Origin of the sequence: Actinoplanes solisilvae (assembly GCF_003999975.1) — a bacterium.
GTDB classification, from domain to species: Bacteria; Actinomycetota; Actinomycetes; order Mycobacteriales; family Micromonosporaceae; genus Actinoplanes; species Actinoplanes solisilvae.
Map to the genome: position 1 here is coordinate 1 of NZ_RJAC01000015.1, position 56,959 is coordinate 56,959.

The 56,959-nt window shown below is 69.7% G+C and carries 52 protein-coding genes and 1 other RNA gene (1 of these 53 cut by a window edge); 23 read left to right on the forward strand and 30 right to left on the reverse strand.

What is annotated here, in order from left to right; all coding sequences use genetic code 11:
• The first annotated feature begins 100 nt into the window (after positions 1-100).
• Together EER30_RS30175 and EER30_RS30180 are read left to right on the forward strand one after the other, a co-directional pair.
• On the forward strand, positions 101-583 hold the full coding sequence (locus EER30_RS30175; RefSeq protein ID WP_127504040.1) for a hypothetical protein: 483 nt from the start codon (positions 101-103) through the stop codon (positions 581-583).
• Between the two features lie 10 nt (positions 584-593).
• Entirely contained in the window at positions 594-1,091 is a 498-nt protein-coding gene (locus EER30_RS30180) for a GNAT family N-acetyltransferase (protein ID WP_240670393.1), read from the forward strand.
• Here EER30_RS30180 and EER30_RS30185 read toward each other — a convergent pair.
• From EER30_RS30185 to EER30_RS30195, 3 genes are all read right to left on the reverse strand, one after another.
• A complete protein-coding gene (locus EER30_RS30185) occupies positions 987-2,084 on the reverse strand; it encodes an EAL domain-containing protein (protein ID WP_205650495.1) in 1,098 nt (365 codons plus the stop codon). The genes EER30_RS30180 and EER30_RS30185 overlap by 105 nt on opposite strands.
• Before the next feature lie 6 nt (positions 2,085-2,090).
• Complete coding sequence (locus tag EER30_RS30190) at positions 2,091-2,264, reverse strand: DUF1059 domain-containing protein (RefSeq protein WP_127504041.1); 174 nt, start codon at positions 2,262-2,264, stop codon at positions 2,091-2,093.
• Between the two features lie 66 nt (positions 2,265-2,330).
• Positions 2,331-2,891: a TetR/AcrR family transcriptional regulator gene (locus EER30_RS30195; protein ID WP_127504042.1), complete on the reverse strand. Its 561-nt coding sequence runs from the start codon at positions 2,889-2,891 to the stop codon at positions 2,331-2,333.
• Positions 2,892-2,965: 74 nt separating this feature from the next.
• Here EER30_RS30195 and EER30_RS30200 point away from each other — a divergent pair, with 74 nt between their 5' ends.
• Positions 2,966-3,523: a dihydrofolate reductase family protein gene (locus EER30_RS30200; protein ID WP_127504043.1), complete on the forward strand. Its 558-nt coding sequence runs from the start codon at positions 2,966-2,968 to the stop codon at positions 3,521-3,523.
• A 23-nt stretch (positions 3,524-3,546) separates the two neighbouring features.
• Positions 3,547-6,609 carry an AfsR/SARP family transcriptional regulator gene (locus EER30_RS30205; RefSeq protein ID WP_127504044.1) on the forward strand — a complete coding sequence of 1,021 codons (3,063 nt, stop codon included), beginning with the start codon at positions 3,547-3,549 and terminating at the stop codon, positions 6,607-6,609.
• Here EER30_RS30205 and EER30_RS30210 read toward each other — a convergent pair.
• The 5 genes from EER30_RS30210 to mptB form a co-directional block, all read right to left on the reverse strand.
• Positions 6,535-7,323, reverse strand: coding sequence for an ABC transporter permease (locus EER30_RS30210; RefSeq protein ID WP_240670394.1), 789 nt, complete (start codon positions 7,321-7,323; stop codon positions 6,535-6,537). The two genes, EER30_RS30205 and EER30_RS30210, sit on opposite strands and share 75 nt — an antisense overlap.
• A gap of 2 nt (positions 7,324-7,325) precedes the next feature.
• On the reverse strand, positions 7,326-8,300 hold the full coding sequence (locus EER30_RS30215) for an ATP-binding cassette domain-containing protein (RefSeq protein ID WP_127504223.1): 975 nt from the start codon (positions 8,298-8,300) through the stop codon (positions 7,326-7,328).
• A gap of 65 nt (positions 8,301-8,365) precedes the next feature.
• On the reverse strand, positions 8,366-10,489 hold the full coding sequence (locus EER30_RS30220; protein WP_127504046.1) for an esterase-like activity of phytase family protein: 2,124 nt from the start codon (positions 10,487-10,489) through the stop codon (positions 8,366-8,368).
• Between the two features lie 73 nt (positions 10,490-10,562).
• A complete protein-coding gene (locus tag EER30_RS30225; protein WP_127504047.1) occupies positions 10,563-11,777 on the reverse strand; it encodes a glycosyltransferase 87 family protein in 1,215 nt (404 codons plus the stop codon).
• Positions 11,701-13,089 (reverse strand): polyprenol phosphomannose-dependent alpha 1,6 mannosyltransferase MptB, encoded by a 1,389-nt coding sequence (gene mptB, locus EER30_RS30230; protein ID WP_127504048.1) that lies wholly within the window; start codon positions 13,087-13,089, stop codon positions 11,701-11,703. The genes EER30_RS30225 and mptB overlap by 77 nt, the downstream gene beginning before the upstream one ends.
• A 121-nt stretch (positions 13,090-13,210) precedes the next feature.
• Between mptB and EER30_RS30235 the strand changes: the two genes are divergently transcribed.
• Complete coding sequence (locus tag EER30_RS30235; protein ID WP_240670408.1) at positions 13,211-14,896, forward strand: hypothetical protein; 1,686 nt, start codon at positions 13,211-13,213, stop codon at positions 14,894-14,896.
• Positions 14,897-14,921: 25 nt separating this feature from the next.
• Here the strand turns inward: EER30_RS30235 and EER30_RS30240 are convergent, their stop codons facing one another.
• On the reverse strand, positions 14,922-15,374 hold the full coding sequence (locus EER30_RS30240) for an Lrp/AsnC family transcriptional regulator (RefSeq protein ID WP_127504050.1): 453 nt from the start codon (positions 15,372-15,374) through the stop codon (positions 14,922-14,924).
• 79 nt (positions 15,375-15,453) lie between these two features.
• On the opposite strand from EER30_RS30240, the gene EER30_RS30245 reads away from it, so the two are divergent.
• The gene (locus EER30_RS30245) at positions 15,454-16,506 is read left to right on the forward strand and encodes a Glu/Leu/Phe/Val dehydrogenase family protein (RefSeq protein WP_127504051.1); all 1,053 of its coding nucleotides are present in this window, start codon (positions 15,454-15,456) and stop codon (positions 16,504-16,506) included.
• Here EER30_RS30245 and EER30_RS30250 read toward each other — a convergent pair.
• Entirely contained in the window at positions 16,478-16,846 is a 369-nt protein-coding gene (locus EER30_RS30250; protein ID WP_127504052.1) for a hypothetical protein, read from the reverse strand. The two genes, EER30_RS30245 and EER30_RS30250, sit on opposite strands and share 29 nt — an antisense overlap.
• Before the next feature lie 502 nt (positions 16,847-17,348).
• On the opposite strand from EER30_RS30250, the gene EER30_RS30255 reads away from it, so the two are divergent.
• The 3 genes from EER30_RS30255 to EER30_RS30265 are packed head-to-tail and all read left to right on the forward strand — an operon-like array spanning position 17,349 to position 18,785.
• A complete protein-coding gene (locus EER30_RS30255; protein WP_240670395.1) occupies positions 17,349-17,582 on the forward strand; it encodes a hypothetical protein in 234 nt (77 codons plus the stop codon).
• A gap of 34 nt (positions 17,583-17,616) precedes the next feature.
• Positions 17,617-18,501 carry a helix-turn-helix domain-containing protein gene (locus tag EER30_RS30260; protein WP_164842526.1) on the forward strand — a complete coding sequence of 295 codons (885 nt, stop codon included), beginning with the start codon at positions 17,617-17,619 and terminating at the stop codon, positions 18,499-18,501.
• Between the two features lie 41 nt (positions 18,502-18,542).
• Positions 18,543-18,785 (forward strand): hypothetical protein, encoded by a 243-nt coding sequence (locus tag EER30_RS30265; protein WP_127504054.1) that lies wholly within the window; start codon positions 18,543-18,545, stop codon positions 18,783-18,785.
• 35 nt (positions 18,786-18,820) lie between these two features.
• Here the strand turns inward: EER30_RS30265 and EER30_RS30270 are convergent, their stop codons facing one another.
• From EER30_RS30270 to EER30_RS30280, 3 genes are read right to left on the reverse strand one after another with little or no spacing between them, the layout of a single operon-like run.
• Positions 18,821-19,015, reverse strand: a complete 195-nt coding sequence (locus tag EER30_RS30270) for a hypothetical protein (protein ID WP_127504055.1) — start codon at positions 19,013-19,015, stop codon at positions 18,821-18,823.
• A 19-nt stretch (positions 19,016-19,034) separates the two neighbouring features.
• Positions 19,035-22,028 carry a bifunctional [glutamine synthetase] adenylyltransferase/[glutamine synthetase]-adenylyl-L-tyrosine phosphorylase gene (locus EER30_RS30275; RefSeq protein WP_127504056.1) on the reverse strand — a complete coding sequence of 998 codons (2,994 nt, stop codon included), beginning with the start codon at positions 22,026-22,028 and terminating at the stop codon, positions 19,035-19,037.
• A 2-nt stretch (positions 22,029-22,030) separates the two neighbouring features.
• Positions 22,031-22,840, reverse strand: coding sequence for a type 1 glutamine amidotransferase (locus EER30_RS30280; RefSeq protein WP_205650497.1), 810 nt, complete (start codon positions 22,838-22,840; stop codon positions 22,031-22,033).
• On the opposite strand from EER30_RS30280, the gene EER30_RS30285 reads away from it, so the two are divergent.
• Positions 22,839-23,663 carry an EamA family transporter gene (locus EER30_RS30285; protein WP_127504058.1) on the forward strand — a complete coding sequence of 275 codons (825 nt, stop codon included), beginning with the start codon at positions 22,839-22,841 and terminating at the stop codon, positions 23,661-23,663. The two genes, EER30_RS30280 and EER30_RS30285, sit on opposite strands and share 2 nt — an antisense overlap.
• Positions 23,664-23,813: 150 nt before the next feature.
• Here the strand turns inward: EER30_RS30285 and EER30_RS30290 are convergent, their stop codons facing one another.
• Positions 23,814-24,239 carry a DUF350 domain-containing protein gene (locus EER30_RS30290; RefSeq protein ID WP_127504059.1) on the reverse strand — a complete coding sequence of 142 codons (426 nt, stop codon included), beginning with the start codon at positions 24,237-24,239 and terminating at the stop codon, positions 23,814-23,816.
• Positions 24,240-24,298: 59 nt separating this feature from the next.
• Complete coding sequence (locus EER30_RS30295; protein ID WP_127504060.1) at positions 24,299-25,651, reverse strand: glutamine synthetase family protein; 1,353 nt, start codon at positions 25,649-25,651, stop codon at positions 24,299-24,301.
• Positions 25,652-25,865: 214 nt separating this feature from the next.
• Here EER30_RS30295 and panB point away from each other — a divergent pair, with 214 nt between their 5' ends.
• Positions 25,866-26,696 (forward strand): 3-methyl-2-oxobutanoate hydroxymethyltransferase, encoded by an 831-nt coding sequence (gene panB / locus EER30_RS30300; protein WP_127504061.1) that lies wholly within the window; start codon positions 25,866-25,868, stop codon positions 26,694-26,696.
• Between the two features lie 41 nt (positions 26,697-26,737).
• Here the strand turns inward: panB and EER30_RS30305 are convergent, their stop codons facing one another.
• Entirely contained in the window at positions 26,738-28,159 is a 1,422-nt protein-coding gene (locus EER30_RS30305) for an RNB domain-containing ribonuclease (protein ID WP_127504062.1), read from the reverse strand.
• A 170-nt stretch (positions 28,160-28,329) separates the two neighbouring features.
• Between EER30_RS30305 and EER30_RS30310 the strand changes: the two genes are divergently transcribed.
• Together EER30_RS30310 and EER30_RS30315 are read left to right on the forward strand one after the other, a co-directional pair.
• Positions 28,330-29,457: a hypothetical protein gene (locus tag EER30_RS30310; RefSeq protein ID WP_127504063.1), complete on the forward strand. Its 1,128-nt coding sequence runs from the start codon at positions 28,330-28,332 to the stop codon at positions 29,455-29,457.
• 15 nt (positions 29,458-29,472) lie between these two features.
• Positions 29,473-30,045 carry a hypothetical protein gene (locus EER30_RS30315; RefSeq protein WP_127504064.1) on the forward strand — a complete coding sequence of 191 codons (573 nt, stop codon included), beginning with the start codon at positions 29,473-29,475 and terminating at the stop codon, positions 30,043-30,045.
• A 72-nt stretch (positions 30,046-30,117) separates the two neighbouring features.
• Here EER30_RS30315 and EER30_RS30320 read toward each other — a convergent pair whose 3' ends face one another.
• Together EER30_RS30320 and EER30_RS30325 are read right to left on the reverse strand one after the other, a co-directional pair.
• Positions 30,118-30,324, reverse strand: a complete 207-nt coding sequence (locus EER30_RS30320; RefSeq protein WP_127504065.1) for a hypothetical protein — start codon at positions 30,322-30,324, stop codon at positions 30,118-30,120.
• A gap of 141 nt (positions 30,325-30,465) precedes the next feature.
• Complete coding sequence (locus EER30_RS30325) at positions 30,466-31,488, reverse strand: aspartate-semialdehyde dehydrogenase (RefSeq protein WP_127504066.1); 1,023 nt, start codon at positions 31,486-31,488, stop codon at positions 30,466-30,468.
• Positions 31,489-31,600: 112 nt separating this feature from the next.
• Here EER30_RS30325 and EER30_RS30330 point away from each other — a divergent pair, with 112 nt between their 5' ends.
• Complete coding sequence (locus EER30_RS30330; RefSeq protein WP_127504067.1) at positions 31,601-32,398, forward strand: class I SAM-dependent methyltransferase; 798 nt, start codon at positions 31,601-31,603, stop codon at positions 32,396-32,398.
• On the opposite strand, the gene EER30_RS30335 is transcribed toward EER30_RS30330, so the two are convergent.
• The 3 genes from EER30_RS30335 to EER30_RS30345 form a co-directional block, all read right to left on the reverse strand.
• Entirely contained in the window at positions 32,399-33,001 is a 603-nt protein-coding gene (locus EER30_RS30335; RefSeq protein ID WP_127504068.1) for a M15 family metallopeptidase, read from the reverse strand.
• 47 nt (positions 33,002-33,048) lie between these two features.
• On the reverse strand, positions 33,049-34,167 hold the full coding sequence (locus EER30_RS30340) for a hypothetical protein (protein ID WP_127504069.1): 1,119 nt from the start codon (positions 34,165-34,167) through the stop codon (positions 33,049-33,051).
• Between the two features lie 74 nt (positions 34,168-34,241).
• Positions 34,242-35,135: a LysR family transcriptional regulator gene (locus EER30_RS30345; protein ID WP_127504070.1), complete on the reverse strand. Its 894-nt coding sequence runs from the start codon at positions 35,133-35,135 to the stop codon at positions 34,242-34,244.
• Positions 35,136-35,201: 66 nt separating this feature from the next.
• On the opposite strand from EER30_RS30345, the gene EER30_RS30350 reads away from it, so the two are divergent.
• The 4 genes from EER30_RS30350 (at position 35,202) to EER30_RS30365 (ending at position 39,159) form a co-directional block, all read left to right on the forward strand.
• Positions 35,202-36,425 carry an MFS transporter gene (locus tag EER30_RS30350; RefSeq protein ID WP_127504071.1) on the forward strand — a complete coding sequence of 408 codons (1,224 nt, stop codon included), beginning with the start codon at positions 35,202-35,204 and terminating at the stop codon, positions 36,423-36,425.
• Between the two features lie 4 nt (positions 36,426-36,429).
• Positions 36,430-36,861 carry a MarR family winged helix-turn-helix transcriptional regulator gene (locus EER30_RS30355; RefSeq protein ID WP_127504072.1) on the forward strand — a complete coding sequence of 144 codons (432 nt, stop codon included), beginning with the start codon at positions 36,430-36,432 and terminating at the stop codon, positions 36,859-36,861.
• Between the two features lie 315 nt (positions 36,862-37,176).
• Positions 37,177-38,235 (forward strand): type I glyceraldehyde-3-phosphate dehydrogenase, encoded by a 1,059-nt coding sequence (locus EER30_RS30360; protein ID WP_127504073.1) that lies wholly within the window; start codon positions 37,177-37,179, stop codon positions 38,233-38,235.
• Between the two features lie 9 nt (positions 38,236-38,244).
• Entirely contained in the window at positions 38,245-39,159 is a 915-nt protein-coding gene (locus EER30_RS30365; RefSeq protein WP_127504074.1) for a threonine/serine dehydratase, read from the forward strand.
• A gap of 105 nt (positions 39,160-39,264) precedes the next feature.
• On the opposite strand, the gene EER30_RS30370 is transcribed toward EER30_RS30365, so the two are convergent.
• The 5 genes from EER30_RS30370 to EER30_RS30390 are packed head-to-tail and all read right to left on the reverse strand — an operon-like array spanning position 39,265 to position 50,553.
• Positions 39,265-39,681 carry a hypothetical protein gene (locus tag EER30_RS30370; protein WP_240670396.1) on the reverse strand — a complete coding sequence of 139 codons (417 nt, stop codon included), beginning with the start codon at positions 39,679-39,681 and terminating at the stop codon, positions 39,265-39,267.
• The gene (locus tag EER30_RS30375; protein ID WP_489884462.1) at positions 39,678-41,492 is read right to left on the reverse strand and encodes a polymorphic toxin-type HINT domain-containing protein; all 1,815 of its coding nucleotides are present in this window, start codon (positions 41,490-41,492) and stop codon (positions 39,678-39,680) included. The genes EER30_RS30370 and EER30_RS30375 overlap by 4 nt, the downstream gene beginning before the upstream one ends.
• Entirely contained in the window at positions 41,465-42,502 is a 1,038-nt protein-coding gene (locus tag EER30_RS30380; RefSeq protein WP_164842527.1) for a hypothetical protein, read from the reverse strand. Before EER30_RS30380 ends, EER30_RS30375 begins: the two co-directional genes overlap by 28 nt.
• Positions 42,503-42,527: 25 nt before the next feature.
• On the reverse strand, positions 42,528-43,670 hold the full coding sequence (locus EER30_RS30385) for a Clp protease N-terminal domain-containing protein (protein ID WP_127504077.1): 1,143 nt from the start codon (positions 43,668-43,670) through the stop codon (positions 42,528-42,530).
• A 28-nt stretch (positions 43,671-43,698) separates the two neighbouring features.
• Positions 43,699-50,553 carry a polymorphic toxin-type HINT domain-containing protein gene (locus EER30_RS30390; protein ID WP_164842528.1) on the reverse strand — a complete coding sequence of 2,285 codons (6,855 nt, stop codon included), beginning with the start codon at positions 50,551-50,553 and terminating at the stop codon, positions 43,699-43,701.
• 466 nt (positions 50,554-51,019) lie between these two features.
• Here EER30_RS30390 and EER30_RS30395 point away from each other — a divergent pair, with 466 nt between their 5' ends.
• From EER30_RS30395 to EER30_RS30405, 3 genes are read left to right on the forward strand one after another with little or no spacing between them, the layout of a single operon-like run.
• Entirely contained in the window at positions 51,020-51,388 is a 369-nt protein-coding gene (locus EER30_RS30395) for a hypothetical protein (protein WP_127504079.1), read from the forward strand.
• Entirely contained in the window at positions 51,385-51,939 is a 555-nt protein-coding gene (locus EER30_RS30400) for an NUDIX hydrolase (RefSeq protein ID WP_127504080.1), read from the forward strand. Before EER30_RS30395 ends, EER30_RS30400 begins: the two co-directional genes overlap by 4 nt.
• 15 nt (positions 51,940-51,954) lie before the next feature.
• A complete protein-coding gene (locus EER30_RS30405; RefSeq protein ID WP_127504081.1) occupies positions 51,955-52,479 on the forward strand; it encodes a hypothetical protein in 525 nt (174 codons plus the stop codon).
• On the opposite strand, the gene EER30_RS30410 is transcribed toward EER30_RS30405, so the two are convergent.
• Together EER30_RS30410 and EER30_RS30415 are read right to left on the reverse strand one after the other, a co-directional pair.
• Positions 52,457-53,035: a DEAD/DEAH box helicase family protein gene (locus EER30_RS30410; RefSeq protein ID WP_127504082.1), complete on the reverse strand. Its 579-nt coding sequence runs from the start codon at positions 53,033-53,035 to the stop codon at positions 52,457-52,459. The genes EER30_RS30405 and EER30_RS30410 overlap by 23 nt on opposite strands.
• A gap of 9 nt (positions 53,036-53,044) precedes the next feature.
• Positions 53,045-53,809, reverse strand: a complete 765-nt coding sequence (locus tag EER30_RS30415; RefSeq protein ID WP_127504083.1) for a sulfite exporter TauE/SafE family protein — start codon at positions 53,807-53,809, stop codon at positions 53,045-53,047.
• 74 nt (positions 53,810-53,883) lie between these two features.
• On the opposite strand from EER30_RS30415, the gene rnpB reads away from it, so the two are divergent.
• Positions 53,884-54,285: RNase P RNA component class A (gene rnpB / locus EER30_RS30420), an RNA gene on the forward strand.
• 87 nt (positions 54,286-54,372) lie between these two features.
• Here the strand turns inward: rnpB and EER30_RS30425 are convergent.
• The gene (locus EER30_RS30425; protein WP_127504084.1) at positions 54,373-55,632 is read right to left on the reverse strand and encodes a magnesium transporter MgtE N-terminal domain-containing protein; all 1,260 of its coding nucleotides are present in this window, start codon (positions 55,630-55,632) and stop codon (positions 54,373-54,375) included.
• Positions 55,633-55,923: 291 nt separating this feature from the next.
• On the opposite strand from EER30_RS30425, the gene EER30_RS30430 reads away from it, so the two are divergent.
• Positions 55,924-56,199, forward strand: coding sequence for a hypothetical protein (locus tag EER30_RS30430; RefSeq protein WP_127504085.1), 276 nt, complete (start codon positions 55,924-55,926; stop codon positions 56,197-56,199).
• Positions 56,200-56,358: 159 nt separating this feature from the next.
• Here the strand turns inward: EER30_RS30430 and EER30_RS30435 are convergent, their stop codons facing one another.
• On the reverse strand, positions 56,359-56,959 hold the 3' portion of the coding sequence (locus tag EER30_RS30435) for a carbohydrate ABC transporter permease (protein ID WP_127504086.1). It continues 224 nt past the right edge of the window; 601 of the gene's 825 nt are visible here — the last part of the coding sequence; the start codon falls outside the window, past its right edge; it ends in the stop codon at positions 56,359-56,361.

Here is a 56,959-nt window from a genome sequence, read left to right on the forward strand (position 1 = left end):
ACGAGGACGCACAGCACTACGACGTGGAGCACCTGTCACACCCATACCCAGACCAACACATCGATCATGATCAGAGTGACGGGCATTCACTCCAAAGCATGTGCGAAGTCCAGGACTAGCCGAGACGGGCCAGCGGACCGAGGCACTTGCCGCGAGCCTGGAAGCCGTCGACCTTCATCGGGAACTCGTCGCCCTCAACCGTGATGCCTACCTGCCCAACCTCGCCGCGTCGGTGAACAACCACGCCAACCGGCTGGCCGAGGCTGGACGCGGGACGGAGGCGCTCGCAACAAGCCTAGAAGCTGTCAGTCTGCGCCGGGAACTATTCCGGCTCAACCGCGACGCCTACCAGCCGGCTCTCGCCACGTCACTGTGGAACGTCGGGGTCGTGGCCCTCAAGACAGACAGCGTTACCACCGACGAAGTGGTTGAACTGACGGCCGAGGGCGTTTCGCTCTTCGAAATTCTCGCTGCTGAAACGCCGGCCGCATTCGCTGAGCAACATCGAGCTGCGGCCAGGACGCTTGCTCGGGTACGAGAGCGCGAGAACACGAACGACCGACCGAGTGATCGGCTCGCTTAGACTCCGGCGGGTGATCGTGCGACAAGCAAGCGAAGAGGACGTCGCGGCGCTGGCTGAGTTGCGGGACATCGGAGCAGGCGGGCTGGCGGCGTACGCGGGCTGGATCGCCTCTCACGCCGGGACCCATCTGCCGTTCGTGGCCGACATTGACGGGCGCGTTGTCGGGTCGGCTTGGCTGCATGTCGCGGAGCGGGTGCCCGGCAACGGTTCGATGGAGCGGTGGTACGGCGACGTCCAGTCGGTAATGGTTCGCGAGGAGTACCGCGGCACGGGTGTCGGCCGCGCACTGATGGAGGCGATTCTGGACGAGGCCCGCACGCGCGGTCTGCTGCACGTGACCGTCCACTCTGGTCGCCGCGCGGTTGATTTCTATCTGCGCACCGGTTTCAGCCACCACCGCCAGTTACTTCTGTGGGAACCCGTCGGTGCTCAGGGCGTGCAGCAGCCGCTGGACGCGGACGACGCCGACGTAGCGGCCCGCGTTGTCGATGCAGAGCAGGGGATGTGACCATTCGGCTCCGGTGCGGGTGATGGCGCGCAGCGCGGCGTCCCGGACCGGGGTGTCGACGTTGACGCGCATGTTCGAGCTGGTGAGGCCGGTTCCGAAGCACGCGATCGGGCGGCGGTCGTGATCGCAGAGCACCACCAGGTCGGCGGCCGGGTCGGACAGGGCCGCGCCGACCGATCCGGGATCGGTGTGCACCGGCGGGTGTTCGAGCAGCTGACGCAGCGCCGACTGGTCGCCGGCGCGCGGGGCGACCCGTACGGAGGCGTCGGTCCACGGCAGTTCGGGGCGGCCCAGGTGGTAGCCCTGCGCGAGAGGAACGGCGAGCGAGGAGAGAGCGTCCAGCTCCCCCTGCCGTTCCACGCCTTCGGCCAGCAGCCAGGCGTCGATGCGGCCCGCGAACATGCCCACCATCTCGACCAGCGCGCGTTTGGCCTCGTCCTGGTCGAGGTCCTGCACCAGCTCGCGGTCGAGCTTGATCAGCGACGGGCGTACGGCCAGGATCTGGCTGAGGCCCGCGTAGCCCGACCCGGCGTCGTCCATGGCGATCAGGGCGCCCGCCGCCTTGAGCCGGTTGAGGTCCGGCTGCAGCGCGGCGTAGGACTCCACAGCGACGTGCTCGGTCAGTTCGATGATCAGGCCGCTGAGGTCGCCCTCGTCGGCCAGGATCTGCTGGATGGCCGGGTCGCGCAGCACCTCGGGACCCACGTTGACGGTCAGGAAGCAGTTCGCGGGCAGGCTGGGCCGATCGACCAGCGCCGTACGCATCGCCGCCGCCTGAAGCTCGGCGTTGTAGCCGTGCACCCGCGCGGCCGTGAACCACGCCTCCGGATTGGTGACCGGATAGCCGTCGAAGCGCACCAGGGCCTCGTAACCCACCACCGTGCCGCGGGCGAGGTCGACGATGGGCTGGTAGACGCTGCGCACGCCGTCGCCGTTGACGGCCGCGCGCAGCATCTCCGGCCAGTCGACGCGGGTTTCAGTGGTGACCGGCATGCCGCGTCAGACCGTGACGATGGCGCCGCGGACGGCGTCGACCAGCGAGGCCGGAACCGAGGAGAGCCCGTGCACCTCGGCGGCGTGCTGGGCGACGGCGACCAGGATCTCGTCGTCGGAGCCGCACACCCACTGGGCGTCGCAACCGGGAACGACATCTCCGCACGCGAATGACTTCACGATGACCCCTGTTCGTTTCGGTAAGGAATACCTGCGACGGGGGACATCGGCGATCGCGGCGGCGGCCTAAGTGTTCTGGCCGACGAGGCGGTCGACGAATGCGGTGAGGGCCTCGTCGGGGGTCAGGTCGGCGCCGATCGACGTGGTCAGCATGTCGAGGAGCAGGCCGTCGATCGCGTAGTGCAGCAGGGCGATCTCGACAGCGCCGCCGGGCAGTTCGGTCGTGTGGTGGAAGGCGACGTCCTCGCGGTAGCCGGCGCGCAGGGTCGAACCCAGGATCGCGGCCAGGCCGGGGCGCCGGGCCGCTTCGAGCCGCAGCTCGATGAGCGCTCGGGTCAGATCGGGCTGTGCCGTGGTGCGCTCGAGGATGTAGCGCAGGTAGCCGACGTAGGGCCCGCCGGCGAGCCGGGCGACGACGGCCGGGTCGGGCGCGAAGCGTTCCATGATCCGCTCCCCCAGCGCACCGAGCAGCGCGTCGCGGGAGCGGAAGTAGTTCGACGTCGTGCCGGTCGGAACCTCGGCCTCGGCGTCGACCGCGCGGTGCGTGAGCCCGCGCGCGCCGGACGAGGCGAGCACCCGCAGACCCGCATCGGCGAGCAGGCTCCGGCGTTCCACGTTTCTGGCCACGGTCGAAGGCTAGCACCAACCACTACAGGTGCTGTAGTTTGAACCACGACATCCGTAGTGGTTAGGAAAACATCATGCGAAAGCTCGTTTACTACGTGGCCTCTAGCCTCGACGGTTTCATCGCGGCGCCCGACGGGAGCTGGGATTTCTTCGGCCCGGTGCACGACGACCTCGGCGCCTTCATCACCGACCGCTATCCCGAGACCCTGCCGGGAGCGCGTGAGAAGCGGGTCTTCGACACGGTCCTGATGGGCCGCGGCACCTACGAGCCGGCCCTCAAAGCCGGCGTCACCAGCCCGTACGCCCACCTCGACCAGTACGTTTTCTCCAGCACCATCGATCCCGGGATCGACCCGGCCGTCACGGTCGAGACCGGTGATCCGGTGGCCTTTGTGCGCGAGCTCAAACAGCGCCCCGGCCGGGACATCTGGCTCTGCGGCGGCGGCGCGCTGGCCGCCACCCTGCGCGACGAGATCGACGAGTTCGTCATCAAGCTCAACCCGGTTCTGGCCGGCAACGGCATCAGACTGACCACCAGCCCGTACGACCCCAGGCGCCTCACGCTGCTGGAAGCCACCCCGCTCGGCGCCAGCGGGGTCGTGCTGCTGCGTTATGGGCTCGCCGACGGGTGACAGCGGCGGGCAGAATCGTACGGGTGCAGATCGCGGTGCTCGGGCCGGTGGAGTTGCGCGGCCGCGGCGGCGAGGTCGTGCCGGTCGGCGGTGCCCGCCTCCGTACGCTGCTGATCCTGCTCGCGCTGCGGCCCAACCGGGTCGTCTCCACCGATCGCCTGGTCGACGGCGTCTGGGGCGACGACCCACCGAACGCGAACGCGCTGCAGGCTCTCGTCTCCCGCCTGCGCCGCGCCGGCCTGGTCATCGAGGCCGCTCCGCAGGGCTACCGCCTGGTGATCGACCCCGACCACGTCGACGTCCACGTCTTCAGCCGCCTGGCGGCCGACGACCCCGACCGGGCCCTCGCCCTGTGGCGCGGCGACCTCGATCTTCCCGAGGTGGCCCGGGCCGACGAGATCCGCCTCCACGAGCTGCGCCTCGACGCCACGAAACGAAGCCTGGCCGCCCGGCCCTCGATTCCCGCCCTCGAGGCCCTGGTCGCCGAGCACCCGCTGGACGAGCAGCTCGCCGCCCTGCTGATGCGGGCCCTCGACGCCGCCGGCAACGCGGCCCGCGCTCTGGAGGTCTTCGAGCAGACGCGCCTGCGCCTCGCCGACGAGCTGGGCGCCGACCCGTCCCCCGAGCTCGCCGCGTTGCACCTCGACCTGCTGCAGGGCCGCAAACGGGGCAACCTGCCCGCGGAACTGAGCACCTTCGTCGGCCGCGAGACCGACGTCAGGGTCGTACAGAAGCTGCTCGACGACCACCGCCTGGTGACCCTGATCGGGCCGGGCGGCAGCGGCAAGACTCGCCTGTCCGTAGCAGTAGGGGTAAAAGCCACGCAGGAGGTGTGGCGGGTCGAGTTGGCTCCCGTGACCGATCCCGCCGAGCTCCCGCAGGCCGTCCTCACCGCCCTCGACCTGCGCGGCCACGCCCTCCAGCAGAGGCGCAGCGAGCTGACCAGGCTGCGCGAAGCACTCGAAGCCCGCACGATGCTGCTCATCCTCGACAACTGCGAGCATCTGATCACCGCGGCCGCGCAGCTCGCCGACGACCTGCTGCGCGCCGCGCCGGGCCTGCGCGTGCTGACCACCAGCCGCGAGCCGCTGGGCCTGCCCGGTGAGCAGCTTCATCCGGTCGAGCCGCTGGCTCTCCCCCCGGTGGCCGCGGACGCGTCGACCGCCTCCGCTTTCCCTTCCGTACGGCTTCTGCTCGATCGCGCCGCGGGCTTCGCTCTCACCGAGCAGAACACCGAAGCCGTCGTACGGGTGTGCCGCGCGCTGGACGGCATGCCGCTGGCCATCGAACTCGCCGCCGCCCGCCTGCGATCCCTGCCGGTCGCCGTCCTGGCCGACCGCCTCACCGACCGGTTCCGCCTGCTCACCGGGGGCAGCCGCACCGCGCTTCCCCGCCACCGCACGCTGCGCGCCGTCGTCGACTGGAGCTGGGAACTGCTCGGCCCCGGCGAGCAACGGTTGTGGCGCCGGTTCGCGCTGTTCAAGGGTGGCGCCGACCTCACCGCGGCCGAGCAGGTCTGTGGGACCGGCCTCGACACGCTGGCCGCCCTGATCGACAAGTCCCTGCTCGCGCTCGGCCCCGACGGCCGTTACCGCATGCTCGAGACCATTCGCGAGTACGGGCTGGAACGCCTCGCCGAGGCCGGTGAGCGCGAATCGCAGCGCCTCGCGCTGTCCGCTTGGCTGCTGGCCCTCGCCGGTGAGGCCGACCCGCGACTGCGCGGCCCCGACCAGCTCGTGTGGCTGGCCCGGCTGGCCGCGGAGCACGACAACCTGCACGCCTCGCTGCGCTCCGCGATCGCCGCCGGGGACCGCCCGACCGCCGCCGCCTTCGTCGCCCGTCTCGGCTGGTACTGGTGGCTGAGCGGCCACCGCGCCGAGGGAGCGCTGCTGGCCTCCGAGGTCTCCGCGATGCCCGGCGAGGCGCCGAGCCCGGAGGACGTCGCGCTCGTCCACACGTACGCGGCGATCAACGGCCTGGAGGGCGGGCTCGACATCGAGCTGGTGCAGGCGGAGTTCCGGCTGGCCAAGGAGCACGGCTTCGGCATCAGCTCGGCCCATCCGGCGCTGCGGCTGATCCGGCCGTTGAGCTCGATGTTCGAGGACCCGAGCGGTCCCGAGGAGGGGTTCCGGCTGTCGGAGCCGCTGTTCGACGACCCCGATCCGTGGCTGCGCGCGGTCGCGAAGATCTTCGTGGCGCTGCTGCGGCTCAACTTCGGGCAGAGCGCCGAGCTGGCCGAGGCCGAGATGCGCGAGTCGCTGGCCGGCTTCCGCGCGATCGGGGAACGCTGGGGCATCAGCTTCGCGCTCAGCGCGCTCGGCGACCTGGCCGCCGCGCGGGCCGATTTCGCGCAGGCGGTCGGGTGGCAACGCGAGGCGATCGGCCTGGTGCGCGAGGTGGGTCTGCGGGAAGACCTGCCGCAGATGGACCTGAAGCTGGCCCGCCTGCTGTGGCTCTCGGGCGAGGTCGCCGAGGCGCGGGTGGTGCTGAAGCGGGCCCGGGTGGCGGCCGAGGAGGTCGGGCTCTCCGAGGTGCTGGCGTCGGTGGCGTACGGCTATGCGACGTTCGCACGCATGGCGGGCGACCTGGAGGAGGCCCGCCGCAGCATGGAGACGGCCCTCGAACGGATGCGCCAGCCCGCGACGGTCCCGCAGTTCCGGGCGATGGGGCTGCACACCCAGGGCCTGATCGCCGCGGCCGAGGGTGACTTCGTCCTGGCCGCCAAGAGCCACGCAGCGGCGGTACGCCTCGCGGCCGAGTCGCGGGACGCCCCGGTCGTCGCGCTGACCCTGGTCGGGTTCGCCGATCTGGCCATGCGCGAGGGGGACGCGGGGCGGGCCGCGTTCCTGCTGGGCGCGGCCGACAGCATCCGCGGTTTCCGCGACCGGTCGGTGCCCGACGTCGACCGGATCGCCGCCGAGGCCCGCGCCGCGCTGGGCGACGCGGCCTTCGACGACGCCTATCGTCGCGCCGCCGGCACCCGCACGGCTTCCGCGATCGAAGCGGCGGGCCTAGACGCGGCGGCGGAAGGCCCAGACCGAGAGCGGGGCGAAGATCGCGAGCAGGATCGCGGCCCAGAGCAGTGACTGGGCGACCGGCGTGGCGACCGGGCCTCCGCTGAGCAGGCCGCGGACCGCGTCGGCCAGGATCGACACCGGGTTGATCTTCACCCAGGCCTGCAACCAGCCGGGCATCGACGCGGTCGGGGCGAACGCGTTGCTGGCGAAGGTCAGCGGGAACAGCAGCACAAAGCCGAAGATCTGCACCTTGTCGGGTTTGCTGACCAGCATCGCGACCAGCACCGACATCCAGGACGCGGCGAACGCGAAGATCAGCAGCAGGCCGAACGCGGCGAGCACGTCGAGCGGGCCGGTGCCGAAACGGAAGCCGAGCAGCGTGCCGACGGTCAGCAGCAGCGCCACCGCCCACGCCTGTTTGATGACGTCGGCCACGATGCGGCCGGCCAGCGGCGAGAAACGCGAGATCGGCATGGACCGCAGCCGGTCGAAGACGCCCCCGGTGATGTCGGTGTTCAGTCCGACCCCGGTGTTCAGGGTGGCGAAGAGCAGGTTCTGCACGATGATGCCGGGCAGGCCGAACACCAGGTATTCCGAGGTGGAGCCCGCGATGGCGCCGCCGAAGACATAGGTGAACAGGACCAGGAACATGATCGGCTGGATGCTGAAGTCGATCAGCTCGAACGGGTTGTGCTTTATCTGCACCAGCGTCCGCCAGGCCAGCGTGCCGGTGTTGCGCACGGCCACGATCGGGCGCACGCGGGACTCCACAGTGGTAGTCATGGTCATGTCAGACTCGCTTCTCGCGAAGGCGCGGACGGCGCGGTCGGTGTGGCCGGGCTTCCGGTCAGGGAGAGGAACACCTCGTCGAGGCTCGGGCTGCGCAACGACAGCTCGCCGACGGCCAGACCGCGCTCGTCGAGCCGGCGCACCAGCACCGCGAGGGCCCCCGGGTCGGTGACGGATGCGCTGATCAACGGCCCGCGCAGGTCGACCGGCCCGGACGCGATCGCGCCGACGACGGCGGCCACCGCGTCCCGCTCGGTGTCGACCGCCGGTCGTACGAGCAGGGTCTGCGAACCCGTGCGAGCCTTGAGCTCGTCGGACGTGCCCGTCGCGATGACCCGCCCGTGGTCGATGACCACGATCTCGTCGGCGAGCTGATCGGCTTCGTCGAGGTACTGCGTGGTGAGCAGCACGGTGACCCCGTCGGCGACCAGCCCCCGCACGATGTCCCACATGTCGTTGCGGCTGCGCGGGTCGAGCCCGGTCGTCGGCTCATCGAGGTAGAGCAGCCGCGGCCGCCCGACCAGGCTGGCCGCGAGGTCGAGCCGCCGCCGCATGCCACCGGAGTATTTCCCGGCGGCCCGGTCAGCCGCGTCGTCGAGCCGGAAGCGTTCGAGCAGCTCACGAGCCCGCGCCCGAGCGTCGCGGCGCGACAGCCCGAGCAGCCGCCCGATCAGCAGAAGGTTCTCGGTGCCGGTGAGGCTCTCGTCGACCGACGCGTATTGCCCGGTCAGCCCGATGATCCCGCGCACCTGGTGGGCCTGGCGCACGACGTCGAACCCACCGACCGTTGCGTGCCCGGCGTCGGGCCGGACCAGGGTGGCCAGCACCCGCACGGCGGTGGTCTTGCCCGCGCCGTTGGGCCCCAGCAGGCCGAGGACCGTGCCGGTGCGCACGGCCAGGTCGACGCCGCCGAGGGCGGTGGTCCCGCCGAAGCGTTTCACCAGCCCCTCGGCGACGATCGCATTCGTCAGAGATGGCATGACGACACCCTGCGCCTGAGCACTGACACGGCACTGACAAGCAGTGTCAGCTCATATCAGAGGATGCGACCCAACCGCAGGAACACAGTCTCGCCGGTCGCGTCGTCGATGGCGTCGTTGTCGGTCACGGCGTAGGTCTGGCCGTCGCCGGTGGTCGCGAGGCCCTCGACCTTGTCCTGCACCCAGCCGTTGTCCGCCTTGAGCGCCGGCAGCAGGTCCTTGACCAGCTTCTTCTTGACCGTCGGCAGCCCGGTCCACGTGGCCGGCACGTCGAAGCGGTACACCTTCTTGATCGCGGCCTGCGGACCGCGCTGGTTGTCCCGCTCGACGACGGCGAACGTGTTGCCGTCGACCGCGACCAGCTCGGACAGCCCGGTCCAGCCCAGCGGGGCGGCGTCGAGCGGGTAGGCCAGCCACGACCAGACGCCGGTCCTCAGGTCGTACCGGCCGATCCGTACGACGTCGGCCGGGTCGGTCTTGAGCGGGCGCTGGATCGCGACCCAGACCGCGTTGCCGTTCTCGGCCACGCCCTCGAAGCCGTTGGTGGTGACGGCCGCGGCGACGTCGGCGGGCAGCGGGATCTCCTGCTGCACGCGGCCGCGCGCGTCGAGACGTACGAGAAGGTTGGGGGTCTTGGCCGAACCCTCGCTGGCCAGCCAATAGCCGCCGCCGGCGCGGGCCGCGAGCCCCTCGGCGTCGTACCCGATGGGCTGCCCGTCCTTGGTGACCGTGAGCTGACGGGTGATGCGCGCCGGACGGGCGGTGGGGTCGATCGTGAGGATGCGGGTCGGCGTGTAGGCCGAGTCGGTCACGGCGACCAGCTCGGAGCGCTTGCCGGGCACCGCGGAGAGGGCCGAGAGCGTGCCGAACGGGATGGTGTCCTTCGAGACGATCGACGGGAACTGACCGTGGCCGATGCCGAAGATCTGCACCGAGCCGCGGATGTTCGCGTCGGGGATCTCCTCCTCGCTGCTGACCACGACGAGGCCGCGCGACGGCACCGCGACGACGCCCTCGGGACCGTTGGTGGTCGGCAGGATCTGCTGGAACTTCGGTCGGCGGGGGTTCGACACGTCGTAGACGGCGGTGAAGTTGCCGCGCTCGGCGTTGACGAAGACGTACGGCGTGCCGCCGATGCGGGCGTACGCCACGTTCTCGGGCTCGATCCCCTTGGCGTCGGAGCGCTTGTCGGGGTAGAGGCCGTGTTCGACCGCGAGGTGCTCGAGCGAGTTGCCCGCGTCCCAGACGACCTTGCCGTCGCGCGAGAAGATCGTCCAGCCGCGCGACCCGCCCTCGTAGTCGCCCTCGTTGGCCGACGCGAACAGGTCGTCGGTGATCCAGGCGACGCCGTCCGGCTCGCGCTTGGCGGTGATCGTGCCGTCCAGCGTGATCTGGTCGTCGTCCTTGGTGTCCACGCCGGAGACGGTGACCGCGCCGGCCGAGAAGTGCTTGACGACCTTCCCCGTCCGCAGCGAGACGATCGCGACGTGGTTGTTCTCCTGCAGCGAGACGACCGCCTCGTCGCGCGAGTTGACGCTGACGTACTCGGGCTCGGGGTCGCTCGGGGCGACGGCGGCCAGACCGGTGAGGTCGACCTTCGACGCCGTCCAGGTCTTCGTGTCGACGACCGACAGGTAGCCGGCCGGGGCCTGCGGGATCGCGCCGTCGTCGACGTCCTCGTCGCGCTCGTTCTCGATCGCGACCGCGATGTAGCGGCCGCTGGGGGCCACGGCGACCGAGTCGGGCTGCCCGCCCAGGTCGACCTCGCGCACGATCTTGCGGGTGCGGTCGTCGATGACGACGAGCTTGCCGGACGGGTCGACGAAGCTCTTGCGGGTGTTCACGCCGGCCAGCAGCAGGTGACCGAGGTGCGCGACCGAGGTCGGTTCGCCGTCGAGGGCGAGGGTGCCTTCGGCCTGAGGGCGGCCGGGGTTGGTGATGTCGACAAAACCGAGGCGCTTGCCCGGGCTGTCGGTGTAGACGACCGTGCGGCCGTCCTCGGTGACGGTGGAGATCTCAGCGGCGGCCGTGTCGGCGGCCGACGAGTTCAGATATGCGGGGAACGTCGCAAGGCGCTTGAACTCGACGTCTTTGCGGTGGGCTGACGCCGGAGCAGCCGCGGTCAGGGTCGCGGCCAGGCCGACGAGAGCGAGTGCCGAGCTGGCACGTCGTTTTGACATGCAGTCTGACTACGTGAGGATCTTGTCCGGTTCGTGGACTTCGGTTGAACTACGGGTGCCCGGGCGGTTTCCGTCAATGAGTTGAGCCCGGTTTTCCCATGTCGCGGGGTGTGCGGCGGCGGAAAACCGGGCTCAACTCATTGACCTCAAAGGAAACCGCCCCTGCGGAGCGGGGCGACGCCATAAGCACAGGTGTCCAGATCAAGAGAGCCAGGCTGAACCAGACATAGAGGTTGCCGCCGATGAGCTCCAGCGGGGGCCGGGGCCGCTTCTCCCACAGCCAGGTGAGCCGCGAGGTCATCACCAGATAGGCGGCGATGCCGAGATAGCGCGGACCCTTCTGGACCGACGAGACACAGACGACAATCGCCGGGAGCAGCCACACGCAGTGGTGGATCCAGGTGACCGGGCTGATCAGGCAGCCGACGACGCCGGTCAGCGCGAGCCCGCCCATGATGTCGTCGCGCGCCTTGGCCACCCGCCACGCCCAGAACGCGAGGGTGACCAGCACGCAGACCAGCCACACCTTGGCCTCGACCTGCGGGATCGGCAGCCGGGCCAGGAAGCCGCGCTCGGACTGGTTGGACAGGAACGAGAGCACGCCGACCCGGTTGGTGTCCCACAGCGCCGAGGTCCAGAACTCGCGGGACTCGTCCGGGAAGATCGCGGCACCGACCAGGGTCGCGGCAGCGGCCGTGCCCGACGCCGTCGCGGCGGCCCGCCAGCGCCGCGTAACCAGCAGGTAGACGATGAAGATGCCTGGGGTCAGCTTGATCGCGGTGGCCAGGCCGATGCCGACGCCGGCCCACTTGCGCCCCCGCGACAGGCCGAGCAGCAGGTCACCGGCGACCAGCGTGAGCAGCAGCGTGTTGACCTGGCCGAACGTGATCGTCTCGCGGACCGGTTCGAAGGCGATCGCGAGGCAGACGGCCAAGGCGTAGGCGAACCACACCGTCCAGCCCTTGCGGCGGATCAGCGGAGCGACGAACCACCAGGTCAGCAGCGCGGTGGTGAGCACCGTGCCGACGACCGCGAGCACCACGACGGCACCGAACGGCAGGAACGCCATCGGCAGCATGACCAGGCCCGCGAACGGCGGGTAGGTGAAGCCGTACGGCGTGCCGGGGCGCAGCCAGTCGTAGACCATGCCGCCGTCGCCGCGGAACCAGTACTGGATCGCGCCGTAGTAGACCTTCGAGTCGAAGTATCCGTTACGCGTCTCGGCGAGATAGACGATCAGGAGTGTGATCAGGCCCGCGGCGGCGACCAGTCCGATTCTTAGCTTCATAGAGTGTTTTCCACAACAGGTAGACGAGCAGGGCGGTCATGGCGACCGCGCCCTGGCTCTTCACGGCCAGGGCCAGGTTGTATCCGTCGGGCAGGCAAAGTGCTGAGGCTACCGCGCAGGGAACGACCAGCCAGCGCAGGTGGTGATGCAGGGTGGCGGCGAGCACGGCGAGGGGCCACACCGCGTACCAGGGGTGGAAGACCGGCGCGAGCAGGACGGTGGCGGCGAGCGCGTAACCGGCGTACAGCAGAGGGTCTCTGCTTCTCGCTCTGAAGAACAGCAGCGCCAGGACGATCGCGAGGGCGACGATGCCGATGATCCGGGTCACGGGCACGGCGTCGGGGCCGAAGAGGTCGATGGTCATGCCGACAGCGGTCGGGGGTGACGTCCACTGCACCGAGATGCCGCTGCCGGCGAGGGCGGTCACCCAGCCGAAGCCGCGGCCGCTGACCAGGGTCGTCGCGGCCAGGGCAAGCACTGCGCCGCCGACCAGTTCCGCTTGGCGACGGCGCGTGAGCAACAGCAGCAGGGCGAACGGGGCGACGACCACGGCGGTGGCCTTCACGGCGATCGCCAGGCCCAGCAGCAGGCCGGCCGCCCAGCCCCGCTGCTTGATCGCGCAGGCCAGACCGGCCACGAACAGGCCGACCATCAGCGCGTCGTTGTGCGCACCCGAGATCAGGTGGATCGGCACGAGCGGGCAGGCGAGCACCAGCCACACCGCGCGCGACAGCGGCACGTTGCCACGGCGGGCCAGCACCGGCAGGGCCACGGCGATCAGCACGACTCCGAGCAGAGCGATCACCCGCAGCCCGGCCAGCGTGCCCGCGAGCGAGCCGGTCTTGGCGGCCAGCGCGGCGAGCAGCAGGAACAGTGGACCGTAGGGGGCCGGGGCGTCGCGCCAGGTCGGTGCGACGGCATCCGCCCAAGGGCAACCCAGAAGATCGACCCCACCCGCGTACGGGTCCAGGCCCGCGCCCTGCTGCCAGCCCTGACAGGCGTACGAGTAGGCGTCGTAGCTGCCCAGCGGCAGGAACGCGAGCAGGGGCAGCGACCAGAGCGCCGCGGTGACATACGCCCAGCGGCTTGTCTGCCCGCCGGCGACCCGCACACCGGCGACCCACGCGCCGACCAGCAGAACAATGCCGACGAGCCAGGCGAGGGGGACGAGCACGCCGTCGTCACCAGCGAAGATCGAAGCCGGGCGGATCGTCGGCTCCCACGGGTTCGTCGCGCCGCCGAACCAGGCGGCCACCGCGAGCGACAGGCTGCCGGCCAGGCCCGCATAACGGACGAGGGCGGGACGGGGCATGGTGGGCACCCTACAGTGCGTCACGGTAGGGTCTTCTCGCGTGTGGGCTCGGCACCGGCTGGAAGCGTTCACCGCCGTGCTCGCGGCGGTGCTGGGCGCTGTCTATCTGCTGCTTCCGCCGATGGGCTCCGACCTGGCCGCGCAGCAGGCCCGCGCCGACTTCTTCGCCACGCACGGTTACACCCCGATCGACCTGCGGTGGTACGCCGGGGTCGACCAGCTCGGCTACAGCCTGACCTCACAGCCCGTGATGGCCCTCTTAGGTGTACGGGTCACCGGCGCGCTGACGCTGCTGGCCGGCGCGATCCTGTTCGCCGTCCTGCTGCGCCGCACCGAGGCACCGCGCCCGCTGCTCGGCGCGGTCGTGGGCACGCTGTGTCTGGCCGGCAACCTGGTGAGCGGCCGGGTGACGTACGGCCTGGGGGTCTGCCTCGGGCTCGCCGCCTTGGTCGCCCTGACCACCGCGCACCCCGCCCGGCCCACCACCGCACACCCGGCTTCTCGGCGGGCCCGCCCCGCTTTCTGGCGCGCCCGCCCCACTTCTTGGCGCGCCTGGCTCGCTTCTTGGCGGGCCTGGCTCGCTTCCTGGCGGGCCTGGCTCGCTTCCTGGCGGGCCTGGCTCGCGCCGGTCCTGGCTCTGCTCGCCGCCGCGACGAGCCCGGTCGCCGCCCTCTTCCTAGGCCTGGCCGGGGCGGCGCTGCTGCTGAGCGGCCGCGTGCGGCCCGGCCTGATGATCGCCGTCCCCGCCGCGATCCCCCTCGCCCTGACCGCCCTGCTCTTCGGCGACGGCGGCTGGATGAACATCAGCCGCACCGACACCCTGCTCGCCGTCGTCGCGTCGCTGGCCGTGGCCGTCCTGGTCCCGCTTCGCCCCATCCGCGTCGGCGCCCTGCTCTCCGCCGCCGGCGTGCTGGCCGCCTCCCTGATCCACACCCCCGTGGGCCTCAACGCGACCCGCCTGTCGGTGACGTTCACCCTCCCGCTCCTGGCCGCCTACGCCGCCCTCCCCCGCCTCTCCTCCCGGGTACGCTCCCCCCTCGATCCGAACCAGAGCCCGCCGCCCACCGCCCCCTCCGACGGCACGCCGCCCTCTCGTGCCGGGTTGCGGGCCGCCCGCCCTCTCCCCCGGTGGGCAGTCCTCGTACTGCTGGTCGTGGCCTGCTGGTGGCAGCCGCCCGTCGTGACCGGGGACCTGCGCGACATCGGTAACCCGACGGCCGACGCGGCGTTCTTCCAGCCCCTGCGCGACCGGCTCGGCCAGGAACAGTTGACCGGCCGGCTCGAGATCCCGGCCACGCGCGACTACTGGGAAGCAGCACACCTGGGCGAAATCCCGTTGGCCCGAGGCTGGCTCCGGCAGGCCGACATCGACCGAAATCCGCTGTTCTTCACCGACATTCCAGGCGCCCGGGGTACCGGCGTCGCGCTCACTCCCGACAGCTACCGTGCGTGGCTCGACGAGCTGGCCGTCCAATTCGTCGCCGTGCCCGACACCGAGCTGACCTGGTCGGGCCGACCCGAGGCCGAGCTGATCACCGCCGGACTCCCCTACCTGACCGAGATCTGGCAGGACCGGAACTGGCGTCTCTACCGGGTCACCGACCCGCGCCCGATCGTCGCCACCCCCGCCACCCTGGTCCGGCAGGGCTCGGCCGCGCTGACCTTCGACGCTCCGGCCGCCGGCGCGATCCCGTTGCGGCTGCGCTGGAACCGCTGGCTGACGATCGACGGCGGCTCGCTGGAACGCGACGGCGACTGGGTCGTGGCCCGCGTCCCCCGCCCCGGCCGCTACACCGTGACCAGCTAGCGCTCTGTCCGGTTGCGTCGGGCCCCTACAACTCGCCCAGCACCCGATTGCGCGTGTGCTGATAGATCACCGAGCTACGAAAGCCGACGATCTCCCGCCGCTGACTGAACTTGTCCATCAGGAACGAGTGCAGGCCGTCCACGCTCGGGACCGCCACGTGAACCAGCAGGTCGTCCCCGCCCGCGACGACGAACACCGACACGACTTCGGGCAGCCCGGTGACGTACGCCTTGAGGTTCTCGATGATCTCGCGGCTCATCGGGCGCACCTGGACGTGCAGGAACGCCTGGACGTGCCGGTTGAGCGCGCCCAGGCTGATCTCGGCGTGATAACCGGTGATCACCCCACGGTCACGAAGCAGCCGTACGCGTTCCAGGCACGTCGACGGTGCGATGCCGACCGCCCGGGCGAGGTCGCGATTGCTCTGCCGGGCGTTCGACTGCAATTCCCGCACGATCGCCGAATCAATGTCGTCCACGGGCCGGCCTTTCGGGCGTTCTGCCGAATATCGTTCGGTGAAGCCTCATTGATGTTGAACGCGGATCTAGCGTCAGCCCATGTTCTCGCACGAACGAGTCCTCATCCGGCGGGGCCCCGAGTCCGGCCGGCCGATCATCGTCGCCGTCCACTCCACGGCGCTGGGCCAGGCACTGGGCGGCTGCCGCCTGAAGGCGTACCCCGATTGGCGCGCGGGCCTGGACGACGCGCTGCGCCTCTCGGCCGCCATGTCCGACAAGTGCGCCCTGGCCGGCCTCCCCAACGGCGGCGGCAAAACTGTGATCGTCCTGCCTTCGGCGGGCCCGGATCCCGCGGACGACGCCGAGCTGCGGCGGGCCGCCCTGCGTGACGCGGGCACGGTGATCGAGGAGCTGGGCGGCCTCTATGCGACCGGCCCCGACGTAGGCACGGGCCCCGACGACATGGTCACGATCGGCGAGCGCACCCGGCACGTCTTCTGCCGCCCGATCGCCGCCGGGGGCAGCGGCGACTCCTCCCCGGGCACTGCGGCCGGCACGATCGCCGCGCTGCGGGCGGTCTGCGAGACGCGGTTCGGTTCCGGCGATCTCGCCCGGCGCAGCTTCGCGGTGCTCGGCTTAGGCCGGGTCGGCGGCCGGGTGGCCCGCCTGCTCGCCGAGGCCGGCGCGAAACTGGTCGTCGCCGACGTCGACCCGGCCAAACGATCACTGGCCGACGAGCTCGGCGCGGCTTGGTCCACACCGGACGAGGCTCTGGCCGCCCCGGTCGACGTGCTGGTGCCGGCCGCGCTGGGTGGCGTTCTGACCCCGGCCACGGTGGCCCGGCTCCGGTGCGCTGCCGTAGCCGGACCGGCGAACAACCAGATCGACGCCCCGTCGACCGCCGATCTGCTGCACGCCCGCGACATCCTGTGGGCGCCGGACTATGTGGTCAGTGCCGGCGGTGTCATCAGCGCCACCGCCGTCGAACTGCGCCACGAGACTCCCGCCCAGGTCGCGGCACGGCTCAACGGCATCGCGGACACCCTGACCCAGCTCTTCGCCGCGGCTCGTCGCGACGGGGTCACCCCGAGCGCGGCGGCCACGGCGGAAGCACGCCGCCGGATCAGTCGCCCGCGCGGGCAGGCGGGCTGACCGGTTCGGCGCGCTCGTAGGGGAAGTTCAGCGGCGCGTCGTCCGGCAGGTCGGCGAAGTGCGCGTTGAGATGGGCGTACGGGTTGCGCCGCGGGTCGCGGGCCGCACGGGCGACCCGGCGCTCCTGCCTGCGCAGGGTGGCCGCCAGCCGTAGCGCCGGCCACATGCGCAGGCGGCGCGACGAATCGAGGGCGGCCAGCACCCGGGCAAGGCTTTCCCGGTCACGCTCGGGCACGCAGGTCAGCACGATGATCAGGGGGATGACCGCCGCCGCGATTTCGCTCAGGACGAGCAGGAGCACCAGCAGCGCGACGATCCCGGCCAGCACGATGATGGTCATCGACGTTCTCCTGTCCGTGGGACGAGGGCGGATCGGACGGGCGTACGGCCGGACGGTCGGAAAGGCCGGCCCGCGGCGCTTCGGGAAGGGGCGGGATAACGGGAGGGGGATACATCCGAGGTGGACAGGAGAGACAGCATGATGGACCTCCGAGTCAGGCCGCATATGCACCACCAAGGGCTCTGACGTCGTCGTCGATCGGCGAGAGAACACCGTCCGCAGCCAGGTCACCGCTTCAATGTCGACTCTCCGCGAACCCTCACCCCTGAATATCCACGTCTATGCACAACGCCGCAAGCCTGATCCGCTGACGTGAATGCGATTCCTGGCTTGTTCACGATGAGTCAGCGGTGGTGTCCGTATACTGCACGGTGTGGTTGCATGGGGTTATGCACTGCACCGAGTGGCGGCCGAACCACTATTCGCTGACGCTGCATAACGACTTGACATCCCGCCGCCGTGAGTTTCAGATGCTGCACCTGGCGGGCGGTAATGTCCGGTCGTGACAAATCAACCGTTAACGGTCGTTCAGAATGCATCGCCGCAGCTGACCATCGTTACCTCGCTCTGTGGCAGCGGTACCTGCCCGACCGTCTACAAAACCGATCGGGACACGTACCTGGTGCAGGGCTATACAGTGACGGCCCGGGACGCGGGCCTCGATCTCCCCGCGGGCGAGCAGCTCGTCGAGATCCCGGCCGAGATTTTCGCCCAGGCGATGAAAGCGATCAACTGACCACATACGACGCACGCGAAGGGGGCGGGACAGCGTGAGCGACTCGCCCACCTTCACGAACGGCGGTGACGAGCCCGTCGGCGCGACCCTGGCCCGTTGGCGCAAGCGCAGGAAGATCTCCGGCCAGTCGCTCGGCGAACAGGTCGGCATGAGCCAGGCCAAGATCTCCCGGCTCGAGACCGGCGTCTCCGACCCCGACCCGCACGACGTCCGCCTCATCGCCGAAGGCCTGGAACTGCCGGCCGACGAGGTCGACCGCCTGGTCACGCTGGCCGAGCGCTCGGGTGACCAACTCACCGACTGGCACTCGACCGAGCCCAACCTGCTCAATCAGCAGCAGTTCGTACGCCAGCTCGAGGCGCCCGCCCGCGAGGTCCGCGTCTTCCAGCCCGCCGTGGTCGCGGGCCTGTTGCAGACCAGCGAATATGCCCGCGCCGTCCTCAGCGCCTATCGCACCGAGCTGGCCGACGACCTGATCGCCGACTCGGCGCGGGCCGTGACCGAGGCCGTGACCGCCCGCATGCGGCGCAGCGAGGTGCTCGACGACCCCGACCGGCAGTTCACGATCGTGCTGACCGAGAGCTCGATCAGTAACCAGATGTGCCCGCCGGCCGAGATGCTCGCCCAGATCACCCGCCTCCGCGAGGTCGCCCGGCAGTCCAACGTGGGCCTGCAGATCGTCCCCGACACTGCGAGATGGCCGTTCCCCCCGCTGCACGGCTTCGAGCTGATGGGCGACCGGCACGTCATGGTCGACCTCATGAACGGCAGCATCGTCTCCCGGGGCGGCCGCCGCACGGTCCGGCAATACCGGCGGGTCTTCGACGCGATCGAGCTCATCGCGGTGTCCGAGATCGACACCATTCTGGACAGGCACGAGCGGACCTACATCCAGATGCTGTCCGAGGCCGTTGTGTAACCAGTTGTTACGAAACGGAATCTCTCCGTACCGTTGGTGTCATGACGACACATGAGGATCAAGTCGCCACGACCGAGGACGTCCGACTGACCCGCCTCGCGGGCCAGTGCGGGGCGGGGACCTGCCCGACTATCTATCGCACCGACCGCGCGACCATCGTGGTGCAGGGCTACGTGGTGAAAGACGACAGTGCCGGAGTGAAGGTGCCCGACGGCGAGCGCCTCGTCGAGATTCCCGTCGAGGTGTTGCTGGCCGCCGCCGACAAGATCCGTGAGCAGGGCTGAGAAAAGACCTGCTCAGCGGGCCTGAGACAGCGTCGTCACCAGGCGAAACGGCCCTTCTTCTTGGGGCGGCGGAAGCCCTGCAGGGTGTCCGCCCCCTGCCGCAGCAGGCGGGTGCCGCGACTCGGACCGCGCTTGGCCTCGAGCTTCTCACTCAGTTTGCGGGCGCCGGCCGCGGCGAGCGGGACGGCGATGGCCATGATTGCGAAGCGCTTCACAAGGTTGAACAGCATGGCGCGTATGTACCCAAAGTTACGACTCCAGAACCCGTTCCATCGCCGCGCGGGAACGGCGGGTCAGACGCAGGTAGCGGTCGACGAACTCGCCCGGGTCGCCGCCGCCGAGAATCTGGACGGTCCCCGCGAGTTCGACGCCGTGGCGGGGCAGTTGATCGGTCGGGCGGCCGCGCACCAGGGTCAGCGCGTTGCGCACCTCGGCGGCCAGGGTCCAGCCGGCTGTCATCGCGTCGGCGTCGGCCTTGTCCACCAGTGATGCTTCGACCGCGGCGTCCAGGGCGGCCAGCGTGCGGGTGCGGCGCAGCGACGGTACGGCGTACGCGTGCCGCAGTTGCAGCAGCTGGATGGCCCACTCCACGTCGGACAGCCCGCCCCGCCCCAGCTTGGTGTGGGTCTGCGGGTCGGCGTTTCGGGGCAGGCGCTCCACCTCGACGCGGGCCTTGATGCGCCGGATCTCGACGACCTGCTCGCGGGTCAGGCCGCCCTCGGGATAGCGGATCTTGTCGGCCATCCGCTCGAAATCGCGGCCCAGGTCTTCGTCGCCGCAGACGAACCGGGCCCGTAGCAGGGCCTGCGCCTCCCAGACGCGTGACCAGCGGGCGTAGTACTGCTGGTACGCGGCGAGGCTGCGTACCAGCGGGCCCTGCCGCCCCTCGGGGCGCAGGTCGGCGTCGATGCCCAGTTCGGGGTCGGGCGCGGGGGCGGTCAGAGCGCGGCGCAACTCCTCGGCGACCGAGCGGGCGGCCGCGCTGAGGTCGGAACTGTCGGGACCGCCGTAGACGAACAGCACGTCGGCGTCGGACGGGTAGCTCATCTCGTAGCCGCCGAGCCGTCCCATGCCGATGATCGCGAAGCGCAGGCCGTCGTGCCGGTGCACGCGGCGGGCCACGGTGAGGGCGGCGTTCAGGGTCGCGTCGGTGACGTCGGACAGGGCGATGCCGATCGCATTGACGTCGACCGGCTGGGCCGGGGCCAGCTCGCCGGCCTCGCTGAGCACGTCGGCGCAGGCGAGGCGGAACAGCTCGCGGCGGCGGCGGGCGCGGACGGCCGCGATCGCCTTCACGGGGTCGTCGGCGTAGCGGTCGGCGGCGGCCGCGAAGCCGTCGATCAGCGACTCGCGCGAGCGGGGCTGCAGTTCGGCGTCGTCGGCCAGCAGGCGCAGCGCCTCGGGGTCGCGGGTCAGCAGGTCGGTGGCGTAGCGGGAGAGGCTGAGCACGCGAGCCAGCCGGCGGGCGACCGGGCCGCCGTCACGCAGCAGTCGCAGGTACCACGGTGTGCTGCCGAGCTTGTCGGACACGTGGCGATAGTTGAGCAGGCCACGATCGGGTTCGGGCGCGTCGGCGAACTCCTGCAGCAGCATCGGCAGCAGGGTGCGCTGGATCGCCGAGGTGCGGGTGACGCCGCCGGTGAGGGCCTGCAGGTGGCGCAGCGCGCCCGACGGGTCGGCGAAGCCGAGCACCTCGAGACGGCGCCCGGCCGACTCGGGGGTCATGCGCAGCGCCTCGGCCGGCACCCGGGCCACGGCCTCGAGCAGCGGTTGGTAGAGCAGCTTGACGTGCAGGCGGCGCACCTGGGCGGCGTGACCCACCCAGTCGGAGCGGAACGCTTCGACCGCGTCGCGGCCGGGCATGGCCGTGTAGCCGAGCGCGGCGGCCAGCCAGCGCACTCCGCCGGGGTCGTCGGGCACGGTGTGCGTACGCCGGAGCTGTTGAAGCTGGAGCCGGTGCTCGACGCCGCGCAGGAACCGGTAGCCCCGCAGCAGCGTCTCGCCGTCGTCGCGGCCCACGTAGCCGCCCGTGACCAGTGCCCGCAGCGCCGGGATGGTGCCGGGCTGGCGCAGCGTCTCGTCGACCCGGCCGTGCACGAGCTGCAGCAGCTGCACGGCGAACTCGATGTCGCGCAGCCCGCCGGGACCGCGCTTGATCTCGCGATCGACCTCGTGGGACGGCACGTTCGCGATGATCTTGCGGCGCATGTCGCGGACGTCGGGGACCGCCTCGGGTCGCTCGGCCGCGTGCCACACCAGCGGAGCCAGGTCGTCGATCCAGCGCCGGCCCAGCGCCAGGTCGCCGGCGGCCGGACGGGCCTTGAGCAGCGCCTGGAACTCCCAGGTGCGCGCCCAGCGGCGATAGTAGGCCTGGTGGCTGGCGAGGGTGCGGACCAGCGGGCCACGGCTGCCCTCGGGCCGCAGCGCGGCGTCGACCGGCCAGGCGACCATGCCGCAGATCTCGATGAGGCGGGCGGCGACGATCGTGCCGGTGCTCAGGTCTTCATCACTGTCGGCGACGAAGATGACATCCACGTCGGACACATAGTTGAGCTCGTTTCCCCCGCACTTACCCATCGCCACGACAGCCAGGCTCGGCTCCGCGGTTCCCTGGGGCAGACCCGCGACAGCGATGGCGTACGCCGCCCCGAGCGTCTCGTCGGCCAGCCGGGACAACGCGATCATCGTGGGCTCGAGCCCCCGGCCCCCGGTGAGATCGGCGGCGGCGATGCGCAGCAGGGCGACGCGATAGGCCCGGCGCAACGCGGGCACGGTGAACTCTTCGGGCTCGAGGTGCCCCTCGGCGTTGGGCGGCAGCCCGGTGTGGCCGGTGGCAAGTTCGCGCCAGTCATCGACGTTGGCCACCAGGTGGTCACCGAGCGCCGACGACGCCCCCAGCACGGCGATGAGGCGCCGGCGCAGCCCCGGATCGTCGCCCAGCGCGCCGATCAGCTCTTCGGATGCCTCGTTGGCCGGGATCTCGCCGCCCGGCCCGGTGACCCGCCCGCCGTTGCCACGCGCGGCGGCCCGCGCGGCCGCCTCGACCAGCCGGTGAAGCTGGCGCAAGGCCAGATTGGGGTCGGCCGCGCGCGACAGCGACGTGAGCAGCTCGGCGGCGTCGGGATTGTTCGGGGCCTGCGACTCGGCGTCCCACAACCGCAGGCCGGTCGGCCCGAGCAGGTCGGACGCGCGGGCGCCGTTGTCGGCGAAGCCGTAGCGGGCGAGCCGGCTGGGCCTGGTCACCGTCAGTGCCCCAGCAGCGGGAGGGTGCGGGGGATGTCGGAGTCGGGCAGGGTGCCGAGGGCGAGCGAGGCGAAGCGGGCGGCGAACGGCTGCCACACCTCTTCGACGTCGGCCAGCACCTCGGTGGTGGCGTAGACGACGGCCTCGGGGTCGTAGCCGAGCTCGTCCAGCGTGGCCCGGTCGTCGGCGGCCCACCGCTCGATCATGTCGGCGTCGCACTCGATGTGGAACTGCAGACCCCAGGCCCGGTCGCCGAGCCGGAAGGCCTGATGCGGGTAGCGGCTGGACGCGGCGAGCAGAACTGCGGTGAGCGGCAGCTCGGTGATCTCGTCGCGGTGCCACTGGATGACGTCGGGCAGCAGCGGGACCCATTTGAACAGTGGGTCGCGGTCGGCCTTGTCGCGCTTGCCGACCAGCCCCGGGCCGATCTCGGGCCCGCTCGTGCCGCGCTCGACGAGCCCGCCGTGCGCGCCGGCCAGCAACTGCGCGCCGAGGCAGACGGCGAGGGTCGGCACGCGGTGGCGCACGGCCTTGCGCAGCAACCCCTCCAGCGCCGGGAACCAGGGCGCACCCGGCACCCCGTCGGGGTCGGCGTACGCGTTCTGGTCGCCGCCCATCACGACGAGCGCGAGGTAGCCGTCGAGGTTCTCGGGCAGCTCGTCGCCGGCGTGCGGCCGCAGCACGGTCAGTTCCAGCCCGGCCTCGGTCAGCCAGTCCCCCAGCCGCCGGGGGTCGTCGGTCGGATCGTTCTCGATGACAAGTGCAGTCGCCACGCCCACGAGGTTATCCCGTCGCTTTACCCTGCACCGCATGTCCGGTGCGCCCCTCCTGGTGTTGGTCTCCGTCGCGTCCATCCAGTTCGGCTCGGCCGTCGGGCGCACGCTCTTCGACGACCTCGGCGCGACCGGGGTGGTGCTGCTGCGCGTCTCGCTCGCCGCGCTGGTGCTGGCCGTGGTGACCCGCCCCCGGCTGCGGGAATGGTCGCGGGCGGCGTGGCGGGCGGCGGCGATGCTCGGAGTGTCGGTGGCCGGACTGAACCTGTTGACCGCGCTGGCGATGCGCACGATTCCGCTCGGCGTGGTCGTCACCGTGTCGTTCCTCGGTCCGCTCACCGTGTCGCTCGTGCAGACGCGGCGGCTGCTCGACCTGCTCTGGGCGTTGCTGGCCGGGGCCGGGGTCGCGCTGCTGTGGTGGAATCCGGGCGCGTCCCTGCCGCCGGGCGGGCTGCTGCTGGCCGCGCTGGCCGGGGTGTGCGGGGCGGGCTACATCGTGCTCACCGCGCGGATCGGCAACCTGGTGCCGGGCGTGGGCGGGCTGCCCGTCTCGCTGACGGTCGCGGCCCTGGTCGCCTTCCCGTTCGGCGTCACCGGGGCGAGCGCCGTGATCGAGCGCCCGGCCCTCTTGATCGGCGCGGCTTCGGTGGCCCTGCTGCAGACCGTTTTCCCGTACGTCCTGGAGCTGCTGGCGCTGCGCCGAATTCCGACCCGGGTCTTCGGCGTCCTCGCGAGCCTGAACCCGGCCGCCGCCGCGATAGCCGGCCTGATCGTACTGGGTCAGCGTCTGGGGACGGCCCAACTGGTCGCGCTGGCGCTGGTGACGCTGGCGAGCGCCGGGGTGACCGCCCGGCTCCGGTAGCAACGGGTTCCGGGCGCGACCACGCACGCAGGTCGCCGTGGTGGGGTGGGCGTTCTGGGCGCGCCAGCGCCCTGCTCACCCCGCCACGGCCCTCGGCGTGAGCGACGGTCCGTCACCCACTACCCCGCTACGACATCCAGCTCTTGATCTTTAAGAGATGCAGGCACACACGATGAGGGCGGCGCCGAAGTGCGAGGCCGAGCTGACCCATGCGCCGCCGTGGCGTTCCGGGGTGCAGATGACCTCGCCGAGTTTGCCCGGGGTCATCCAGTCGAGGACCAGGAACGCCAGGCCCATGATGGCGATGCCGATGAGCCCGAAGATGACCGTCGACGCCAGCCCCTGGCCGAACGAGTCGAAGCTCGTGAAGATCGCGGTGAACACGATCGCGGCGATGCCGAGCTGGTTGGAGGCCAGCAGCAGCGACGCGTTCGGGTTGCGTTCGATCCAGATCAGGTCGCGCAGTTTTCCCGGTGTGAGCAGGTCGATGAGCACATAGCCGACGGCCATCAATCCGATGCCGACGATTCCGAAGACGATGCTGCGCCCAGCACCCTCGAGCAGATCTTGAAGCACGGCCACTCCCTTGTCGCGCGACGTCAGGAGTGACCGTACAAGAAAGGATCTACATGTGGTTACAGCGCGCCCAGGTAACGCTGCCTTTCGTAGGGCGTCACCTCGTGCCGGTACTGCTCCCACTCGGCCCGCTTGTTGCGCAGGAAGAAGTCGAACACGTGCTCGCCGAGCACTTCGGCGACCAGCTCGGACTTGCTCATCACGTCGATCGCCTCGGAGAGGTTTTCCGGAAGCGCGTCGTAACCGGCCGCCTTGCGCTCGGCGGGCGAGAGCGACCACACGTCGTCTTCGGCGCCCGGCGGCAGCTCGTAGCCCTCCTCGATGCCCTTCAGACCGGCGCCGAGCATGACGGCGAAGGCCAGGTAGGGGTTGGTCGCCGAGTCGATCGAGCGGACCTCGACGCGGGCCGAGTTGGGCTTGCCGAAGGCCGGCACACGCACGAGGGCCGAGCGGTTGAGGTGACCCCAGCTCACGAACGCGGGCGACTCGGTGATCGTGTTGGGCAGCTGCAACGGGAAGAGCCGCTTGTACGAGTTCACGTACTGGTTTGTGACGGCGGTGTATTCCCGCGCGTGCACGAGTAGACCGGCGATGAACGCCCGCGCGGTCTTGGACAGCTTCATGGGGTCGTCGCCGTCGTAGAACGCGTTGCGCTCGCCCTCGAACAGCGACAGGTGGGTGTGCATGCCGCTGCCGGGCTGGTCGGTGAACGGCTTCGGCATGAACGTCGACCGCACGCCCTGGGTCAGCGCGACCTCTTTGACCACGTGACGGAAGGTCATGATGTTGTCCGCCGTGGTCAGCGCGTCGGCGTAGCGCAGGTCGATCTCTTGCTGGCCGGGCGCGACCTCGTGGTGGCTGAACTCGACCGAGATGCCGATGCGCTCGAGCGCGAGGACGGCCTGACGGCGGAAGTCGCGGGCCACGGCGTGGGTGGTGTGGTCGAAGTAGCCGCCCGTGTCGACCGGGATCGGGATCGACCCATCAAGAGGCCCGTCTTGCACCAGGAAGAACTCGACCTCGGGGTGGGTGTAGAAGGTGAAGCCCTTCTCAGCCGCCTTGGCCAGGGCGCGGCGCAGCACGTGGCGCGGGTCGGCCCAGGCGGCGCTACCGTCGGGCAGCAGGATGTCGCAGAACATGCGGGCGCTCTCGCCGCTGGCGCCGCCCTCGAACGGGAAGACCTGGAACGTCGTCGGGTCGGGCATGGCGACCATGTCGGACTCGAAGACCCGGGCGAAGCCCTCGATCGCCGAGCCGTCGATGCCGATGCCCTCTTCGAACGCCGACTCCAGCTCGGCCGGGGCGACCGACACACTCTTCAGGGTGCCGAGCACATCGGTGAACCAGAGACGGACAAAACGGATGTCGCGCTCCTCGAGAGTGCGAAGCACGAACTCCTGCTGTCGGTCCACGTCCACCCCTTGTAGTGATGCCCTGACGAGCCAGTCTTACCCCGTTCGGTTACGCCGACATTACGCTGGCCCGGCGCCCTGCCGATGTCCCGGGTAGGGATAAAACGCCTGTGACAACCTCCACTCACCCCTGACCGGCACGCCACCCCGGGTGGGACGATTTTCCCGTACCCGGGGACCGCGCCCCAGCGGCCTCGAGGGAAGGAGAAACGCCATGTCAGAGATCCCCACCCTGTACGGTGGCCCACCCACACGACGGGTGCGCACCCGCGACCTGCTGGCCGCCAAGAGCCGCGGCGACCGCTGGCCCATGCTGACCTCCTACGACCAATACACGGCCTCGATCTTCGACCAGAACGGCGTACCGGTTCTGCTGGTCGGCGACTCGGCCGCCAACAACGTCTTCGGCCACGAGAGCACCCTGCCGATCACCGTTGACGAACTGTTGCCCCTGGTCCGCGCCGTGGTCCGGGCCACCAAGACCGCGCTGATCGTGGCCGACCTGCCGTTCGGCAGCTACGAGGAGGGCCCCACCCAGGCCCTGCGCACCGCCGTCCGCTTCATGAAAGAGTCGGGCGCCCACGCGGTCAAGCTCGAGGGCGGCCGCCGCGTCGCCCCCCAGATCGAAGCCCTCACCGGCGCCGGCATCCCGGTCATGGGCCACGTCGGCTTCACCCCGCAGAGCGAGCACACCCTCGGCGGCTACCGTGTGCAGGGCCGCGACAACGAGGGCGCTGAAGTGCTGGCCGACGCTCGCGCCGTCGCCGAGGCGGGCGCGTTCGCCGTGGTCCTGGAGATGGTTCCCGGCGAGGTAGCCAAGACCGTCACCAAAGAGCTCGAGATCCCGACGGTCGGCATCGGCGCGGGTCCCGACACCGACGCCCAGGTGCTGGTCTGGCAAGACATGGCCGGCCTGCGCACGGGCCGCATGCCCCGCTTCGTGAAGCAGTACGCCGACCTGGCCGGCGCCCTCTCCGAAGCCACCCGCCAGTTCGCCGCCGAAGTCCGTGGCGGCGAGTTCCCGGCGTCGGAACACACCTTTTAGGTACGCCGGGCCCGACCGATACGTGACGGATCGTCGGCGACTCAGGGGTGCTCGAACTGGACCTTACGAGTCTCGGGGTCGGCGACGGTCAGGCGGGCCTGGATGCGGGCGCCGAGTGGGAGGGTACCCAGGCAGCGGGCGCGGACGGCCGGCTCGTCGATCGCGACGGTGCCCTGGGGCGGGCGGCCCTTGGACGGATTGTCGAGGTCGACGACGCCGGCGTCGAAGAGTTCGCCCACGCGGCCGTGCAGCAGGACGGCCTCGGCCAGGTCGATCGCCGCGCGGTCGGCCGAGCCGGCCAGGCGGTCGGACTCGGACATCGCCTTCGGGAGCCGGGGCAGGGCGGCCCGGGCCCACTCGGGGATCGCCTCGCCCGCCGCGACGGCCAGGCAGACCTCGGTCGCGTAGCGGTCGGCCAGCCGGCGCAAGGGGGCCGTGACGTGTGCGTAGGGGGCGCCGACGCCGCCGTGGCCGGTCTGCTCGGGCGGGGTGCCGTCGAACGGCGTGTAGGCCGCGCCGCGCAGCAGGTCGGCCGCCTGGTCGAGGAAGGCGGCGCCGCGCGGGCTCGCCGGGTCGACCGAGGCCACCACCGCGCCGACCTGGGAGCCGGCCGGCCAGAGAACGCCCAGGGACTTCGCGGCGGCCTGCAGTTTCGCGACCGCCTCGGGTTTCGGCGGTGGCATGGTGCGCAGCAACCCGACCCCGGCGCCCAGCATCAGTTCGGCCGCGGCCATGCCGGTGAGCAGCGAGATCTGCGCGTTGTGCTCCTCGATCGCGAGCGGCGCCCGCAGCACGAGACGCCAGCCGCCGTTGTCGGGCTCGACCTCCTGCTCGGGCAGCGGCAGGTTGACCGCGCCCCGCTCGGCCGCCCGCGCGGCGAGCAGCGCACCCAGCTCGGGCAGCAGCGCGAGGGGTTCGGGCGGGGTGCCCGCGTCGACCTGTTGCTGCACGGCCTCGTAGCTCAGCTTGGCCCGGCTGCGCACCACGGCCCGCTCGAGCCCCACGGAGGTCGTTGCCCCGTCGGCGTCGAGGTCGATCGTCCACACGACGGCCGCTCGGTCCACATCGGGGAAAAGACTGACGGAACCCTCGCTGAGCACCGCCGGGTGCAGCGGGATGCGGCCGTCGGGCAGGTAGATCGTCTGACCGCGCACCCAGGTCTCGGTCTCGAGCGGCCCACCCGGCCGTACGTAGGAGGCGACGTCGGCGATCGCGTAGAGCACCCGGTAGCCCCCGCCGGGGCGTCGGCTGAGGTGCATCGCCTGGTCGAGGTCTTGCGACGAGGCGGGGTCGATCGTCACGAACGGCACGTCGGTGCGGTCGGCCGCGCCGGGCGGAGGCCCGGCGGCCGCGGCCGCCTCGGCCTCGGTGAGCGCCTCGGCCGGGAACTCGCCCGGCAGGCTCAGCTCTCGCCGCAGCGAGTCGAAATCGATGCGCGGGGCCCACATCCGTCTGATCGGCACGGGTCATTCCTACCAGCAACACGTCGAGGGCCGCGCCAACGGCGCGGCCCTCGATGATTGGGAGTGACTAGCGGGAACGGCGAGTGGCTGTCTTGCGGGTCGAGGCCGAGACGTCCACCATGTCCGCGGCCGGGGTGTTGCCCAGCGCGGCCTGGCGGGCGGCGGCCGCGGTGGCCGCCTTCGAGACTCGGGACGCGTTGGTCGACGAGTTCTTGGCGGTGGCGCCGGTCCGCGGGGCGTTGGCCGTGCGGGTGGCACGGTTGCGGGTCGGGCCGGCCTCGTTGACGGTGCTCCGCTTCGCGGTCGGGCTGGCCGCGGGCTTGTTGCCGCCGCGCGAGGTAACGGGGCTGAGCCCGGCGATCTTGGTGACCGCCGAGCGGGGTGCGGCGGCCGGACGGCTGGGAGCCGTCTCGACCGCGGCGCGGCCGATCGACCGCGGCGTCGCCGGCTTGCGGGCCGCCGCCGGCTTGGCGGCAGAGGCGGAGGCCGTCTTCTTGGCCGCCGTCGACTTGGCCGCCCTCTTCGCGGCAGCGGGCCGGGCGGTCGCGGCCTTCTTGGCCGAGGCCGGCGCGGACTTCTTCGTGGTGGCCGGCTTCGCGGACGCGGCCTTCTTCGCCGAGGCCGATGCGGGCTTCGCGGCCGTGGCCTTCGTGGCGGCCGCAGTCTTCTTCGCGGCCGTGGTCTTCTTGGCGGCCGTCGTCTTCTTGGCGGCCGTGGACTTCTTGACCGCCGCCGACTTGGTCGTCGTGGTCTTCTTCGCGCCGACAGCCGCGGATGTCTTCTTCGCCGCGGTCGCCTTGGAAGCCGTGGCCCTGGTGGCGGACGCCTTCTTGGCCGTCGCCTTGGTCGCCGGCGCCTTCTTGGCCGTCGTCCTGGAAGCCGGCGCCTTCTTCGCGGCCGCCTTGCTCGCCGCGCTCTTGGCCACCGCGGCCTTCTTGGCGGGCGCGGACTTGGCTGCTGTCGCCCGCTTCGCCACGGTCGCCTTCGAAGCGGTCTTCTTGGCCGCGGCCTTGGAAGCAGCAGGCTTCGACGCAGCAGACTTCGAGGCAGCGGACTTCGGAGCCGCCTTGGAAGCAGTCGCCTTCGTACCGGCAGCCTTGGAAGCGGTCTTGGTCGCCGTAGCCTTCGAAGCCGTCGCCTTGGTGGCCGCCTTCTTCGCCGCCGCCGTCGACGTGGCCCCCGCCTTGGCCGCCGCGGCCGCCGCCCGGTTGGCCGCCGCCGTCGCGCTGCGTCCGACCCCCGCCTTGGCCGTCTTGGCCGCGGCCTTGTTCGCCGACGCCGTGGCACCGCGGTTGTAGCCGGCCTTCGAAGTGGTGGCCGCCGCCTTGTTCGCCGACGCCGTGGCCTTGGTGGCCGACGCGACGGAGGCCTTCGAGCCGGCCGCCGCCTTCGAGCCGGCCGCCTTCGACCCGGTCGTGGCCGTGGAAGCCTTGGTCGTTCTCTTGGTCGCGGTCTCCGCCGCCGCAGCCGTCTTCTTGCTCGCTGTCGTCATAGCCCCAGCCTTGGTAGCCGCCGTCTTGGTGGCACGGGCGCGGCCGGCCGGAACCTTGGCCACCCCGGTCTTCGCCCCGCCCGCGGTCTTGCGAGCGGCAGTCTTCTTCGCGGCCCCGGAAGCCCCGCGGGAAGCAGACCCGGAAGCCGTACGGACAGCGGACCCGGTAGCCGCGGATCCCGCAGTCGCGGACGTGCTCGCGGACGAGTCGTCGATCGCAGCCGTCGTCACGCTGGGTCCCGGCTCAGAGGCCGCAGCCGTCCGTCGACGCCCTCCGGTCGTACGCGAAATGCGGTTTTTGTCCCCTCTGGTGGCAGGACTCGGTGCCTTCTTGGCAGCGGCCATCAGGGTGTTCCTCCTTGCGAATGCCTGCGCGAGCGCGAACGGCTGCTGAAATGTCTGTGGGCGTGTCTCCGCTGAAGAGACCGCGACGAATCGAAAGCGAACTCAGAGGCCGACGCTGTCGTCAGCCGGCCTCCCCGGTCCAGCGGGCATCCTCGGCCTCCCACTCGGCGTTGCGCTTCTCGACCGTGTCGAGGGCGCGCGAAGCTTCGTCAGCCGTGGCGTAGGGGCCGAGCCGGTACTGGGCGGGACACAGGTCGTCGCCGGTCTCGACCCGATGGTGACGAAGGCAGAAAAAGTAGCCGCCTCCGCCGGGCCCACTGTCGCTCATGCAATCACTCTGCACCTCAAACCGACCATCCGCCACCGATTCGGGCAAAAAGTCCTAGATTTCCACATTGGAGTATGACAACAAGATCACAAAAAGCCGCCCCGGCCGTACGGCCGGGGCGGCTTTGAGATACAGAAAACGCTACAACTCGGCGGCCACCAGCTCGGCCACCTGGACGGCGTTGAGCGCCGCCCCCTTGCGCAGATTGTCGTTCGAGATGAAGAGCGCGAGACCGTTCTCCACCGTCTCGTCGGCCCGGATGCGACCGACGAAGGACGGGTCACGGCCGGCCGCGTCGAGCGGGGTCGGCACGTCGACGAGCTCGACCCCGGGCGCCGCGGCGAGCAGCTCACGGGCCCGCGCCGGCGACAGCGGCCGGGCGAAACGGGCATTGATCTGCAGCGAGTGTCCGGTGAAGACCGGGACGCGCACGCAGGTGCCCGAGACCAGCAGCGACGGCAGGTCGAGAATCTTGCGGCTCTCGTTGCGAAGCTTCTGCTCCTCGTCGGTCTCGTCGCGGCCGTCGTCGACGATCGAGCCGGCCAGCGGCAGCACGTTGAAGGCGATCGGCTTGGCGAACGAGCGGGGCGCCGGGAACTCGACGGCCGAGCCGTCGTGGGTGAGCTCGGTGGCCCGGTCGATGACCTTCTTGACCTGCTCGTCGAGCTCACTGACGCCGGCCAGCCCGGCACCGGAGACGGCCTGGTAGGTGGTGGCGACCATGGCGAGCAGCCCGGCCTCGTCGTGCAGCGGTCGCAGCACCGGCATGGCGGCCATGGTGGTGCAGTTGGGGTTGGCGATGATGCCCTTGGGCCGGTTGCGGGCGGCGTCGGGGTTGACCTCGCTGACCACCAGCGGAACCTCGGGGTTCATGCGCCAGGCGGACGAGTTGTCGATGACCACGGCCCCGGCGGCGGCCACGCGCGGGGCCAGCTCCTTGGAGCTGGCCTTGCCCGCCGAGAACAGGACGATGTCGAGACCGCTGTAGTCGGCGGTCGCCGCGTCCTCGACGGTCACCTCGCCGTCGCCCCAGGGCAGGGTGCGGCCCGCGCTGCGGGAGGACGCGAAAAGACGAAGTTGCTCAACGGGGAGGGAGCGCTCGGCCAGGATGCGCCGCATGACGCTGCCCACCTGTCCCGTCGCGCCCACGATGCCGATCCTCATGGCGACAAAAGTACGGCTTGATCTGCGTCGCGAGAAATCGGTTAACCACGATCGTTTCAGATCGTGAGAAGAATGTCCCACATGAAGGGACAGCGGGCTTACCGTCGGGGGCATGGCGACGTACACGCATGGTCATCATGAATCGGTCTTGCGCTCGCACCGGTGGCGCACCGCAGAGAATTCGGCCGAGTACCTCCTGCCGCGTCTTTCCTCCGGCGTGACGGTGCTCGACATCGGTTGCGGCCCCGGCACGATCACCGGCGACCTGGCCCGGCTCGTCACTCCCGCGAGGGTCACCGCGCTGGAGGTCACCGAGGAGGCGCTGAGTCTCGCGCGGGCCGAGATCGCCCGGCGCGGGCTGACCAACGTCGACTTCGTGGTCGGTGACGTGCACAAGCTCGACTTCGCCGACGACACGTTCGACGTCGTGCACGCCCACCAGGTGCTGCAGCATCTCGGCGACCCGGTGGCCGCGCTGCGTGAGATGCGCCGGGTGACGAAGCCCGGCGGTCAGATCGCCGTACGGGACAGCGACTACGCGGCCTTCGCCTGGTATCCGCGGTTGCCCGAGCTCGACGAGTGGATGGCCCTCTATCAGCGGGTCGCTCGATCCAACGGCGGTGAGCCCGACGCGGGCCGGCGCCTGCTGGCCTGGGCGCACGCGGCCGGCCTCACCGACGTGGAGGCGACGTCGAGCACCTGGTGTTTCGCGACACAGGCCGATCGCGACTGGTGGGGCGGCATGTGGGCCGACCGCGTGCTCGAGTCGCAGATGGCCGCCACCGCGGTGCGCACCGGTGCCGCGACCCGCGACGATCTCGGTCGCCTGGCCGAGGGCTGGCGCCGCTGGGCGGCCGACCCCGACGGCTGGATCTCGCTTCTGCACGGCGAGATCGTCGCGACGGTTTGACTACAAAGACTTCGGCTTGTACGCCCAGTGCCAGTTCTCCCGCGGCACATTCATCTCAAATCCATACTTCTCGCCGTTCTGCTTCATCCACGACAGCGCCTTGGCGTTGAGGTCGAGGTCGGTGGCCATGCCCCAGCCGTGCTCGCTGGTGCCGGGCTTGGCCGCCAGCCCGCCCTGCGAGTAGAGGCCCTTGCGCCGGGCGAGGTCGACCTGCTCGGTGTACGGCCGGTAGGAGTCGGTGATGCCGATGTGCACGCCTTCCTTCTTGGCGTCGTTGATCATCTGGTTGAGCGACTGGGCGGCCGGCGCCCACAACTTGTGGCGGGTGCCGCCGACCTGTTCGAGGGCGCTCGCCGGGATCCGCCCATTGCCGTAGGCGGCCAGGTCGGTCGGGATGCCCTTGCTGTTCAGCGTGTACGACTTGTTCGTCGCCGGCGACGTGGCGACAGCGTCCTCCAGGTAGCTCGCGAACGTGCCGCCCTCGGCACCGGACGCCGGCTTGGCCGACTGGGCCTGCACGTTCTTGGCGGTCTGCTGCGTCTGCATCGCGATCATGCGGCTCTGAATGTCCGCGATCCGCGAGCCCACTCTCTCGATCCCCACGAACTCCTGTTCGGCACCCGCGCGGAAACCTGAGGGCCGGCCCCAGATCAGAGTTGGACGGGTTCCCGCCGTTCGGAGCCTTCGAGGCGGTGCTCGAGATCGAGGTCGACCTCCGAGGTGCGGTTGCGGCGGTTGGGGAGCATGTTGGTGACGAGCACGACCAGGGCTCCGATGCCGGCGTAGAGGGCGAGCACGGTCAGATGCCCGTCGATCGCGGCCGCCGGGAAGTACAGGTTGTCCCGTACGGCCTGCACCCCGGCGCCGGTGGGCAGGTTGGCGCCGAGCACCCGGCCGAAGTCGGGCAGGAACTCGGGCAGGATGCTCGCGCCCGAGATCACCGTGCCGAGGGTGAAGTAGAGCGCGCCGACCACCGCGCCCGGTGCGCCGAAGAGGGCCACCGCCCCGGCCGTCGAGGCGGTGATAGCCAGCGAGATCAGCGAGAAGATGGCCAGCATCTCGCCGCGGTCGGCCGTGACACCCACGCCGAACCAGCCCATCGACCACAGGACGACGGCGGCCGAGGCGACGGCGTAGACGGCGAGGGTGCTGACGTGCGCGATGCCGCGGCGCCACGAGCGGCGGGTGCGCGGGATGAGGCGGCCGAGCCCCATCGAGGCGATCGTGCCGCCGAGCGCGAGCGCCTGGGTGAGGAAGCCGAGCGAGACGCCGTTGACGTCGTCGTCGGGCAGCGGCACCACGTCGGTGATCGGCGGTGGCGTGTTGAGGGCGCGGGCCTGCGCGATGCTGATGCTCTTGAGCGCCGCGAGCGTGGACGCGGTCTGTTGCTGCACGACGGTGGTGAACGTGGTGCGCAACAGGTTGGCCGCGGCCGGTCCGGCGGCCGACGCGACGTAGAGGTGCGGCTGGGCACCCGTGATGTCGACCCCGCCGTACACGTCTCGTCTCTTGATCGCGATCTCGAGGTCGTCGGCCGTCGCGTAGTCGGTGACCTTGAAGTAGCCCCGTTCGGTCAGCAGGCCGGCCACCGCGGCGCGCTCGGCGGCCGGCGACACCAGGCCCACGGGTACGTCGTGCGGCTGCGCCTTGTGCCCCATGCCGAGGTAGTACGCGGTCAGCCCGAGTTGGACGAGCACGCCGATCACGCAGACCGCCAGCGCGAACCGCCGGAACCGCAGCACCGGCTCGGCCGGTTGTTGCTCCGCCATCGTTCCTCCTCTCGGCCGCCTGCTCCTCTCCTGGCAGCTTTACGGACGAAAGGCAATCATGGGGGTGTTTCGGTCTAACCGACCTTCCCGTCAATGAGGGCGAGAAGGGCCCGGGTCGCGGCGCTGGGCCTGCGCAGGGCGGGCACGGCGACCCCGACGGGCCAGTCGAGCTCGGCGTCGGCGATGTCTTTGACGACCAATTCCGTACGGTCGTCGTCGGCCGCGATGGACGGCGGCAGGATCGCCACCCCGAGGCCCTCGCGTACGTAGCTCGCGCCGCTGGCGATGTTGGTGACCTCGATGACCACCTGCCGTTGCACCCCCGCCTCGGCGAACGCCTTGTCGACGACCATCCGGTTGCCGTAGCCGGCCGGGAAGTCGACGAACCGCTCCCCGGCCAGGTCGGCCACCCGCACCTCGGCCGCGCCGGCCAGCCGGTGATCGGCGGGCAGCACCAGCTCGAGCCGGCGGGACGCGACGTGCCGTACGTGGATACCGGCCGGCGGACGCCCCGGCACCGACACGATCGCCAGGTCGGACGTGCCGTCGGCCAGGGATTCCAGCAGGCCGACGGAACCGCGCGGCGAGACGGACAGCCGCAGCGTGACGTGCGGGTGGGCCCGGTGGAACTCGCCGAGCAGGGCCGGGATGTCGATCAGGCCGACGGACGTCAGCGTGCCGATACGGATCGTGCCCCGCAGGCCGCCGCGCACCTCGTCGACCGCGTCGCGGGCCTCCCGCACGGCGTCGATCGCGCCTCTCGCCCGGGGCAGCAGCGCCTCGCCCGCGTCGGTCAGCTCGACCCGCTTCGACGTACGGTCGAGCAGGCGGGCGCCCAGCTCCCGCTCCATCGACTTGATCACGGCGGAGACGCCGGACTGCACGACGTGCAGGCGGGCCGCCGCGCGAGTGAAGCTGCGCTCCTCGGCGACGGCGACGAAGTATTCGAAGTGGCGGAGTTCGAGCACGAAAAATGATTCTAGCCAGCATCAATCATCGTTGGTGAAGATGATTGTCCGGCGCATCGTCGACGAATGACCGTCTCGACCACGAACCGAGCCTCCGGCCAGGGTTCCACCCACCATGGCCGGGGCTTCTGGCTGATCGCCGCCGCCTTCCTCGTCGCCCTCGCCTTCTCGACCGTGCCGACCCCGCTCTACCCGCTCTACCAGCGCGCGGACGGCTTCTCCGCGCTGATCGTCACTGTCGTGTTCGCGGTCTACGCCGTCGGCGTCGTCACCAGCCTGCTGCTCGCCGGGCACCTCTCCGACCAGATCGGGCGGCGGCGCGTGCTGCTCGCGGGCCTCGGCCTCGAGTTCGCCGCGGCCGTGCTCTTCCTCACCTGGACAACCCTGCCCGGCCTGCTCGTCGCCCGGTTCCTTTCCGGGCTCGGCGTCGGCCTGTTCGTCGCCACCGCCACCGCCTACCTGCTGGAACTGCACAGGGCGCACCGCCCGGACGCCGACGGGACCCGCTTCGAGATCGTGTCGACCGCGGCCAACCTGGGCGGGCTCGGCACCGGCACGCTGGTCGCGGGCGCTCTCGCGCAATTCGTGACCGCTCCCCTGCGTACGCCGTACCTCGTGTTTCTGATCTTGCTGGCCCTCAGCGCGGGGGCGGTCGTCGCCGCTCCGGAGACAGTGGCCGGGCGGGGCCGCTTCCGGCCTCAGCGCGTGCGCATCGCCGGGACGAACCGGCTGCTGGTCGCCGTCGCCGCCCTGGCCTCGTTCGCCGCGTTCGCCGTGTTCGGCCTGTTCGCGTCGCTGGCGCCCAGCTTCGTGGCCGGCACCCTGCACCACCCCAGCCGCCTGCTCGCCGGGTTCACCGTGTTCGTGGTCTTCGGCGCGGCGGCGGGCGCCCAGATCGTCAGCGGACGCCGGACGCCGCGCGTCCAGTTCCTCACCGGCCTGATCGCGCAGGCGGCCGGCCTGATCGTCGTCGCCGCGGGCATGGTGGCCGCGTCGCTGCCGCTCTTCCTGATCGGTGGTGCGATCGCGGGCGCCGGCGCCGGCATCCTGCTGAAGTGGGCCATCGGCACGGTCGCGGCCGGCGCCCCACCGCACCAGCGCGGCGAAAGCCTGGCCGGCCTGTTCTTCATCGGCTATCTCGGCCTGGTCGTGCCGGTGCTGGGCCTGGGTGTCGCCACGCGATACCTGGCCTCGACCACCTCGACGGTCGGGTTCTCGATCATCCTGCTGGCCCTTCTCGGCGGCATCGCCCTGGCCGATCGTTGGGACACCAACGAATCGCTACGCTGAAGATGTGAACGATGCCGACCCGCTCGAACTGGAGCGCCAGGTGTGCTTCGCCCTCTCGGTGGCGTCGCGCAGCGTGGTGAGCCTCTACCGTCCGCTACTCGAGCCGATGGGCCTGACACACCCGCAATACCTGGTGATGCTCGCCCTGTGGCAGCACGAGCCGCTCTCGGTGCGCGACCTCAGCCGCCTGCTCCAGCTCGACCCGGGCACCCTGTCCCCCCTGCTCAAGAGACTCGAGACCATCGGGTACGTCGACCGGCAGCGCGACCCGTCCGACGAGCGCAGCCTCGCCCTGACGCTCACGGAGCGCGGTCGCGCTCTGCGGTCGGAGGCCGAGAAGATCCCGCCCGCGATCGTCGCCCGATTGGGGATGCCCATCGAGGAACTGGAGTCGTTGCACACGGCACTCACACGGGTGATTGCGGCCGCTCACTGATCGATTCCGGAATACCGTGATGGTCATGTCCGGTTCGAAATTCTCGGTACTCGAATTGCATCGACTGGCCGAAATACGCAACGCTCATCCGAAAGGCGCAGAGGGCCGGGTCGCCCATTCGCCGAAGAAGGGCAGGTCGGTGCCCATGACAACGATGATGACCGCGGCCGTCCGAGGTGGATCATCCACTTCGTGTGACACGCCGCGCGTTGACGTGCAAGTTGCACGACTCATAGTGTCGGAGGCATAACGCGGGGTGCTCGGGGTCCCCACGTCACGCGCGACAGCACCAGCAAACCGGCCGAGGAGCCTTCCATGAGTGTCACGATCGGCATCAACGGATTCGGGCGGATCGGCCGCAGCATCGCGCGGATAGTCGCCGCCACGCAGGATCCGGGAATATCCATTGCTGCCGTGAACGACCTTGCCTCGACCGAGAAAATGGCCTATGGGCTGCGCCGGGACAGCATTCGCGGCGCATTTCCCGGCACCGTCACCGCCCGCGCCGATCACCTGGTCGTGAATGACCATGCAATCCGCGCGTTCCACCATGAACGGCCGGAACGCATTCCGTGGGCGGACGCCGGCGTGGACGTCGTCATCGAGGCGACCGGGCGTTTCCGGGCCGGCACGCTGGCCCGCACCCACATCACGCACGGTGGCGCCCGCAAGGTCGTGATCAGCGCCTCGGCCGACGACCCCGACGCCTTCCTCGTGCTCGGGGCCAACCACTCGACGTACGAACCCGCGCGGCACGACGTCGTCTCCCCCGGCTCCTGCGGCGTGAACGCGCTCTGCGTGATGGCGAAGGTCCTGCTCGATCGCTTCGGCCTGCACGGCGTGAACACATCGGTCGTGCTGGCCACCCAGGGCTGGCAGAAACCACAGGATTCGCTGGTCGGCACGTCCCGCGAGGACCCGCGGCTGGGCCGGGCCGGCGGCGACAGCATCATCCCGCACAACTACGTAGTCGGCGACCTCGTACGGGTGGTGCTGCCCGAGATCGGCGAGATGCGCTACAGCTACTACTGCGTGCCCACGCCGGTCGGCTCGCTGGCCGAGCTCTCCGGATACACCAACCGCCCGGTGAGCGTCGAGGAGGTCAACCGGGCGATGGCCGAGGCCGCGGCCGGTCCGCTGCGGCGGGTGCTGGCCTACGACCCCGACCCCACCGTCTCGATCGACGTGAAGAACAACCCGGCGTCGTGCCTGTTCGACCCGTCGGGCACCCAGACAACGGCCGACGGGGGCGTGAAGGTGCGCGGCTGGTTCGACAACGAGTGGGGCTTCTCGAACCGATTACTCGACCTAGCGCGACTCGTGGGTGAACGCACGCCCGTGACGTCGAGACGCCTGAGCTGGAGCATCGCCTAAAGTTCACGGGTGACTGTTTCCACCGACGACGTACGGGCAGCGGCGCGACGCCTTTCCGGCCGGGTTCGCACGACACCGGTCCTGCGGGCCGGCGAGAACCTGTGGTTCAAGCTCGAGCAGACCCAGCACGCCGGCTCGTTCAAGACCCGCGGCATGTTCAACCAGATCCTGGCCGCCCCGTCGGTCCCGGCCGCCGGCATCGTCGCGGCGTCGGGCGGAAACGCGGGCCTCGCGGCCGCCTACGCCGCCCGCGAGCTGGGCATCCCGGCTGAGGTCTTCGTCCCGGTGACCGCTCCCCCGGTCAAGGTGGCCAAGCTGGGCAAACTCGGCGCCCGCGTGGTCCAGGTCGGCAACGAGTACGCCGAGGCCTACGCGGCCGCCGTCGAAAGCTCACGGTCGTCGGGCGCCCTGTTCTGCCACGCCTACGACGACCCGCACATGGTCGCCGGCAACGGCACCCTGGGCCTGGAACTGCTCGACCAGATCCCGTCAGGCTTCGACACGGTGCTGGTGGCGGTCGGCGGCGGCGGCCTGATCGCCGGCGTGATCGCCGCCCTGCACCCGGCCGTCAAGGTCGTCGCGGTCGAGCCGGCCACGTCGGCGGCCCTGCACGAGGCGCTGCGCGCGGGAGCCCCGATCGACGTCCCGGTGTCAGGCGTGGCCGCGGATTCGCTGGGCGCCCGCCGGGCCGGCCAGATCGCCTTCGACATGGCCACCGCCGCCGGCACCCCATCGTTGCTGGTCGACGACAACGCCATCATCGACGCCCGCCGCCACCTGTGGGACGACTACCGCCTGGCAGTCGAACACGGAACCGCCGCTGCGTACGCAGCCATCATCAGAGGCGCCTACGAGCCTGCCCGCGGCGAACGAGTCGTCATCCTCCTCTGCGGCGCCAACACGAGCCTTGCTGATCTGGCTTAATCAGCGTTGGGTGCCGCTTCGACGAAGAAGAGTGACATTCTCCAGCAGACGACGATGCCCCGCCAACCCACGGTCGACGGGGCATCTAGAACAGGACGATCGCTACTAGGCCTCGCCTTCCGAGACGACGTCGATCTCTACGCCATAGAACTGTTTCAGTTCATCAACCAAGCGGGGCCCCGCGAAACGAACTATCCCACGGTTCCACCATTGGTTTTCCGGAAATTTCGGGAATGCGTCCGGTTTCAAGATCTTCCGAAATTCCGCGTCGGCCACAGAAACGGACTTCACGACCGCCAACATCTCTGGGTAGTCCGCCAACTCCGGAGAACTCATTGCCCCCTCAAGGTCACTCCGCGCCGTCAAATCGTTGAAGTAATCCTCGGCATTGCCAGGGAATCCGATCACACACTTGGCAACGAGTTCAGTCCATTGGGCCACAAGATCCGCCGGAGCGTAGTTTCTCCACCGACCACTATTACGCACCACCTGCGAAAAGGACTCGATGAAATCGGATTTCATCGATTCGCCTGCTGATCAAAGAACCCCCGCGGGTTGTCCGGCCTGAAGTATGTCGTAATTCGATCTCCGACACGCATACCAACCCTGCCCTTACTGTCCAGCCGGATCACAGTACTTTGGCCGTCGAGGGTTCGAACGGTCTCCTGAGCGCCGGCCGGGCAAACGCTATACTCAGCCATGTCGGCCTTACGCGTCGGCTGCCCCGCATCGTCGAGACCCAGCGCATGCTTGTCGTAATGAATATCGGCTTCACCCGGTCCGAAATCGCAGTTGTGAACCAGAACTGGAGTGGCGTCGGCGATCACATAATATGTGTGGAAGTCGGCCACAGTCAGGTTGAGCATGCGCCGGGCGCCGAAAAAGCGGCGGACGGCCACAGCAACAGCGCTCACCCCATCAGGGGTCAAGAGCTGGTGTCCGGACGAGAGGTCACCAGCGTTGATCCAAGCCTGCGCCGTCTCATCCCAGAACGGATGATTCGCTGTAGTATGAACGATCGATTGATGGCCGTCGACCGATACAACCAAGTCGACCAAGTTCGTATCGAGGTTGTCGAACAGAACCTCAACAGTTTTGGCCTCGGTTGTATCCGTATCAAGATCGGTCGCAAGCACCTTGTCGCCGACTTGGATCTCACTGATCGGCTTAGCGGCACCGTTCGCAAGCAGGACAAGGGTGGACGGGGTGAAGCTACATTTCTTGGGCGTTCGTCCCCTGCTGTTCGTCAGAGGCTTACCCTTGCCGCCCATGGCCTTGGGGCCGCCGACCACCGCGGTTGCGTCGAGAGCGGCCAGTGCGCCGTGGCCCAGCGCTCCGGCGTAGTCGCCATCGGCCAACGCGTCAACCGCGGCGCCGGTCTGGCTGACCATGTCCACCGCGGCCAAGGGGATCGACAGAGCTCCCTGAACGCCGCCGACGATCAGGGACTCGGCTACGTCGCCGGCGCTGTGAATGTTGCCGTCGAGGATGTTGGTTGTCAGGTTGGCGGCTGCTCCGCCTACCGCCAGACAACCGATGACGCCCGTGCCTCCGGTCAGGGCTGTGCAACCCGCGTAGGCCGCGATGCCGACCGCCGCACCCCACAGCTGGTTCTGGTTCTCGCTGACCCAGTCGGTGGCGCGCTTGTACCAGGGCTGCTTCTTCGGCTTCGGCTTGTGGTCGCCGCCCGCCTTCGGCGGGGAGTAGCCGGGCTTGGCGTACGGAACCGCCGAGTAGTCCCCGCTCCTCTTGGCGTGGCCGATCCGGTCGGCTTCCTGGGCCGCGTTGTTCTCGATCTTGGCCGCGCCGACCGGGCCGTAGTACTGGTCGTCCGTGCGCAGGCCGGTCGGGTCGCTCTGGTTGATCGGGTCGTTGCCCGTGTAGGTGTACGCGTTCCACTGCTGGGGATCGGTCAGGTCCTGGATGGGGTCGACCGAGATGAAGCGGCCCAGCGTGGGGTCGTACTCGCGGGCGCCGACGTGGATCAGCCCGGTCGGGTCGATGTCACCGCCGACGAAGCCCTTGCCGTTGGGCCAGGCCGCGTTTGTTCCGCGCGTTTCCCCGTACGGGGTCTGGCGCCGGATGTTGACCTGTTGGGTGTAGGCGTTGACCGCGACCTGCTGGGTGCCCTGGTGGTCGGAGAACAACCAGGTCAGGCTGCGGTTGGCGGTCGTGCGCGACGCCACGGTGGCGCCGTTGAACGAGTAGTAGCGGGTGCTGTCGAACGTGACCGTGCTGCCGTTGACGTTGCGGCGGACTTCCTGACCTTGCAGGTAGAGGGTGCTGCCGGTGCTGTCGCGCCGGATCAGGCGGCTGCCGCTGGGGTCGTACAGGCTGGTGGTGACCTTGCCGCCCTGATGAGCCGAGCGACGTCGGCAGGCCGGTGGTCTGGTCGAACTTCGTGGTCACGGTCTCGCTGGTGAGGCCGCCGCCGACCGGGTAGGTGATGCTGGTCGGCGTCCCGGAGTACGACGAGTAGCCATGCCCGTAGATGTACGTGCCGGCGAGTCCGGTCTCGGCGGCCCGGGATGATGTAGTGCTCGCCGGAGATCTGGTTCCGCGCGGTGAAGCTTCGGGCCTGCCACTTGTACGGCTGCCGGGTGCCGTCCGCCGCGAGGTCGTAGCGGGTGCTCTCGGTCAGCTGCCCGCGGACCATACTGCCGGTGTAGAGGGTGTCGTGGGTGAAGTCGGCGCGTTTGTTGGCGTCGCTGACGCTGGTGTCGTACAGCCCGGTCTTGCGGCCCAGCAGGTCGTACTTGTAGGTCCAGACGTCGCCCGCCGTGTCCTCGACCTTGGTCAGCGCGCTCTTGTCGTTGTAGGTGTACTTCGTGCTGTTGTACGCCCCGGTCTCCCCCGCGGCGGTGGTGTACTGCCGCAGCTCCGCGGTGCGGCCCTGCGTGTCGGTCAGCGTGGTGCTGACGGTCCCACCGGTCGGTGGGATGACGGTCGTGCGGTCACCCTCGTACTTGGTGGTGGTCCGCCACTTCTCGACGATGTTGGTGACGCCGTCGTCCGACAGATAGATCGTGTCGGTGGCTCGTCCGGCCCGGTCGAAGACCGTGCGGTGCTGGGCCCGGCACCGACCACTCCGGCTCCCATGAACTTCGCGTAGTCGAGCGTGACCGAAGCCTTGACCGCGCTCCTCGCGGTCACCTTGGCGACCACACCGGCCCGCCAGCTCGACGGAACCGCGGCCCGATCGACCACGGTCGCCCTGAGCTGCGGATCGACGGCCAGCTTGGCAGTCGTCGCCGCGACGGCCTTGACCACAGTGCCGGCGGCCGGCCACACCGGGTCGGAAGTGGAGCTCGCCGCCCATGGCGTCCCCGTTTGATGCATCCACGGGAGCTGATCCCCTCGGCCCCTGGTCAGGTCGGTTTCTCACCCAGCCGGTGGGCCAGAACGCCCAGCACGGCCGCCGGATCCACGGAGACCTCCCGCAACAATCGACACCCCGCATCGTCCGGATCGGACAGAACGGCGTACAGCAGGTGGGCGCTGCCCGCCGGGTGCGCGGTGCCGGGGAACGGCAGGTGTCGTGCGGCTTCGGCAGCCCGCGCCGCAGCAACCGTCCACTGCGGATTCTTCGGGTTGGTGCGCCAGCTCCGCCGCCGCTCCGGCGACGCGATGTCACCCTCCGGTGTCATCGCGGCCAGCGCCAATCGGGCCGCGACCGGGTCGAGTCCGAGCGGAAGCAGCACTGCGTCACAGGCAACCCGGTACTCGCTTCTGGGGCTCAGGTCGCTCGCGGCAAGTTCCTCCTCGAAGAGGATGACGGCCGAGAGCAGATGGGCCGGAGTCGCACGGTCGTGCCCCGAACGGACCGCCTCCGCCGTGGCCTCGTACTCGAGATAGCCGAGTGCGGGCCCCGTCTGCATGACCAGCTTCGCGGCACCGGCCCACAGCCGCTGCTTCCGTGGCGCCGACCGTCTCTCCTCGTCCTCGCCGTCGGCGGTCAGCACGCCGACCTGGCTCAGCGAGCGCACCAAAGCGCGGCGCGGCGGCTGACCGCCGGGGGTGGGCCAGATGCGCTCGGCGATCTCGGTCAGCGCGTCGAGATCCACGCCCCAGCGCCGCGCGTAATGGCTGGCCGCGGTGGCCGGGTCGGCGAGAAGTGCCTCCAACAGGTGATCGAGACCCATCCAGGGCGCGTCCCGCGCGACGGCGAGCGCCATCGCGTAACGCACCGTCTCGACGGCTTCCTCGGACCATGCCGGGGCGCCCGCCTGCGCCCAGCCGAACTGCTTCCAGTGCGTCTCTCGCAGCGCACGCGACACCGCGAGCTCGGCCTCGGGCGGGAGGCCGACGCGGCTGGGAGTCCACGGCGGCCGAACACCCGGGTCCCACACGTTTCCAGGCGTAGGACCCAGGATGTCGCGGAACACGGGAAGACAGTTCGCCAAGCCGATCAGCATCAGATCGGTCTCGATCGCCCCTTGCTGTTGCTCGGCGGCGACCAAGCACGCCTCTCGGAGCAGCGACCAGGTGCCGTTGCTGACCTGTGCTGTCACAGCCGACCTCCCGTTGAGTGCGGAACGCTCATTCTTCCGCGCGATGCCTGCCTTGATAGGTCGGCCCTTGCGTCATCGGGGCCCGCGGCTCACCCTGACGGTGCAACGCAGGGTATCCGCCGCCGTTGTCGCGGTATCCCTTCACTCCGTTCCAGACACCGTATGCTGTCCGGCCGGCCGCCTCCGCACCCGCCTTCCAGCCCCCCTCCGGAATACCTTCGATGGCGTTGGGAACGGGACCATCGTCGAATTTAGTGATGGCGCCTTCCGCGGCATCGTGGATGGCGTGCTTCAGCGGGATCTTGTCGAGCGATTCTTTCCGCAGATGCCGAGGCTTGTACTCGGCCTTGATCTGGGCCCTGGTCTTGACGTGCTTCCCGCCGCTGCCGCAGTTGTGCACGAGCACCGAGATCTCGGTATCGCCTGCGACCACGTGGTACGTGTGGAAGTCCTCGACGGTGAGGTTGAGCATGTGCCGGGCGCCGAAGAGGTTGCGGACGTCCTCGACGACCGCTGCGGCGCTTCCGGTCGCCGGGCGAAGCCGCTGCCCGGCGGCCAGGTCGCCCGCCTCGACCCACGCCTTCGCGGTGTCGTCCCAGAAGGGATGGTTCGCGGTCGTGTGAATGGTCGACCGGCGCCCGTCCTGCGAGACGACCAGATCGGTCAGGTTCGTGTCGAGGTTGTCGTGCAGGGCCTCGACCTTCTTGGCCGCGGTCGTGTTCGTCTCGGGATCGGTGGCGAGGACCTCGTCGCCGACCTTGATGTCGCTGATCGGCCGGGTAACGCCGGTGGCCAGCAGGACGGCCGTACCGGGGGCGAAGCTGTTCTTGCAGCCCCGGATCTTCGCGCCGCCGGCGATGGTGAGCACGTCGAGGGCGGCCAGCGCGCCGTGCCCCATCGCCCCGGCGGTATCACCCTCGTCGATGTTCTGTTTGATGGCGACGGCTTGGACGCCGAGGTCGTAGGCCGCCATCGGTACCGCGAGCGCTCCCTGCACGCCGCCGACGATCAGCGACTCGGCCACGTCCTGAGCGCTGTGGATGTTGCCGTCCAAGGCGTTCGTGGTGAGGTTGGCCGCCGCTCCGCCCACGGCCATGCACCCGAGCGCGCCCGCGCCACCGGTCAGGGCCGTGCAACCGGCGAAAGCGACGATGCCGACGCCAGCGCCGATGAGCGCGTTCTTGTTCTCGCCGACCCAGTCACCGGCACGTTTCCACCACGGCTGCTTCTTCGGCTTCGGCTTGTGGTCCCCGCCGCCCGAAGCGCCGTCCCCGGCGTGGCCGGTAGCGCTTCCACCGCCGTAGCCCCCGCTGCTGTAGCCCCCGCTGCTGTAGCCCCCGCTGCTCTGCGAGGAGCTGGAGTTTCGGCCGCCCCCACCGCTGGTCGCCGTCGTGACCGCGTTGTTCTCGTTCTGGACCGGGCCGCCCCCGCCGTCGCTGATGTAGGCGAAGCGCAGACCGGACGGATCGCTCTGGCTGACCGGGTCGTTACCCGAGTACGCGTACGCGTTCCACTGCTGGGGGTCGGTCAGGTCCTGGATCGGGTCGACCGAGATGAACCGGCCCAGACCCTGGTCGTACTCGCGGGCGCCGACATGAATCAACCCTGTCGGATCTATGTCGCCGCCGACGAAGCCCTTCCCGTTCGGCCAGGCCGCATTCGTGCCGCGCGGGTCGCCGTACGGGGTCTGGCGCCGAACGTTGACCTGCTGGGTGTAGGCGTTGACCGCAACCTGCTGCGTGTCCTGATGGTCGTTGTACAGCCAGGTCAGGCTCTGGTTGGCGGTCGTGCGCGAGGCCACGGTGGCGCCGTTGAACTCGTAGTAGCGGGTGCTGTCGAACGTGACCGTGCTGCCGTTGACGTTGCGGCGGACCTCCTGCCCCTTCAGGAAGAGGGTGCTGCCGGTGTTGTCGCGCCGGATCAGGCGGCTGCCGCCCGGATCGAACACGTTGGTGGTGACCTTGCCGCCCTCGACGACCTTGACCGCCTTGCCCTCGGCGTCCCAGGTCAGAGTCTGGGTGCCGGTGTCTCCAGGCCGGGTGACCATGTTGCCGGCGTTGTCGTACGTGTAGCCAACCGTCGTGCTGCTCTGGTCCGGCCGCGTGGTCTTCAGACCGGTCACCGCGTGCGGGCGGACGACATTCAGGCCGCCCTGGGGCACGGTGTAGTCGCGGGTCGTGTCACCCGCCGCGGCGTGCGAGACCTCCTTGGTGCGGTTGCCCAGAGAGTCGATCGTCCAGTCGATCCAGTACGGCGCCGCACCACCGAGATTGACCGTCGACTTGGCCGAGCCACAGTTGAGGCCCGCCTTCGGCGTCCAGGCCGAGGTGAGCCGGCGCAGCTGGTCGTAGGTGAAGCACTGCAGGTCGGCCTGACCGATCTCGGGCGCGTCCGAGATCGAGATGATCTTGCCGGTCGGGTCGTACGCGTAGGTCCGGTCGGAGACGGTGCCGGTGGTCGTCTCGGGTTTGACCTTCACCTGGCGGACCCGGCGAGTGTCGAGCTCGTAGGAGACGGCCTGCTCCGCGTAGACCCCGCCCTTGACCTGCATCGTGGTGACGGTCGGCTCGCCGTAGGCGGAGTACTCCTGGCCGATGACGTACGAGTTGACGTCGGACCACGACGAGCCGAGCGACGTCGGCAGGCCCGTGGTCTGGTCGAACTTCGTGGTCACGGTCTCGGCGGCCAGACCACCACCGACCGGGTACGTCATGCTGGCCGGCGCGCCGGTGTAGGTCGAGTAGCCGTAGCCGTAGATGTACGTCCCGCCGAGGCCCGTCTCGGCCGCCGGAATGATGTAGTGCTCGGCGGCGATCTGGTTGCGGGCCGTGAAGTTGCGGACCTGCCACTTGAACGGTTGACGCGTGCCGTCCGACGCGACGTCGTATCGGGTGCTCGCGGTCATCTGCCCTCGGACCACGGTGCCCGTGTAGAGGGTGTCGTACGTCCAGTCGGCCCGCTTGTTCGCTTCGGCGACGCTGGTGTCGTACACCCCGATCTTGCGACCGAAGGAGTCGTACGTGTACGCCAGCACCTGATTGCGGGCGTCCTTGCTGCTGGTCAGGTCGCCGTAGTCGTTGTAGGTCGACGTCGACTTGCCGCTGTCCGGATCGTTCGACTCGATCTTGCGGCCCAGCAGGTCGTACTTGAACGTCCAGGTGTCGCCGGCCGTGTCGACGACCGAGGTCAGCTCGTCCTTGTCGTCGTAGCTGTACTTGGTGCTGTCGTACGCGCCGCTCGCTCCGGCCGCCGTCGTGTACTGCCGCAGCTCGGAGGTGCGCCCGAGAGGGTCGGTCAACGTGGTGGTGACGGTGCCGCCGGCCGGGGGGATGACGGTCGTGCGGTCACCCTCGTGCTTGGTGGTGGTCCGCCATTTCTCGACGATGTTGGTGACACCGTCGCCCGACAGGTAGATCGCGTCGGTGGCCCGTCCGGCCCGGTCGAAGACCGTACGGTGCTGGGCCGGCACCGACCACTCGGGCTCCCACCAGAGGGTGCCGCTGGGCGCGTCCGGTTCCGCGTGCGCCGGGAACGTCATCGAGGCGTTCCCCCACGCGTCGTACAGCGTGTCGGTGACGACCCGGCCGCCGTCCGATCCGGCCGCCCTCTTCTGGGTCTGCCGTGGACGCAGCATCCCGTCGTAGATGTCGTACGCGACGTCGACGCCGCCGCCCGCGTTGAGCACCTCGCTCTTGACGTACGGGTAGTTGTTGCGATCGGTGTGGAAGACGTACGTGAACTTGCTGATCGGCTGGGTCGGGTGGGCGGATTTGGTCCACCCCGGTTCCCATACCTCCGACGTGCGGCCGAGGGCGTCGTAGGTGACGTCGGTGACCCGGCTGTTCATGTCGGTGATCTTGGTGGGGACGGACCAGGCGGGCTGCAGCGTCGTCGTGGTGGCCCAGTTCAGGCTGTTGGTCTGCTTCTTCTGGGTCGGCAGGCCGTTGGCCGGGGTGTACTCGTCCGTCGTGACGTTCCCGCGCACATCGGTGGCGGTGATCAGCCGGCCGTAGGCGTCGAAGGTGCTGCGCCCGCTGGTCAGCCAGGTCGTCCCGCCCGACGCCGACCAGCCCTTCATCAGATCGGTACGGGTCAGGTCACCCTTGGTCGGCGCCGTGCTCGCGCTGGTCGCACCGTCGTAGAAGGTCAGCGCGTCGTCGAGCATCTGGTCGGCGCTGGTCGGGGCGGTGCCGCACGGCAGAGCCGTGGTGGTGACCCGGCTCGGCAGCGCGATCAGGTTCTTGTCCGTGTTGCGGTTGTAGGTCGTGGTGGTGCACTTCTCGTCACCGGACTTGCTGATGTCGCCGTTGTCCTGCACCTTCTCGGGCAGGCCGTAGGTGTCGTCGAAGTCGGTCTGCGCGCTGGTGGTGCGCCATCCGCGAGCGCCGTCGACGCCCAGAGCCTCGCTGTCGTACGTCTTCGCGGTGTCGACGAAGCGGGCGGTGACGGTGTCGCCGCCGATCGTGCGGGACGCGGTCGGCGGCGAGCGCCACGGCACGTTGACGGTCCGGCTGACCGGCTTGTCCGTCGTGCCGTTGTAGACCGTCTGCTCGCGAACCATGCCCGCGAACTGGTCCTCGTCATACACCGTCTCCGAACCGACCGACGCGGGAACGGTGACCGACCGCGTTCCGCCGGAGGGCGCCAGCCGGTCGCCGTGCATGCCCCGCAGGAACTTGGTCTCGGTCAGCGTCTTGCTGCTGTCGCCGACCTGCGTACGCACGGTCGCGTAGCCGCGGAACTGGTCCCACGTGCGGTACTTGGCCTTGCTCAGACCGTCGTCGTCCGCGTAATGCCAGGCCGGGTCACCGACGTACGTGTAATAGGTGTTCTTGGTCGGCGCCTGGTGACCGTCGGCCAATTGGACGTCGGTCTCGGTGATCTGCGTGACGACGTACTTGTGCCACCACTCGGTGATGTCCCCGCCCGACGTGCTCAGCGGGTCGGGCCCCTTCACGGGGTAGCACAGCTTGGTGTTGTTGTGCGGCTCGGCGGGCACCGTCGACGCGGTGCAGTCCGGCTCCGAGTACGACACCTGCACCATCGCGCCGGTCTCGGTGTGAATGGCCGCCATGCGCTGCCAGTTGTTCGTGGTGTTGGTCTTGGTCAGCACCCGGTTGGTCTTGGCGACCGGGTCGAACGTGACCGGCGGCATGACGATCGCCGTGCCCACGTGGCCGGTGTTCCTGACCGAGCTCAGCCACAGGCCGCCTTTCTGCCCGTCACCGGGCGAGGGGAAGCTGTGGGTCATCGTCCACGAGTCGACGTCCTGCCACTGGGCCGGCGACCGGGTGGTGTCCCAGACCCGGGTGGCGACCTTCGTCAGCCGCTTGGTCGTCCAGAACGTCGGGGAGTACTGCGTGCAGCTCGTGGCCGTGGTCGAGCACTCCTGGTCCCACGGGGTGTCCGGCCAGTTGTCGGCATTGTGCGTCCCGCAGGAGCTCGTCACGCAACGGTCGTCGTAGGTCAGGTTGACCTGCGCCAGGGCGGTCACCGAACGATCGCTGCTGCCACGATCCCAGGTGCCGTAGTCGATGCGGTCGAGGGTGCCGCCACGAACGTACGAGACCGGCTTGCTCGCTGTACCCTCGGCGGCGTACCGATTGCCCTCTTTCGTGTACCAGTACGACATCGTGTTGCCGTGGGGATCGACGACGTAGTCGAGGTTCCACTTGTACGCCTGCGTGCAGTCCGAGGCGGTGAAGGTGGCGGCGTTGCACGGCTCGTTGTCGTGGTTGCCGTAGACGGGCGCGGTCCAGGTGGAATTGGTGTCGCTCGACTGGCCGGGCAGCTTGTTCAAGCCGAAGAAGTACTGGGTGCCGTCGTTGGTCGTGACCTTCCAGTACTCACCGTCGTTGTCGGTGTTCGTCGCCCCGGTCAACAGCTCGATCTTCGAACCGTTCTCCGAGCGGCCGCGCCAGCCCTTGCCCGCCTGATACACCAGCTCAGTCGTGCTGCCACCCAATGACAGGGTGGCGTTGTTGGAGCGCCAGCACTGTTCGAACGAGTGCGCCGGGTTGTTCGGTGAACCCGACTTGTCGTCGTCGCAGGACACGTAGCGCCGCTCGACCGAGCCGGGCCCGAAGTCGAAGCCCTCGCCGATGATCGACGGCTGGTTGTTCGACGCCGACGAGCGGCCATCCACACTCGACGAGCTGTACGACAACGACAGACCCGGCTGCGGCCCGTTGATGCCGCTCGGGGCACGCATCGGGTACGACCAGGTGAAGTCACCGGTCGAGCCACCGGCTGACCACGTCGCCGACGACGACAGTGCGGTCGCGCCGAAGTCACCCGACGGACCACTCGCGGCCGCGGCCAGCGCGACCGTCGCCGTGCCCTTGGCCGCGAGGATGCCGACGTCGCCGGTGACCGTCGCGCTCGCCGGGTCGTTGCGGGACGGCAGCGGGGCGGCCGAACAGCCCTGCTTCTCGGGAGTCGTGAGGGCGCAGTCGGGCAGGCTCCAGAGCCGCAGCCGTGATCCCCAGTCGCCGCCGTAGGCGTGGCGGAACTTGGCGTAGTCGAGGCTGACGGAGGCCGTGGCGGCGGTCTTGGCGGTCACCCGGGCGACCACGCCCTGACGCCAAGCCGGTGGGACCGCGTCGCGGTTGACGATCGTGGCCGCCACCTGTGGGTCGACGGCCTGTTTGGCTGTCCTCTCAGGAGTCTTGGCGGTGACACGGACGGCGGCCCCGCCGGCCGGCCACACCGGGTCGGGAAGCTTCACCTCCCGGCCCGGGTTGCTGGGCCAGCCCTTACCGGCGACCTCACCGCCGTCCTTGTCCAGCTTCACCACCTGCGCCTTGAGGCGTTCCGGCTCGGCCGGGCCGGCCCATGCGGGGGAAACGCCCAGAAGGGAGCCGGTCAGAACGGCGGCCAGCATCGTGGCCAAGGACGACTGAAGGCGGACGGATCGCCCCAGACGGCCGATTACCTGCGGCCGTACGTGTGAGGATCTCAACAGTGGCCGCCACGGACCCGAATTCGGGCAGGCTGAAGCATCGGTCTCCCCCGTTCGCCGGTGATCGTGGAGAAACGTAAACGCCTGCGCACACTCTGTAAATGTCCACATAGGATGCCGGGAATCGCACCACTACAAGGGCATTCGGACCCACTTTTCTGGATCATGAAGTACACGAGCCCTGACCCGGTAACAACCCATTGATGAACCACAATGGATGCATGAAACGGAGATCAGTGTCGATCGACTCCCCATTTGGCGCATCTACCGGAACCGATGGATTGCCCAGCCCCACGATGATCCATCACCATGATCTAGATCACGCAAACACGACGTTCCGCACCGCCGGTCGCGCACGGGCAACCCCTCGAGCGACTAGGTTGAGCGAGTGAGCGATCCTCGAGTGCTGGTGATCGGACTTGACCCCTACCGGGTGCCGGGGCCGTGGGATCCGGCGCCCGTGGCCGCGATGATCGCAGTCGGGATGACGCGTTTCGCCGAGGCCGGGGTCGGGGTCGAGAGCTGCCTCTTCGGGCTCGACGGCAGCGACGACATCGAGGCCGTCGTGCGGGAAGCGCTCGATCGCCGGCCGTGGGAGGTCGTGGTCGTCGGGGGCGGGGTTCGCAAGTCGGAGGAGCGGCTCGAACTGTTCGAGCGCATCCTCAACCTCGTGCACAGCCACGCGCCGGGCGCCGCGATCGCTTTCAACAGCACACCGGACGACACGTACGCGGCTGCGGCCCGGTGGCTGGCATGACCCAGGCCATTGACGGCGTACGGGCGGTGGTGTCGGATCTTCGCGCCGGGGACGCGCTGGAGGCCGAGCATCGCGAACTCGTGCTCGACTGGCTCGGGAGCACCGACGACGTCTATCGGCGGGTCAAACCGGCCACGCCCGATCAGCACCTGGTGTCGTACGTGGTGCCGGTTGATCCTCGCGACGGTGCGATTCTGCTGGTCGATCACGTGAACGCGGGACTCTGGCTGCCGCCGGGCGGGCATGTCGAGCCGGGCGAGGATCCGCGCGTGTCGGCCGAGCGCGAGATCGCCGAGGAGCTCGGGCTCGACGGGAGCGGTGTGTCACGGGAGCCGGTGTTCCTGACGGTGACACGAACGGTCGGGATCGACTCGGGGCACACCGACGTGAGCCTCTGGTACGTGCTTCCCTGCGGCCGTGACCAGCGGCTTGTACCCGATTCGGGAGAGTTTCACCGCGTACGGTGGTGGGATCGTTCGGAGCTCGAAGCGGCCGACCCGAAGCGGTTCGACCCGCACTTCACGCGCTTCTTGCGGAAGATTTCGGACTAAAACGACACTGGCGTAATGTCGGAATTGTCGGTGCGGCTGGCCGATACTGGCTCGATGACCACGGCCGTGCGAACGCCTGCGACCAAGACAATCTCCACCGAGGCGGACTACCCGCACATGGGGTGGCACGACTGCCGCATCCACGCGATCAGCCTCGCCGAGCACGGTGAGGACGGCGCCCTGCCCCAGGTGCGGCTGATGCTCGACCTCGACTACATCGTGCGCTGGGAGGAGCCGGCCGCCGCGGGCAGCCACCTGACCTTCTGGGTCGCGCCGGCCACGCTCGTCTTCGAGGGCGCGTGGGGCATCAGCGGCGAGTTCGGGCCGCTGTACGAGCAGCTCGAGATCGCCGACCTGCACAAGCTCGACCCGGCCGACGAGCACCCCGAGCCGTCCTGGCACATCGAAGGCCAGAACTTCGGTTTTCACCTGCGTGCTCACGGGTTCCGCCAGCATCTGCGGGCCACGCCGGTCCACGTACACCGAAAGGTCTTGACCTCTCAGGAGCGCGGCGGGATCAGTTTCGCGTTGCCAGCCTGAAATACCGGATCGCCAGCTCGGCGACCTCGTCCGGACTCACCAGCGTGTTGTCGACGCGCAGGTAGTCGTCGCGGCCGTCGAACTCGGTCGTCGAATTGAGCTTGTACGCGGCGTCCGTCTCGAGCAGCAGACGCCGCGAATTGTCGAGGTCCCGCTTCGAAGCCTTCTCGGCCAGCCGATCCGCGCCGGTGTTGCGCGACAACCGCGCCTCCTGGGTCGCCTCCAGCTCGAGAAAGAGAACCCGGCCGCCGCGGTCGGCGAACGGTTTCGCGTACGACGCCACGGCCCGGGCGTCACCCGCATGGCCAAAAGCCCAGACGTACGTGAACACGAGCCCCGGAAGGTCACTGGCGGCCACTTCCTCGAGCACGCCCGTACGGAAGCCCTCGACCAGACGGTGGAACGGCGGCGTGCCGAAGTCGAAGAAGCGCAGCACCGGCTCGATCGTCAGGTGGTTGTGAAACACCTTCAAACCGGTGCGCTCGGCGATCGCGTTGCCGACCGTCATCTTGCCGACGGCGGGCGGGCCGATGATGAAAAGCAGGAGCGGAGCCATGAGGTTCCTCTAAATGAACGCGCGATAGAGCAGCAGCAGGCCGACCGCGGTGCCGAACATGACGATGATCGTACGGAGCACGGGCGACGGCATCCGGCGGGCGAGCCGCGCCCCGGCATAGCCGCCGACGATCGTAGCGGGCGCGAGGATCAGGACCGCGACCCAGTTGACCGGCCCGAACAGCGCGAAGACCAGCAGGGTGACCAGGCCGACGATCGCGGACAGCACGTTCTTGAGCGCGTTGATGCGGTTGAGCGGCTCGTCGAGGATCAAGGCGAGGGCAGCGACATACATGATGCCGAGCGCCGCGCCGAAATAGCCGCCGTAAACCGCGCCGACGAAGACGACGGCCTGCAGCGAGACAGCCGCGCGGCGCCGCGACATGGTGTGCGGGTGGCCGACGAAACCCCGCAGATGCTCCTGGAAGGCGAGCGTGACCGCCGCGCCGAGCACGAGGAACGGGACGATCAGCTCGAAGGCCCGCGCCGGGGTGACCAGCAGCAGCACGCAACCGGCGGCCGACCCGGCGACGCAGGCGGGAACGATGCGTACGAGCCGGTGTCTCTGCCCGGCAAGATCGCCCCGGCTGCCCACGACGCTCGACACGTATCCCGGAAAGACCGAGATCGAGTTGGTGACGTTCGCCGCCACGCTCGGCAGACCGGTCGCGAGCAGGCTCGGAAAGGTGATCAGCGACCCGCCGCCGGCGATCGCGTTGATCCCGCCGGCGGCCACACCGGCGACGATCAGCAGGACGATATGGGCGAGGTCCATGGTGCCGTCGAATCTACGGTCTCGGGGTGCGGGCCGCCCGCCGACGCGCGCCGCCTAGAATGACAGGCGACGGACGAGTAGGCCAGGCGGTCGCGTCGGCGCCCCTCAGTGGCGTCGCCGAGGAACGTCCGGACTCCGCAGAGCAGGGTGGTTGTTAACGGCAACCCGGGGCGACCCGCGGGACAGTGCCACAGAGAACAGACCGCCGACCCTTCGGGGCCGGTAAGGGTGAAACGGTGAGGTAAGAGCTCACCAGCATCCCGGGTGACCGGGGTGGCTAGGTAAACCCCACCCGGAGCAAGGCCAAGCAAGGCCACTGCCGCGAGGCGGTGGCCGGCGCAAGCGTTCGAGGGCTGCTCGCCCGAGCTTGCGGGTAGGCCGCAAGAGCCGACCGGCAACGGCCGGCCGAGATGGATGACCGCCCGAGGCGACCCCGGTCGCCCGGACAGAATCCGGCGTACCGGCCTACTCGTCCGTCGCCCCATCTCATGATCAAGGACTCCGCGGGGGCGCCGCCCTACCTCTTAATCGACCTATCGCTCGTGGTCGACGGCCTGGCGTGTTCAGAGCTGGGCTGTGCCGAGCGCCGGGCCTGTGAACTGCGTGTTGCGGATGACGGCGGCCACCATCGGCGGCATGAGATCCAAGATGCGCGCCCGCAGGTCGTGGCGGAGCCTGTGCAGTACGGCGGCGGCGCGGTCGACAGCGAACTCGCCGAGGACGGCCGCTGAGGTCTCCGGAGCGACCCCGTCGAGGACGTCGGCCACCGTCTCCGCCGTCGCCTGGGCGATCTTTCGCCCGATCTCGTCGAGTCCGGTCCGGTGGATGAGTGCTCGCCTTCGCCGGGTCGGCAGTGCGGCGAGGAGCCCGGCAGCGGCGTCGCCCGGGATCGCGGTGAGGAGCTCGGCGCAACGTTCGAGGGGGTAGGACGACTCGAACAGGGCGATGATGCGACCGAAGCTCAGGCCGAACAGCAGTTTCACGGCGAGCCGGTCCGGCATGCGATCGCTGTTGACCAAAGCCTCCCGCGTCCTGATCGGGATGCCGGGGATGATCCCGTCCAGCGCGTCCGGGGGCAGATGACTGAGGGTCTCGGCGGAGATTTCCGCCGGCAGGGCCGAGATGACGGACGCCGCGACCGCGGTGGGCATGCGCTGAAGGAGCTCGGCCGCCGCCGGGAAGTCGTAGCCGCGCAGGATCCTCTCGGCGGCAGTCGGCTCCATCCACCCCATGCACTCGGCGACCTGTTCGACGGACATGTGGAGGGAGGCCTCGGCGGCCGGGCCGGGTCCCATCGAGGCGAGATGTTGCGCGGCGACCGGCGCGTGCAACGTGGCGAGGTGCTGTCCGACCGCGTCGGGGGGCAGGCTCTTCAGCATCGGCATCACCGCGGCCGGGTCCGCGGTCTCGAGACGGCCGACGATCCGGATCATGCCGTCGATGCCGTCCTGGTCGTCGTCGACCTGGGCCGGGGCCGTCGTCGCGCGTGCCGCCTGAACCGTTCGCCTCGACTGGCTTCGCGCTATGCGGTGCCGGGCGTCGACCCAGGACGCGAGCTCGTCCTGGGTCACGCCGCAGGCGCGTGCCACGTGGAAGACGACTCTGGCGCTCGGGAGCACGCGGCCGGATTCCGCGTTGCACAGCGTGCTTCGGGGCACGCCGGTGAGCTCGGACAGTTCGCGCAGGCTGAGCAACTCGTCGGTCATCTCGCGCCGAGGGGTGCGGAGACGAAGTTCCTTGAGGGCCGCGGCCAGCTCCGAGACGGTGTGGACGGTGTGCGGTTGCGGGGCGGCCGGCGAGCCGGTTGGGAGGGGTGACGGCACCGTCCCATGCTGTCCCACGCCGTTCGCTCCTGTCCCGCCCTGTCGCCCGAACGGCGTACACGAAGGACTGTTGAGCTGGGGCGGCAGCGCCGCACAGGGTGATCTTCATCGGCGGGTATGGCCGGAAAAGACGAAAAGCAGCGGACGCCGTGTGCGCTCGTCGATCTCGGCGATGCTGGATATTCGACCGTGCGCTGTCATGTCCACGCGCGATCAATAGAAAAGGGTGGCGGTCGTATGCACCACGACCGCCACCCGATCTCCCCACCACTCAGAGCAATGAGGGGATCAATGAATAGTAACAACGACTCGGACCCGGGAACGTCGCCTGATCCGGGCAATGCACCAGTCCACGGCGCCTGGAACCGGCGCCACACGGCCGACCCTGAAGGCGCGAACGGCTTCATAACGCGCCAAGGCCTGGTGGGTTTCGGCGGATTGGCCGGCGGCGTCGTCGCGGGGGCTTCGTTTTGGGCCGTCGGCCCGTGGCCCGCTGTCTCGGCCGGCGTTTTCGCCGCGCTGGGAGCGGCGGCCGCCCTGCACGGACTGCTGCCGAAACACTGGTGAACGGCCATGCCCGACGTCGCATCGCGCCGATCGCCTCGGCCGGTCGGCGTCGGGCCCGAGCCGAAGCTGAAGCGAAGAACCAGCGAAGGACTAGTTGGCACACGACTAGATTACCCGGACCCGCGCCCGACGTCCAGGGGCGTCGCGCAGGGAGTCGCGTCAGCCTTTGAGGCCGGTGTGGGCCAGGCCTTCGATGAACTGGCGTTGGGCGAGGACGAAGACGATCAGGACGGGGATGGCGGTCATCGAGGCCGCCGACAGCTGTACGTTCCACAGCGCGCCCTGGTAGGCGTCGGTGAACTGGGTCAGGGCCTGGGGCAGGGTGTATCTCGTCTGGGTCGAGATGTAGACGACCGGCTCCAGGTAGAGGTTCCAGCTGTGCAGGAACGTGAAGATGGCTACGGCGCCGAGGGCGGGGCGGGCCAGCGGCAGCGCGATCCTGCGGAAGATGGCGGGGCGGCCCAGACCGTCCATCCTGGCGGCCTCCTCGAGTTCGCCGGGCAGGGTGATGAAGAACTGGCGCATGATGAACGTGGCCAGGACGCTGGATGGTCCCAGCATCGGCACCAGGATCAGCGGCCAGTGGGTGTCGACCAGGCCCAGGGTGTTGAAGACGCGGAACAGCGGGACGATCGTCACCTCGCTCGGGATCAGCAAACCCGTCAGGACCAGCAGGAACAGGGCGTTCTGGCCGCGGAAGCGGATGCGGGCGAAGGCGTAGCCGGCCATTGAGGCGACGACCAGGGTGCCGAGGGTGACG

Excerpts from the sequence above, each read along its gene's own strand:
- EER30_RS30285 (WP_127504058.1), top strand. The coding sequence starts at position 22,839 with ATGTCCGGTGCGCCCCTCCTGGTGTTGGTCTCCGTCGCGTCCATCCAG.
- EER30_RS30350 (WP_127504071.1), top strand. The coding sequence starts at position 35,202 with ATGACCGTCTCGACCACGAACCGAGCCTCCGGCCAGGGTTCCACCCAC.
- EER30_RS30225 (WP_127504047.1), bottom strand. The coding sequence starts at position 11,777 with ATGAAGCTAAGAATCGGACTGGTCGCCGCCGCGGGCCTGATCACACTC.
- EER30_RS30220 (WP_127504046.1), bottom strand. The coding sequence starts at position 10,489 with ATGTCAAAACGACGTGCCAGCTCGGCACTCGCTCTCGTCGGCCTGGCC.
- EER30_RS30405 (WP_127504081.1), top strand. The coding sequence starts at position 51,955 with ATGTCGGAATTGTCGGTGCGGCTGGCCGATACTGGCTCGATGACCACG.
- EER30_RS30390 (WP_164842528.1), bottom strand. The coding sequence starts at position 50,553 with ATGCTGGCCGCCGTTCTGACCGGCTCCCTTCTGGGCGTTTCCCCCGCA.
- EER30_RS30330 (WP_127504067.1), top strand. The coding sequence starts at position 31,601 with ATGGCGACGTACACGCATGGTCATCATGAATCGGTCTTGCGCTCGCAC.
- EER30_RS30265 (WP_127504054.1), top strand. The coding sequence starts at position 18,543 with ATGACGACACATGAGGATCAAGTCGCCACGACCGAGGACGTCCGACTG.
- EER30_RS30325 (WP_127504066.1), bottom strand. The coding sequence starts at position 31,488 with ATGAGGATCGGCATCGTGGGCGCGACGGGACAGGTGGGCAGCGTCATG.
- EER30_RS30320 (WP_127504065.1), bottom strand. The coding sequence starts at position 30,324 with ATGAGCGACAGTGGGCCCGGCGGAGGCGGCTACTTTTTCTGCCTTCGT.
- EER30_RS30410 (WP_127504082.1), bottom strand. The coding sequence starts at position 53,035 with ATGGCTCCGCTCCTGCTTTTCATCATCGGCCCGCCCGCCGTCGGCAAG.
- EER30_RS30270 (WP_127504055.1), bottom strand. The coding sequence starts at position 19,015 with ATGCTGTTCAACCTTGTGAAGCGCTTCGCAATCATGGCCATCGCCGTC.
- EER30_RS30340 (WP_127504069.1), bottom strand. The coding sequence starts at position 34,167 with ATGGCGGAGCAACAACCGGCCGAGCCGGTGCTGCGGTTCCGGCGGTTC.
- panB (WP_127504061.1), top strand. The coding sequence starts at position 25,866 with ATGTCAGAGATCCCCACCCTGTACGGTGGCCCACCCACACGACGGGTG.
- EER30_RS30360 (WP_127504073.1), top strand. The coding sequence starts at position 37,177 with ATGAGTGTCACGATCGGCATCAACGGATTCGGGCGGATCGGCCGCAGC.
- EER30_RS30200 (WP_127504043.1), top strand. The coding sequence starts at position 2,966 with ATGCGAAAGCTCGTTTACTACGTGGCCTCTAGCCTCGACGGTTTCATC.
- EER30_RS30430 (WP_127504085.1), top strand. The coding sequence starts at position 55,924 with ATGAATAGTAACAACGACTCGGACCCGGGAACGTCGCCTGATCCGGGC.
- EER30_RS30280 (WP_205650497.1), bottom strand. The coding sequence starts at position 22,840 with ATGCGGTGCAGGGTAAAGCGACGGGATAACCTCGTGGGCGTGGCGACT.
- EER30_RS30235 (WP_240670408.1), top strand. The coding sequence starts at position 13,211 with ATGGGCTCCGACCTGGCCGCGCAGCAGGCCCGCGCCGACTTCTTCGCC.
- EER30_RS30415 (WP_127504083.1), bottom strand. The coding sequence starts at position 53,809 with ATGGACCTCGCCCATATCGTCCTGCTGATCGTCGCCGGTGTGGCCGCC.
- EER30_RS30250 (WP_127504052.1), bottom strand. The coding sequence starts at position 16,846 with ATGACCATCATCGTGCTGGCCGGGATCGTCGCGCTGCTGGTGCTCCTG.
- EER30_RS30210 (WP_240670394.1), bottom strand. The coding sequence starts at position 7,323 with ATGACTACCACTGTGGAGTCCCGCGTGCGCCCGATCGTGGCCGTGCGC.
- EER30_RS30370 (WP_240670396.1), bottom strand. The coding sequence starts at position 39,681 with ATGAAATCCGATTTCATCGAGTCCTTTTCGCAGGTGGTGCGTAATAGT.
- EER30_RS30245 (WP_127504051.1), top strand. The coding sequence starts at position 15,454 with ATGTTCTCGCACGAACGAGTCCTCATCCGGCGGGGCCCCGAGTCCGGC.
- EER30_RS30400 (WP_127504080.1), top strand. The coding sequence starts at position 51,385 with ATGACCCAGGCCATTGACGGCGTACGGGCGGTGGTGTCGGATCTTCGC.
- mptB (WP_127504048.1), bottom strand. The coding sequence starts at position 13,089 with ATGCCCCGTCCCGCCCTCGTCCGTTATGCGGGCCTGGCCGGCAGCCTG.
- EER30_RS30185 (WP_205650495.1), bottom strand. The coding sequence starts at position 2,084 with ATGCCGGTCACCACTGAAACCCGCGTCGACTGGCCGGAGATGCTGCGC.